This window comes from Massilia sp. TWR1-2-2, assembly GCF_049897565.1.
Classification (GTDB): domain Bacteria; phylum Pseudomonadota; class Gammaproteobacteria; order Burkholderiales; family Burkholderiaceae_D; genus JAFCUW01.
This window is the reverse complement of sequence record NZ_JAFCWM010000030.1, coordinates 1-53,393: the sequence shown is the minus strand read 5'-3', so window position 1 is coordinate 53,393 and position 53,393 is coordinate 1. Positions and strand designations below refer to the sequence as shown.

Below are 53,393 nucleotides of genomic sequence, written 5' to 3'. Positions count from 1 at the left end.
ACCGAAATCAGTTTTACCTTGGCCTTGGTCACCATACAGAACGAACTGCTAATGATCGGGCCGGCCACCGCGCAGGGAAAACTTCCTGCAATACTGAAGCGATTGCGTGAAAGGCTGGTACTAGACCTGAAAGCCCAACGACCCGGACGAAAGTTCGCCCGGGTCGTTAAAGCAGTAGCGCAGCGCTATCCCGAAAAACGATTGACGAAAAAGACGACTGAGGGAAAAAAAGCTTAACTTAGCGGCATTTAGGTCTGACCCCGATGTTGTCTGGGGCATCGGAAAGGCGTTGCAAAGCGCAATTTGGGGTCAGACCTAGGTCTGACCCCGATGTTGTCTGGGGCATCGGAAAGGCGTTGCAAAGCGCCGGCCCATCAAAAAAGCCGCCCGGCTTGCACCGGGCGGCTTTTACAGGAATGAACCTGGATTACTTGGTGACGGTGCGGCTGCCGACCACTTCAACCGTCACGCGACGGTTCTTGGCGCGGCCTTCAGCGGTCTTGTTGTCAGCAACTGGCTGCGACTCGCCCTTGCCTTCAACGTAGACGCGCGATGCTTCGATGCCTTTCGACACCAGGTAAGCCTTGACGGCTTCAGCGCGACGCAGCGACAGCTTCTGGTTGTAAGCATCGGTACCGACCGAGTCGGTGTGGCCGACGGTCACGATGGCTTCGGTGTTCATGCCGGCCAGGTTAGCGACCAGGCCGTCGAGTGCTGCCTTGCCGTCGGCCTTGACGATCGACTTGTCGAAGTCAAACAGCGACTCGGCCGAAAACGAAACCTTTTCCGACACTGCCACCGGGGCTGGTGCTGGTGCAGGCGCCGGTGCTTCGACGACGCGCGGTGCTGGCATTGGCTCAGCGACTGGCGGCGGCGTGTAGACGACTGGACGAGCTGTTGGACGGCCGAGCTTGTAGACCAGGTTGATCGACGCGACGTTGACGTCAGCACGGTTTTCCAGGCCATCCTTCAGGCGATAACGCTCGACTTCGCCGCGCACTGCCAGCGCTTCGGTGAACTTGAATTCTACGCCGACGCCAGCTTTAGGCTGGAAATTCTTGGCACGGTCGTCGCCGCCGCGGTAGCCGCGGTTGTTGATGAACTGGTCGACAACGCGGGAGTAGTTACCACCGACGCGGCCGTAGACCGAGAAACGCTCGGACATTGGCAGCATGGCAACCAGGTCCAGGCTGACGCCACGGGCGCCGAAGTTGCGCACCAGAGAACCACCGTTGAAGGTCGACGCGGCGTAGGTGAACTTGCCTAGGTCGTAGTAAGCGGCTTCGACAGCGAAGTTGCGGCTCAGTTGCTTACCGATCAGCAGTTTGCCGGCGGTGTCTTTGTGGTCCTGGGTGAACGAGTTGATCGTGCCGGTCGAACCAAAACGACGGAACATGTCCGAGTTGTCGACGAAAGCGCGCGACTGGCCGATGCCTGCACCAATGTACATCGCGTGGTTCGCCCAGTCAGGGTTGACGAAGTCGCTTTGCGCCATTGCACCTTGGCTAGCCAGAACGGCTGCGGCGATTGCGGTCAAGGAGATCATTTTTTGAGCAAGTTTCATTTTTTTATCCGTATTGATGTTGTTAATGGTTGGTATTCAGCTTTAATTTCTTCCCGTTGCCTACCGCCTCTAGCGGTGGCGGGAAACTATGCGGTCGAGCGTTTTGTGTTTCGACGTTGGACTCTACTATTGCCGCTTTACACTTTCTGCTCTGTTCGCTAACACTCATAGCAAATAGAATGCGAACAATTTGTGGCAATAAAACAACAGCGAGTCCGGTTGTTAGTTCATCGTCGTGCGGGTGCCCACTACCTCGACAGTCACGCGGCGATTCTTGGCGCGGCCTTCGGCAGTCTTGTTGTCCGCCACCGGCTGGGTCTCGCCCTTGCCTTCGACGAACACGCGTGCAGCGTCGACGCCCTTCGATACCAGGTAGGCCTTGACCGCTTCGGCGCGGCGCAGCGACAGCTTGGCGTTGTAGGCGTCGGTGCCGATCGAGTCGGTGTGGCCGACGGTCACGATCGCTTCGGTGTTCATGCCCTGCAGGTTGGCCAGCAAGCCGTCCAGCGCTGCCTTGCCGTCAGCCTTGACGATCGACTTGTCGAAGTCAAACAGCGATTCGGCCGAGAACGACACCTTCTCCGACACCGGCTGCGGCTTTGGCGGCGGCGGCGGTGCTGCTTCGACGACGCGCGGGGCCGGCATCGGCTCGGCAACTACCGGCGGCGGCGTGTAGACGACCGGGCGCGCGGCCGGGCGGCCCAGCTTGTAGACCAGGTTGATCGACGCCATGTCGACGTCGCCACGGTTGCCGACCGCATCGTTGATCCGGTAGCGCTCGACGTCGGCGCGCACTGCCAGTGCTTCGCTGAACTTGTATTCCAGGCCGAGACCGGCCTTGGCGTTGAGCTTGCGCTCGCTCGGGTTCGGATTGGTCACCGCGTACAGGCGGTTGGCGGTGAAGTGCGGGCTGGCCTTGGCGTAGTTCATGCCGGCACGGGCATACACCGAGAAGCGCTGCGACAGCGGCAGCTGGCCGACCAGGTCGAGGTTGACGCCGCGAAAACCGACTTCGCCGTTGAGCGCGCCGTTGCCCGACGTGGTCGAGTTAAAGCCGAACTTGCCGAGGTCGAACACGCCGGCCTCGATGGCGAAGTACTGGTTCAGCTGCTTGCCGACGAACAGCTTGCCGCCGGTGCCGCGCTCGTCGGTAGTAAAGCTCGTCAGCGTGGCGCCGTTGGCGGTCAGGCTGCGGATCAGGCGCTCGTCGTCGATGGCGGCACGCGACTTGCCGATGCCGGCGCCGACGTACCAGGCGCTATTGGCCCAGTCCGGGTTGACGAAGGTGTCTTCACCTGCCCAGGCAGCCTGGCTGGCCAGGATGGCGCATGCGACCGCGGTCAGCGTGCCCAGTTTGTTAGCTGATTTCATATGATTCTCCGGATTCGGTAGGTGATTATTTAGTGATCTGGTTGTTGCGCAGGGTCACAGCGGCGCCAGACAGCACGCGTCCGTTGAGCAGCGTGGTGTTGTCGCCGACGGTGATGGCGGCCGACTGACCGAGTACCGAACCCTTGAAGACGCTGTTCGCGCCCAACGTGGTCGGGCCGACCGGCACCCAGGTCACGTTGTCGGCGGTGGCGCCGTTGTTGAGGGCGACGATCGAATTGGCGGTCGTGTTCAGCGTGGTCTGGGTGCGGAAGATGTACACGCCAGGGCCGTTCAGGGTCAGCGTGCCGGTGATGCTGATCGAGCCGGCGTAGCAGTACACGCCAGGGCTCAGCGTAGCGCCGCCGAGGTCGATGCCGCTGGCCGAGCTGACGTCGCAGGTACGGCTGTTGGCGTCGGTGATGGCAACTTGCAGGTCAGCCAGTGCATTGGTCAGCTCGGCGCCCGATTTGTAGTTAGTGTAAGGACCAGCGATGGTCGGATCGGTGGTTTGCGACGGCGAGCCGACGTCGCCGGTGATCAAGGTAGTGCCGCCCGAGTTGTTGGTCAGCGCGGTGCCGGCCAGAACCGCAAAGCTGGTAGCGCGGCCCAGGTTGACTGGTGCCGAGGCAGGTGGTGGCACGGCGGCGCCGACGGTCAAGCTTGCGCTACCAGACAGCAGGCCGGAAGTTGCCGTGATGGTGGTGGTGCCGGTGGCGACGCCGGTGGCGACACCGGTGTTGAGCACGGTGCCGATGGCGGTGTTGCTCGACGTCCAGGTCACGGTCGAGGTGACGTTCGCGGTGGAGTTATCCGAGTAGGTGGCGGTGGCGGTGTACTGCTGGGTGCCGGTGAGGGCAACGTTGGCGCTGGCCGGAGTGACGACGATGCGCGTCAGGGCGACGTTGGCGATCACGGTGGCGGTGGTGGTGGCGCTCTGGCCGTTGTAGCTGGCGGTCACGACGGACGAACCGGCGGCGACGCCGGTGACCAGGCCATTGGCCAGGCCGACGGAGGCGTTACCGGCGAAGCTCGACGTGAACGACGTGGCGCTGGTGACGTCGGCGGTAGTGCCGTTCGAGAACGTTGCGGTCGCCGTCAACTGGCGCACGGCGCCAATTTGCAGCACTGGCGCCTGTGGCGTCAGTGCCAGCGAGACCAGCGTAACCGGGTTGACGGTCAGGGTGGTGCTGCCCGACAGGGCGCCGGAGGTCGCGCTGATCACCGACGTGCCGGCAGCTAAGCCCAGAGCGCGGCCGGTGACGGCGTCGATCGTGGCGACGGTCGTGGTGGCCGAGCGGAAGGTCGACAGCGCAGTGATGTCACGCGTGGTGTTGTTGCTGAACGTGCCCATCGCGCTGAACTGCTGGGAGGCGCCGATGTTGACCGACGGGTTCGCCGGCAGCACGGCGATCGACACCAGCGCCGCTGGCAGCACGGTCAGGGTCGACGAGCCGCTCTTGCCGCTGAAGGCCGCGGTGACGACGGCGTTACCGACGCTGACGCCGACGGCGACGCCGGAGGTGGCATTGACGGTGGCGACAGCCGGGGTGGCCGAGGTCCATGCGGCGCCGACGCTGACGTCGCGCGACGAGCCGTCCGTGTAGGTGGCGGTGGCGACCAGCTTCTGGCTGGCGCCGATGGCGACCGAGGCGGTCGCCGGGGTCACTGCCACGCTGACGAGATCGGCGGCCGGCAGGCCGAGGATCGGATCGCGGCCCTGGTCACCGCCACCGCCGCAACCGGCGACGAGCGCGGCGGCGAGGAAGCCGGCGGCGCAACATAGAGTTCTGGAATAGCGCTTCAGAGCGTTCATGGTATTTCCTTCTTTTGGTAGCTGTAGCTTTTCGGACAACACCGAGTGGGTTCACGCGGTGGATCGAAAACACGGTTGGTTGATCTAACGTTGGCAATCGACTATTGACGTTCACTATTACTTGTTGGGGACAACGAGTATGTTCGGTAACGCGCTTAGCTTGAAAGACAGAAACATTTACACCGATTAACAACACTTTATATGCTCGCAATGTCCGTCATGTCTGCCTTTCGGTTCTACGGTGAGCTAAACGTGTTCCTGGCCCCGGCGCGGCGGCAGCGGTCGTTCGCCGGCGCTTGCGCGCAGGGTGCCAGCGCCAAGCACATGATTGAAGCGCTGGGGGTGCCGCATACGGAAGTTGAGTTGGTGCTGGTGAACGGCACGCCGGCGCCGTTCGACTGGCCGCTGCGCGATGGCGACCGGGTGGCGGTGTATCCGCGCTTTGCCATGCTGGACGTCGGCGCGATGGCGCAATTGCGTGCGCCGGCCGCGGCGCCGCGGCGCTTCATCGCCGACGCCCACCTCGGCGGCCTGGCGCGCCTGTTGCGCATGGCCGGTTTCGACACGCTGTACGACAACGGCTTCGATGACGATGAGATCGAGCAGATCGCCGGCGCCGAGCAGCGGGTGGTGCTGACGCGCGACCGCGAGCTGCTCAAGCGGCGCAGCATCGCGCACGGGCGCTACGTGCATGCGCTGCGGCCGGCGGCGCAGCTGGCCGAGGTGCTCGACCGCCTGCGCCTGCGCGCCGACGCCGCGCCTTTTTCGCTGTGCCTGCACTGCAACGCGCCGTTGCGCCGCGCCGCCAAGGCCGCGGTGTTCGAGCGCCTGCCGCCAAGCGTGCCCGAACTGCTTCACGAGTTCAGCAGCTGCGACGTGTGCCACCGGGTGTACTGGAAGGGATCGCACTGGCGGCGCATGAGCGCGCTGCTGCAAGCTCCCTACTAACGGTAATCGCGGGACGGTAAACGCACACATTTCCCCAAAAACAGGGTCAGACCCCGATGGGACGATGCGCCGGGCCGGACTCGACGTAGCCGCGCTCCATGGCGGCGTCCTGGTTCTCGCAGATCGCCATCGCGGTGCGCATGCGCCGGAAGCCGACTGTTCGTAGAACCCTTCCCTGCCGGGCACTGAATAGAGGATGACTTTCTTGTGGCCGGCGCAAAGGCGCAGCAGTTCGGCGACGATTTGCTTCCCCAGGCTGATCCCACGGTGCGACGGCAGCCCGGCGATGTCGCCCAGATAGGCAACGTAGACGCCATCGGCGAGCGCTCGGCCAACGCCAACGAGCGCGGCGCCGTCGTGCACGAAGCACACAAACATGCTGTTGACGAAAGCGATCTTCAGATCCGCGGGCTGCTTGTTGCCCATCGGCGGCGACGCCTCGAACAGCGCCGACAGCTCCGCCAGGTCGATCCCGTCGAGCGAGTACGACCAGCGCAGCGCGCTCAACCCTTGACCGGGGTGAACGCCAGGTCGCCGACGACCGTGTTCCACGGGCGCACGCGGTAGCTCGTCACCAGCCCGTGCGTGACGTAAGGGTCGGCCTTGGCGAACGCGTCCACCACGTCCGGGCTGTCGGCCTGGAATACCAGCATCGCCTGGTCGGCCGGGTCGGACAGCGCGCCGGCCAGCACCAGCTCGCCGCGCGCCTGGGCGTCCCATGCCAGCTGCAGGTGCGGCGTGCGAAATTCGCCGCGGCGCTCGAGGTAGTCTGGCGCCAGGTCATAACACAACAGGTAATGCATGCGAACTCCTTGGTTACAAAAAGCGGTCGAGAATCTTGCGGCTGTGCTTGTCGATGGTGAACATGTTGCGCACCAGGAAGTGGATGCCGTGGTTGTCGGCCACCAGCAGCGACGCGTCGCCGATGCGGCGGATGTCGCCCTCGTCCTTGAGGACGAATTCGGTATCGCCGCGGTCGGTCTTGACGAACCAGGTGCACGGCGTGGCGTAGCTGCTGACGCTGGCAATGTGGCTGATCTCGGGCATGAACTCGCGCCCGTTCAGTTCTTCCTGCAACAGCGCGCGGATCGGCGGCGGCAGGTCGGCCAGGTCGTCGATCCACGCCACTTCCTTGCCGTCGTGCAGCACCAGCGAGATGCCTTGCGATGGCGACTGGATCGGAAAGGCGCGCACCGGCGACACGCCGTGGTGCAGCACGCCGTCGTCGGCGGTAAGTTCGAGCGCGCCGAAACTGTCGCGGCTTAACTGAAATGTGCTGGTCGCCATTTTATTCGTCCTTGTCGTCGATGTCGCCGTCGACGTTGCGCGCCTGCGCCTCGTACAGCCGGTAGTAGGCGCCTTCGCGCGCCATCAGCTCGTCGTGGCTGCCCTGCTCCACCACCACGCCGCGGTCGAGCACGACGAGCCGGTCGGCGCGATGCAAGGTCGACAAGCGGTGCGCGATGGCGATCGTGGTGCGGCCCTGCACCAGGTTGTCGAGCGCCTTCTGGATTTCCTTTTCGGTTTCCGAGTCGACCGACGAGGTGGCCTCGTCCATGATCAGGATGCGCGGGTCGATCAGCAGCGCGCGCGCGATCGAGATGCGCTGGCGCTCGCCGCCGGACAGGCCCTGGCCGCGCTCGCCGACCATCGAGTCGTAGCCTTGCGGCAGGCGCAAGATGAATTCGTGGGCGTGCGCCGCGCGCGCCGAGGCGATGATCTCTTCGCGGCTGGCGCCAGGCTTGCCGTAGGCGATGTTCTCGGCGATGGTGCCGAAAAACAGGAACGGCTCCTGCAGCACCAGGCCGATGTTGCGGCGGTAATCGGACACGGCGAACGAGCGGATGTCTACGCCATCGAGCAAGATGGCGCCTTCGGAGACGTCGTAGAAGCGGCAGATCAGGTTGACCAGCGTGCTCTTGCCCGAGCCGCTGTGGCCGACCAGGCCGACGAATTCGCCGGCCTTGATGTTGAGCGTGATGCCGCGGTTGACCGCCCGGTTGCCATAGCGGAAACCGACTTCGCGCAGGTCGATGCGTCCCTCGATGTTGTCGAGCTTGACCGGGTTGGCCGGCTCCGGCACGCTCGACACATGGTCGAGGATGTCGAAGATGCGCTTTGCCGCGGAGGCCGATTTCTGCGTGACCGACACGATGCGGCTCATCGAATCGAGCTTGCCGTAGAAGCGGCTGCTGTAGGTGATGAACAGGGTCAGCACGCCGACGGTGATCTCGCCCGTCGACACCTGGAAGATGCCAAACACCCACACCACCAGCAGGCCGAGCTCGGTCAGGAACGACACCGTCGGCGAGAACAGCGACCACACCTTGTTGAGCTTGTCGTTGACGGCGAGATTGTGCTTGTTGGCTTCGCGGAAACGGACTGCCTCGCGCTTTTCCTGGGCGAACGCCTTGACCACGCGGATGCCGGGAATCGTGTCGGCCAGCACGTTGGTCACTTCACCCCACACGCGGTCGATCTTTTCGAAGCCGGTGCGCAGGCGGTCGCGCACCAGGTGGATCATCCAGGCGATGAATGGCAGCGGCACCAGCGTGATGACGGCGAGCATCGGATTGATCGAACAGAGGATCACGCCGGTCATGATAATCATCAGCACGTCGGAGGCGAAGTCGAGCAGGTGCAGCGACAGGAACACGCAGATGCGGTCGCTGCCGCTGCCGATGCGCGACATCAGGTCGCCGGTGCGCTTGCCGCCGAAAAATTCGAGCGACAGCTTCATCAGGTGTTCGTAGGTGGCCGAACGCAGGTCCGCGCCCATCCGTTCCGACACCAGCGCCAGCACGTACGTCTTCCACCAGCCCAGCAGCCACGCCAGCACGGCCGCGCCAAGCAGGCCCGACATATATAACCACACCAGGTTCTGGTCGACCGGCTGGCCGTTCTGGAACGGAATGAGCACGTTGTCCATCAGCGGCATCGTCAGGTACGGCGGAATCATGTGCGCGGCGGTGCTGGCGAGCATCAGGAAAAAGCCCAGCCCCAGCTGGCCCTGATACGGCTTGGCAAAGCGCCACAGGCGGAACAGGGTCCACGTCGACGGCGGCGTGTACAGCACCTTGGTGCAGATCGGGCACTCTTCCTCGTCCGGCTCGAGCGGCGCCTTGCAGCTCGGGCAGACGTTCTGTTCCGGCTTTGCTACCTGCCGCCCGCTGGCGTAGCTGTGCTGCTGCTCGCGGAAATGGTCGAGCACGCGGATCGCCTGCAGGTTCTGCCCCAGCGTGAAGCGCCAGGCGGCCAGCCGGCCCTGCTGGTCGAGCAGTTCGAGGTGGCCGACGCCGGCGTGATCGTGGTGCTTGAGCTGCAGGCCGGGCCGGTAGCTCCACTCGCGCCACTCCGATTCGCCCGGTGCGCGCGCGATCAGGCGGCGGTCGGTGACGACGACGATGCCCTTGGTAAAGCGCAATTTCGCATCGAGGTCAACCTCGACGCTGGTTAAAACGTTCTCCCCTGGTAAGAGTTTTTTCTCGACGTCAGGCAACCACTGATCGGGCAGGAAACTGGCCGCAACCGGGAGCAGCGCTGGGGAAACTAGTTGTTGAGATGTCATTGTCGTGCCGCCCGTTACAGGCAAGTGTTCTCGGAATAAGGGAAAATGCAAAAAAGGGGACGGACACCGCAAGCGCATCCAGACTGGCAGAAATTGGTTCGGCGCGGTAAGCTTCGTTACAGCAAGTATACAACAGGAAGTGCCTCAGGAAGCCCCGGTTTCCTCGGGTGCAGCCAGATGCAGTCAAACACAGGCACAGCCTCAGCACGGCCGGCGCCGGCGGCCGTTATCAAGAAATAATCTACATGATCAAGACGAAAGACCTTGCCCTGCTCCGCGTGACGCATCTGCGCGGCCCCAACATCTGGACTTACCGCCCGGTCATCGAGGCGGTGGTCGATATCGGCGCGCTGGAAGAATTGCCGTCGAACCTGATCCCGGGGCTGTACGAGCGGCTGGTCGACTCGCTGCCGGGCCTGGTCGTGCACCGCTGCGGCGTCGGCGAGCACGGCGGCTTCCTCGAGCGCCTGCGCGAAGGCACCTGGGCCGCCCACATCCTCGAACACGTGGTGCTGGAACTGCAAAACCTGGCCGGCATGCGCACCGGTTTCGGCAAGACGCGCTCGACCGGCGACACCGGCATCTACAAGATGGCGTTTCGCACCCGCGACGAACATGTTGGCCTGGCGGCGCTGGCCGCCGGCCGCGAGCTGCTGCTCGCCGCCATCGACGGCGCCGCATTCGACCTCGCCGCCAGCGTGGCGAAGCTGAAGGAACTGGTCGACGAGCACTGCCTGGGTCCGTCGACCGCGCACATCGTCGAAGCGGCCACCGAGCGCAAGATTCCGTCGATCCGCCTGACCGACGGCAACCTGGTGCAGCTGGGCCACGGCGCCGCGCAGCGCCGCATCTGGACCGCCGAAACCGACCGCACCAGCGCCATTGCCGAGAGCATCGCCAGCGACAAGGACCTGACCAAGACGCTGCTCAAGTCGTGCGGCGTGCCGGTGCCGGAGGGCGCGCTGGTGCGCAGCGCCGAACAAGCGTGGGAAGAGGCGCAGGACATCGGCCTGCCGGTAGTGGTCAAGCCGTACGACGGCAACCACGGGCGCGGCGTGTCGCTCAACCTGATGAGCGAGGCCGACGTCGTCGCCGCCTACCACCTCGCCAGCCGCAAGGGCGACAGCAAGAGCGTGCTGGTGGAGCGCTTCATCGCCGGCGACGAGCACCGCATCCTGGTGGTCGGCAAGCAGGTGGTGGCCGCCGCCAAGGGCGAGTCGCTGTGGGTCACCGGCGACGGCGCCGCCAACATCATCGCGCTGGTCGACGCCCAGATCAACACCGACCCGCGCCGCGGCAGCGGCGAGGATTCGCCGCTGAACGCGCTGGCGCCGGAAAAAGGCGCCGAGATCATCCTCGAACTGGAACGCCAGGGCATGACGGCGTACTCCGTCCCCCTTAGCGGCCAGAAGGTGCTGATCCAGCCGAACGGCAACGTCTCGCTCGACGTCACCGACAACATCCATCCGTCGATCGCCGATGCGGCGGCGCTGGCCGCGCGCGTGGTGGGCCTCGACATCGCCGGCGTCGACCTGGTGTGCGAAGACATCTCGCGCCCGCTCGACGAGCAGCGAGGCGCCATCATCGAAGTCAATGCCAGCCCTGGACTGCTGGCGCACCTGAAGCCGGCCAACGGCCAAGCCCGGCCGGTCGGCACCGCCATCATCGCGCACCTGTTCGAGCCGGGTGACAGCGGCCGCATCCCGATCGTCGGCGTCACAGGCACGCTTGGCACGAGCCTGATCGCGCGCCTGCTCGGCTGCCTGGTCAACCTGACCGGCGTGCACGTCGGCGTCGTCAGCGGCCAGGGCATGTATCTCGACCACCGCAAGGTCGTCAGCGGCGACTGCATCAATTGGAAAACCGGCCAGCGCCTGCTGATCAACCGCACCCTGAACGCCGCCGTCTTCGAGAGCAACGCGCGGATGATCCTGGCCGAGGGCCTGGCCTACGACAAGTGCCAGGTCGGCATCGTCACCGACATGGAGGGCATGGCGGACCTTGCCGAGTTCTACATCCGCGACGCCGACGACATGGCCAACGTGGTGCGCACCCAGGTCGACGTGATCCTGCCGCACGGCGCCGCCGTGCTCAACGCCGACGACGCTGCGGTGGCCGAACTGGCCGACCTGTGCGACGGCGAAGTCATTTTCTATGCCGTCGATCCGGACAACGCGGTACTGGTTCGCCAGCGCGCCGACGGCAAGCGCGCCGTGTTCGTGCGCGCCGGCGCCATCGTGCTGGCCAGCGGCGCCGACGAAACCGCCCTGCTGCCGCTGGCGGCACTCAAGAGCGCCACCGCGAAGTACCCTGCCAGCGTGCTGGCGGCGGTGGCCGCGGCGTGGGCGCTCGACGTCGAGCCGGCGCTGCTGGCCGCCGGCCTGCGCACCTTCGACGCCAGTCCAAAACAATCGACTCATTAATCTAATTAACTAAGCAGGACAGGAACACGGTTTATGCAAGTATCACGCGTACGGGCGCTGCGAGGCCCCAACCTCTGGAGTCACCACACGTCGGTGGAGGCGATCGTCGCCTGCACCCCGGACGAAGAGTGGGTCGGCAACCTCGCCGGTTTCGAAACCCGCCTGCGCGCACGCTTCCCGGCGCTGTCGCCGCTGCAGCCGACCGGCCACAACGACACCATCCCGATGGCCCACGTGCTCGAACTGGCTGCGCTCGACCTGCAGGCGCAGGCCGGCTGCCCGGTGACCTTCAGCCGCACCACGTCGACGATGGAGCCCGGTATCTTCCAGGTGGTCGTCGAATATTCCGAAGAAGCCGTCGGGCGCCTGGCGCTCGAGCTGGCCGAGCAGCTGGTCAAGGCCGCCAGCGGCGACACCGCGTTCGACATCGAAGCGGCGCTGGCGCAGCTGCGCGAGCTCGATGAAGACGTGCGCCTGGGGCCATCGACCGGCGCTATCGTGCAGGCCGCGGTGGCGCGCAACATCCCGTTTCGCCGCCTGACCGACGGCAGCCTGGTGACGTTTGGCTGGGGCAGCCGCCAGCGCAAGATCCAGGCCGCCGAGATCGACCGCACCGGCGCCATCGCCGAAGCGATCGCCCAGGACAAGGAACTGACCAAGAAGCTGCTCGACGCGGCCGGCGTGCCGGTGCCGCACGGGCGCGTGGCGCTCGACGCCGACGACGCCTGGGCCGCCGCGCTCGAGATCGGCCTGCCGGTGGTAATCAAGCCGAAGGACGGCAACCAGGGCAAGGGCGTCACCGTCAACATCACCACCAAGGAACAGATGCACGCCGGCTTTGCCGCGGCATCGGAATTTCGCGACGATATCCTGGTCGAGCGCTACCTGCCCGGCAACGACTTCCGCCTGCTGGTCGTCGGCGGCAAACTGATCGCCGCCGCGCGCCGCGATCCGCCGCAGGTAACCGGCGACGGCGTGCTCACCGTGCGCCAGCTGGTCGACCGCGTCAACCTCGATCCGCGCCGCGGCAACGGCCACACCACGCCGCTGACGAAGATCCGCTTCGACGACATCGCGCTGGCCAGCCTGGCCACCCAAGGTTATCAAGCTGATTCGGTGCCGCCGCGCGGCGGGCGCGTCATCCTGCGCAACAACGCCAACCTGTCGACCGGCGGCGCCGCCACCGACGTCACCGACGACGTCCATCCGGAAGTGGCCGCGCGCGCGGTCGCCGCGGCCCACATGGTGGGCCTGGACATCTGCGGCGTCGACCTGGTGTGCGACAGCGTGCTCAAACCGATCGAAGAACAAGGCGGCGGCGTGGTCGAAGTGAACGCCGCGCCGGGCCTGCGGATGCACCTGTCGCCCTCCTTCGGCAAGGGCCGCCCGGTCGGCGAAGCGATCATCTCGTCGATGTTCGACGATGGCGACGACGGCCGCATCCCGGTCATCGCCGTCACCGGCACCAACGGCAAGACCACCACGGTGCGCCTGATCGCGCACCTGCTCACCGCCGGCGGCCTGCGCACCGGCATGACCAACACCGACGGCGTCTACATCGAAGGGCGTCGCATCGACAGCGGCGACTGCAGCGGCCCGCGCAGCGCGCGCAACGTGCTGCTCCATCCCGACGTCGACGCCGCCGTTTTCGAAACCGCGCGCGGCGGCATGCTGCGCGAAGGCCTCGCGTTCGACCGCTGCCAGGTCGCCGTGGTGACCAACATCGGCGCGGGCGACCATCTCGGCCTGAACTACATCACCACCGTCGAAGACCTGGCGGTGCTCAAGCGCGTCATCGTGCAGAACGTCTCCGACCACGGCATGGCAGTGCTCAACGCCGCCGATCCGGTGGTGGTCGGCATGGCCGAGAACTGCCGCGGCGCCGTTACCTTCTTTACCGCCGACGTGCAGCATCCGGTGATGTCGATGCACCGCGCGCGCGGCCATCGCGTGGTCTACGTCGAGAACGGCCAGCTGGTCGCGTCGCAAGGCAAGACGATCTACACGGCCCCGCTGTCGGACGTGCCGATCACGCGCAACGGCACCATCGGCTTCCAGGTCGATAACGTGCTCGCTTCGGTGGCGGCGGCGTGGGCGGTGAACATGACGTGGGAATCGATCCGCGCCGGCCTGAAGTCGTTCGCCAGCGAGAACGACAACGCGCCGGGCCGCTTCAACGTGTTCGACTACCGCGGCGCGACCGTGATCGCCGACTACGGCCACAACCCCGACGCGATCTCCGCGCTGGTCGGCGCCGTCGAAAGCATGCCGGCCAAGCGCCGCTCGGTGGTGATCAGCGGTGCCGGCGACCGCCGCGACGAAGACATCCGCCAGCAGACCGAGATCCTCGGCGCCGCCTTTGACGACGTGCTGCTGTACCAGGATGCCTGCCAGCGCGGGCGCGAAGACGGCGAAGTGCTCGGCCTGCTGCGCGAAGGCCTGGCCGGCGCCGCGCGCACCACGCACATCGACCAGATCAATGGCGAATTCATCGCCATCGACACGGCACTGGCGCGGCTGGCGGAAGGCGACTTGTGCCTGATCCTGATCGACCAGGTCGACGAAGCGCTGGCACATATCGCGGCGCGCATCGCCGAGGGTTGAGATGACCCGAATCGCGGACCTGACCGGTTCAAGGGGCCTCGCGCGAGGCGTTAAAAGCCATTCGCCGGTAACCGAAGTGCGCTTGTACGGTTCTCGCGCCAAAGGCAATTTCCGCCAGTCTTCGGAGATTGACCTGTCCATCATGGACGAGGCCGTGACGGATGCGGATTTATTGATAATCGAAAACGACATCGACGATCTGCTTTTGCCGTACTCAGTGGACCTTTGCTTGTTTCGCCAAATCGACAATCCCGCTCTGACCGAACACATTCTTAGAAATGGGAAAGTTCTCTACGCCGCCAACGCGTGATCCTCATGAAGTCCTTGGCGACATGCCATTGCGCTTGGGTTCGCTCAGTACCGCTCTCCCGCCATCGCCCTATCCTGAATGCAGCTTATTGCCCTGGAGGCTGCCATGCTGGATTTCTCGCTGGAATCAACTACCGACTACCACGCCGCCGCCGATTCGACGGCGCCGCGTGGCCCGACGGCGCGCGCGCCGGCAGACCGCCGCGGCGCCGCGCAAAACGTGCCGGCAACTTCAACATCGCTGAAACGCCAGCGCCGTCGCCACGATAATTTGAACATGGGCAAGCAAACACCGCTCGAGTGGTAAGCCCGGCCGGCTTCGGCCAGCGCGCCACGCTCGATTGATGTGCATCAGGTGACGCCCGCGCCGGTGGCGCAAGGTAGATTGGTATGGCGCGTGCGCGTGCCGATCGACCCGAGGTGACCACATGGAAAAGCCCTGGCTGCGCAGCTACCCGCCCGACGTGCCGGCCGAGGTCGACACGGCCGCATTCCGCTCGCTGCCGGCGCTCGTTGCGCCTTCGGTCGCCGCCTGGCCCGACCGCGACGCGTTCGCCAACCAGGGCGCCGCCCTGACGTACCGGCGCTTCGACCAGCAGGCGCGCGCGTTTGGCGCCTACCTGCGGCACACGGCCGGCCTGCAGCAAGGCGACCGGGTCGCCATCATGCTGCCGAACCTGCTGCAATATCCGGTCGCGCTGTTCGGCGCGCTGCACGCCGGCTGCGTTGCGGTCAACACCAACCCGCTGTACAGCGCGCGCGAACTGCTGCACCAGCTGGTCGACTCCGGCGCCACCTGCATCGTGGTGCTGGAAAATTTCGCCCATATCGTGCAGCAGGTGCTGCCGTCGACCTTGGTGCGCATCGTCATCACCACCAGGGTCGGCGACATGCTGCACCTGCCGCGCGCGCTGCTGACCAATTTCGTCGTCGCCCACGTCAAGCACATGGTGCCCGAATGGCACATCGACGGCGCGCTCGACTTTAACGACGTGCTGCGCGCCGGCGCCGCATTGGACATGTCCGCGGTGGCAATCAACGGCGCCGACACTGCCCTGCTGCAATACACCGGCGGCACCACCGGCGTGCCGAAGGCGGCCGTGCTGAGCCACGCCAACCTGGTGGCCAACGTGCTGCAGACCGAGGCATGGGTGCGCGGCGTGCTCACGCCCGGGCGCGAGGTGGCGCTGGTGCCGCTGCCGCTGTACCACATCTTCGCGCTGACCTGCACACTGGCGTTCATGCGGCTGGGCGCGACCAACGTGCTCGTCACCAACCCGCGCGACCTGCCGGCACTGGTCAAGGAGATGAAGCACACCAGGCCGAGCACGATCGTCGGCGTCAACACGCTGTTTCGCGCGCTGCTCGACACGCGCGGCGTGGAAGACGCCGCCACCGGCACGCTGAAGCTGGCGGTAGCCGGCGGCATGGCGATGCAGCGCAGCGTGGCCGAACGCTGGCAGCAGCGTTTCGGCGTCCACGTCACCGAGGGCTACGGCCTGACCGAGACGTCGCCGATCGTCTGCGCCAACCGGCTCGACGCGGGCCACTTCACCGGCGCCATCGGCCTGCCGATTCCGTCGACCGAAGTTGCCATCCTCGACGACGCCGGCACGCCGCTGCCGCTGGGCGAACCGGGCGAAATCTGCGTGCGCGGCCCGCAGGTGATGCAGCGCTACTGGAACAATCCGGACGAAACGGCGATGGTGTTCGCGCCCGGCGGCTGGCTGCGCACCGGCGACATCGGCGCCATGGACGAGCAGGGCTACGTGCGCCTGCTTGACCGCAAGAAAGACATGATCATCGTCTCCGGCTTCAAGGTGTTTCCGAACGAGGTCGAAGAAGTGGTGGCGGCCCACCCGGGCGTGCTCGAAGCGGTGGCGATCGGCGCGGCGGACGAGCGCTCCGGCCAGGTCGTCAAGGTGGTGGTGGTGCGCAAGGACCCGCACCTCGCCGAAGCCGACCTGATCGAACATTGCAGGGCCAACCTGGCAGCCTACAAGGTGCCGAAAATTGTCGTGTTTCGCGACGAGCCGCTGCCGAAATCGAACGTCGGCAAGATCCTGCGGCGCGCCGTCATCGAGCAGGAGGGCAGCGTGGCTACCGGTTAATTCGTGCACGGCGTCCGGCCGCCTCAGCGGGGACCATGCGTGCGTCCGCCACAGGCGATGCGGCGCAAAATACTAGCCCGATCCACTGCCAGGACATGATCATGAACAGCACAGACGATTCCTCCGCGCCCAACGCGTGCCTTGACGCCGCGCGACGGCTTGAAACGGCGCTCGGCGCGCTGGCCGAGGCGATGGGCGAAGTCGAGCGCGTCGCGGCGATGACGGGACACTCGACCTACATGGCGCAGGTCGTCGCCGAGCGCGCCAGATGGCACCAGCTGGAATCGATCACCCAGCCGGTGGAGACACTGGCGGCCACGCTGGCCAGCCCCGAATCGACGCAGCGCATGCTGCAGCTGCTGGCGCCGTCGATTGTGTTTCCCGCGGCCACGCCGATACAGATCGACATCAGCGGCGAAGCGCTGTCGCGCGCCCGCCGCACGGCCGAGATGCACAAGGAAAATCTGCGCAAGCTCATCGCGACGGAGCTTCGCCGCATCGCAGCGCGTGGCGACGCCGGCTAGCCGGCGTCGGCGTGGGCGGCGACGACGTAGTCGATGAACGCGCGCACTTTGAGCGCCAGGTGTTTGCCAGGCATGTAGACGGCGTGCACGGCGCCGCCATACGGTTCGCACAAGCGCCAGTCCGGCAATACCTGCACCACCCGGCCTGCCGCCAAGGCGGCGCGCGCCGTAAAGTCCGGCACCAGGCCGATGCCACCGCCCGCTTCCACCATCGCCAGGATCGCCGCGCTGTTGTTGATCGTCACGCGCGCCGGCACGCTGACGCTGACCACGCTGTCGCCGCGCTGCACCGTCCAGGGGCCGTCGAACGGGGCGCCGACGTGGCTGCAGCGGTGCGCGGCGAGCGCCTCCGGGGTGAGCGGCGCGCCGTGCTCGGCCAGGTAGCCGCGCGAGGCCACCAGCAGGTAGCGCATCGCGCACAGCGGCCGCGCCGCCAGGCCCGGCGCCACTTCGGCGGTGATGCGGATGGCCAGGTCGGCGCCGTCTTCGATCAGGTCGACAATGCGGTCGACCAGGGTCAGGTGCACATTGACTTCCGGATACAGCGCCAGAAAGCCCGGCAGCTTCGGCGCCAGCCACACCTGGCCGAACGCGACCGGTGCGGTGACGCGGATGACGCCGTTGGGCCGCGCGCTGTAGTTGCCCGCCAGCGCATGGATTTCGCGCGCGGTGCCAAGCATGCGCGCGCACGCGGCATGCACGTGCCCGCCCAGCTCGGTGAGCGCCAACGAGCGCGTCGTGCGTTGCAACAGCCGCCCGCCGAGGTGCGCCTCCAACCGCGACACATGGCGGCTGACCGCCGACGTGGTCAGCCCGAGCTGGCGCGCGGCGGCCGAAAAGCCGCCGCTGTCGACGACCTGCGCGAAGATCGCCATTTCCCGCAACATCTGCATCTTTCGACCCTCACCATTGCGTTTGCTTCAACAATCCTTTGCATTTTAACTGAATTGTGTACATGGCGAATTAGAACGATACTGGCTTCACACTTAACACTGAGGAGAACACGATGATCAAGCAGCGCAACCTGGGTACAAACGGGCTGGCCGTTTCGGCACTGGGACTCGGATGCATGGGCATGAGCACCGCCTACGGCCCGGCCGACGAGGCCGAGTCGATCGCCACGATCCGCCGCGCGATCGAACTGGGCGTGACCCTGTTCGACACGGCCGAAGTATATGGGCCCTACGACAACGAACTGCTGCTGGGCCGGGCGCTGCAGGGCCGGCGCAACGACGTCGTCATCGCCACCAAGTTCGGCTTCAAGCTCGATGGCAGCGACAGTACCGGCCTCGACAGCCGCCCGGCACATATTCGCGAGGCAGTGGAAGGATCGCTCAAGCGCCTCGGCACCGACTACATCGACCTGCTGTACCAGCACCGGATCGACCCGCAGGTGCCAATCGAGGACGTGGTCGGCGTCATGGCCGACCTGGTTCAGCAAGGCAAGGTGCGCTTCCTCGGCTTGTCGGAGGCTGGCGTCGGCAATATCCGCCGCGCCCACGCAGTCCATCCGATCAGCGCGCTGCAAAGCGAGTACTCGCTGTGGGAGCGCAACCTGGAGGCGGACGTGCTGCCGGTGCTGCGCGAGCTCGGCATCGGCCTGGTGCCGTTCAGCCCGCTTGGACGCGGCTTCCTGAGCGGAACCGCGAAACGGGCCGAAGAGTATCAGGAATCGGACTTCCGCCATCTCGACCCGCGCCTGCAGGGCGCCAACTACGATGCCAACATGGCGGCAGCGTCGGTGGTGCGGGACATGGGTGCGGCGAAAGGGGTGACGCCGGCACAGATTGCGCTGGCGTGGGCGCTGCACAAGGGCGAGGACATCGTGCCGATTCCCGGCACCAAGCGCCGCGCATATCTTGAAGAAAACGTTGCCGCCGCCGACATCTCGCTCAGCGTGGCGGACATGGCGCAACTCGAAGGCGCCCTGTCGATCGTCGCCGGTCCGCGCTACAACGCAGCGCGGATGGCGACGGTCGACCGCTAACGGTCAGACAGGCTGCGCCGGCATCGTTCGCCGGCGCGTGCTGGCCGCAACGATCAGGCGCGTTTGCGGCGCGACAGTGCCAGGCCACCCAGCGCAAGGCCGATCAGTGCAACGGTACCTGGCTCTGGCACGGTGCCTCCGGCGGCGCCGCCGCCGCCAGCCGCTGAATTGGCGGCGAAGAAGGTCTCATTGCCGCCGCTAAAACCGGTCGCCAGCGCGGACAGGCCGAGGCGGAACTGTTGGAAGCCCGCCTGACTGAACACGTTTTGCTGCGCTTCGAGCGCTTCGGCCTGGTTCAGTCCAAACACAAAGCCCGAATTGCCGATGCCCGACTGCGTCGACAGGTTGTTGTAGGCCTTGTCCAGATTCGCGACGAACCGGGCGACGCCGGTCAGATCATAAATGGTCAGCGTCAGGCCGGTCAGATTGATCAGGTTGTCATTCTCGGTCGCGTTGAAAACGACGCGCAGCGTGCTGCCGCTGGTGATGCCAAGTTGACCCAGCGAACGCGTCTGCGTTTGCGAGTTGCCAGTCTTGGCATCGGTGCCGGTGATGAAGTCGCCCGTTGCGGCATAGCCGACGCCGCCAGCCTCGGACGCGGCATTGTTGCGGCCCTGGATGGTCAGGATGGTGTTGACGGCGCCGAGGCCGGTGCCGCCAAAGTTCTCAGGCGCGATGAGAATGAGACTGGCATGGCTGGCGCTTGCGCTAGCGAATAACACAGCGGCGGCCGCGATCTTGCGAAATGTAAAGTTTTTCATAATTTCCTCTCAGATATAGTTGGTTGTGGTTTCACATAAAGCATAAACTGTTCCTGATACTGAACATCGTTTAACATCAACGACTTATAATTAATTTATAGCAACATTACAATCTGATGTAAAGAAATTCGACATTATCTGCAATAGTAACTTGTTGATTTCATTTCCAATTGTCATTATTTAATCAAGATAATGCTGAGGCGGATAAATGTTATTCAGCAACGGAGTGATGTTTTGCAGTACCATCCATTTTTCCTATTTAATCTGATCATTCTGTCTTCGGTCACACGATTGCACTGCCGTGCGGCCCGGCCGTCGAGGCAGCATCGGGGAAAAGGAAAGGGATGAACACGGCAGCACGAGATCAATTCGCCGGAGCGGATGAAGGCTTTCTCATCGAGGCCGACGCCGTAATCGGCCAGCCACCCGGTATGCGGATCGGCGCCAATGAACAAAAACACCCAACCGATTTGATGCGACTGGTCGGCGCCGCTGTCGCGGTTGCGCCAATGGACGCGCGCCACGCCGTGCTCGTCGCCTTCCAGTCCGGTGATTTCGGTGTGCGCATGCACGACGATGTTGGGCAAGGCGGCGATGCGCTCGACCAGGTAGTTCGACATGCTGGCGGCCAGGCCGTCGCCGCGAATGACGACGTGCACGCGCGCCGCGTGGCTGTTTAGGCAGCAAATGAGAGCACAACAATAAGCCGCCTAGTGCGGCTTTTTAGTTATCGCGAGAACACAGTCTCTTGCGTCACGTCGAGCCGTCGATTGTTTCCGCACAGAACCTTATCCAGAGGATTCGCCACAGTAGAAATTTAACTACTGGAGGAACGATGCCTTTCGTTTTTAAAAATGTCGATCAGCTGCAGCATCAACAAAAGGCCGGCGACGGCGGTTGCGCCGCTCTCATCAAGAAGTACATCCCGGCGCTCGCCGAGGTGCATACTAGCCGCTGGCGCGCCGGGGAGCTAGTGGTCGACGTCAATCACCTTCCACGCGGCACCGCAATTGCCACCTTCGTCAACGGGCGCTATCCAGGCTTGAAGACAGGCAATCACGCCGCACTGTATATCGCTACGGCCGGTGCCGGGTTCCACGCTATGGAGCAGTTTTTGGCCAAGAGGCGGATAGGCCGGCGCCGGATCGAGCCAGGCCACACCACGCGCGCCGCCGTCCTGTTTACCAGCCTGAGCGATTCAGCCCAGGCGTTCCACGTGATCGAACTATGATGCGCCCATTGCACTGGACTACCGCCTTGGCGGCCCTCGCGTTGACCGGTGCAGCCCACGGGGCACCGGTTGTATGTCCTCCGCTTCTACATGGTGTTGGCGTCACGGCGGCACCGGCCGGCTGGAAGGCGCTTGCTCCGGCGCCCGCGCGCCTGGCCGAGGGAGGCTTAATGCGCGGCGATCCGCAGCGCCACGCATACTTGCGGGGCGATGACCGCAAAGTGCGGAACGGCAGCACATCGGTAAGCAGGTTCGAGGCCGGAGAAGAGAAGTGGCTGTGGTGCGGCTATGGCGCAACATCGGCGCTTCAAATCGCCAAACGCCTGCCTGATGTGGCGACCAGCTGCACGGTAACGCGTCGGGAGCGTGGACTCACCGTTGATATCTCGGCAAACTGCCGCTAGCCCGACAATTCGCGCGGCTGCTCAGCCATTACCGGAACCGCCCATCCCTGCTGATGGCCGGCGAGCTCGGATCATTCTGCTCCCCGATACTTTCAGAGCGCTGCAACAGCATGCGGCCATTGTGCATGGACACCAACATGCGAAACCCAGTCAAATTTTCGGCCACGGAAGGCGGCGGCTGCGTCGTCACGTTCAGGGATATTCCGGAGGCGATCACGCAAGGCGACAATGAGGCAGAGCCTGGTCAATGGCAACAGACGCGTTTGAGCAATCGATCCCGCCGCGCTGTTGCTGATCAACCATGTTCGTGATTTCTCCGGCGTGGTTCGCCCGTTCAGCAGTTTCGACGGATGAGCAGCCCGAAAGCGGTAAAATGCCGGCATACACCCGGGCCGCCAGCGCCATACCGATAAAGAAGAAATGAGCACAGTTCCTACCGAAATCAACGCAGCCGCCATCAAGAACGGCGCGGGCGAAAAGCACACGCCCATGATGCAGCAGTACCTGCGCCTGAAGGCCGACTATCCGACCATGCTGCTGTTCTACCGCATGGGCGACTTCTACGAGCTGTTCCACGAGGATGCCGAAAAGGCGTCGCGCATCCTCGGCATCACGCTGACCGCGCGCGGTGCCTCCAACGGCAATCCGATCAAGATGTGCGGCATCCCGTTCCATTCGCTCGATCCGTACCTGGCCAAGCTGGTCAAGCTGGGCGAGTCGTGCGCCATCTGCGAACAGATCGGCGACCCGGCCACCAGCAAGGGCCCGGTCGAGCGCAAGGTCATGCGGGTCGTCACGCCAGGCACGCTGACGGACGCCGACCTGCTGCCGGAAAAAGCCGAACGCCCGCTGCTGGCCATATGCATGATCAGCCAGCGCAAGATCGTCACCACCGGCCTGGCCTGGCTGTCGCTCGCGTCGGGCGCACTCAAGCTGATGGAGTTCTCGGGCGACAGCCGCACCGTCGGCGTGCGCCTGCAGCAGGAACTCGAACGCATCGCGCCGGCCGAAATCCTGCGCGGCGACGGCGCCGACCTCGGTGACCTGTTCGCCGACAAGGAGATGGCGCACACGCAGCGGGTGCCGGACTGGCACTTCGACGTCGTCGGCGGCCACAAGGCGCTGCTCGACCAGCTGGCCGTGGCCACCCTCACCGGCTTCGGCGCCGATGGCCTGGGCGCCGCGTTCGGCGCCGCCGGCGCGCTGCTGCGCTACGCCCAGTCGACCCAGGGTCGCGGCCTGCAGCACGTGCGCAGCCTGACGACCGAATCGGAAAACGAATTCATCGGCCTCGACGCGGCCACCCGCCGCAACCTCGAACTGACCGAAACGATCCGCGGCCAGGAGTCGCCGACGCTGTTCTCGCTGCTCGACCAATGCCGCACGGCGATGGGCTCGCGCATGCTGCGCCACTGGCTGCATCACGCGCGGCGCGACCAGGACGTGGCGCGCGCGCGGCATGCGGCAATCGGCGCGCTGGCCGCCAGCGACACCAGCGGCGCCCTCGCCGCCACGCTCGGCCAGGTGCCCGACATCGAACGCATCACCACGCGCATCGCGCTGCTGTCGGCGCGCCCGCGCGACCTGGCCTGCCTGCGCGATGGCCTCAAGCAGCTGCCGGCCCTGCGCCGCAGCGTGCAGCAGTGTTTTATCGCCGGCGAAGCGAGCCTGCTGGCGGCCGTGCACGACGCGCTGGCAACGCCCGATGCCTGCCTGGACCTCTTGAGCCGCGCGGTGGCGCCAGAGCCGGCGGCGATGGTGCGCGACGGCGGCGTATTCGCACGCGGCTTCGACGCCGAACTCGACGAACTGCGCGGCCTGTCGGAAAACGCCGGCCAGTTCCTGGTCGACCTCGAGACGCGCGAGCGCGCCCGCACCGGCATCGCCAATCTGCGCGTCGAATACAACAAGGTCCATGGCTTCTACATCGAAGTCACGCACGGCCAGACCGACAAGGTGCCGGACGACTACCGCCGCCGCCAGACGCTGAAGAACGCCGAGCGTTACATCACGCCGGAGCTGAAGGTGTTCGAGGACAAGGCACTGTCGGCGCAAGACAAGGCGCTGGTGCGCGAGAAGCTGCTGTACGACCAGCTGCTGGCCGACCTGGCGCCGCACATCGCCAGCTTGCAGACGATCGCGCAGGGCCTGGCGCAGCTCGACACCCTGACCGCCTTGACCACCCACGCGCTGCAGCACAACTGGTCGGCGCCGCAGCTGGTGGCCGAGCCGTGCCTGGATATCCGCGAAGGCCGCCATCCTGTGGTTGAGAACCAGATCGAGCGCTTCATCGCCAACGATTGCTGCTTCTCGGACGAGCGCCGGCTGCTGCTGATCACCGGCCCGAACATGGGCGGTAAATCGACCTTCATGCGCCAGGTCGCGCTGATCACGCTGCTGGCCTACATCGGCAGCTACGTGCCGGCCGCCAGCGCCACGATCGGCCCGGTCGACCGCATCTTCACGCGCATCGGCGCCACCGACGACCTGGCCGGCGGCCGCTCGACCTTCATGGTCGAGATGACCGAGTCGGCCGCGATCCTGAACGGCGCCACCGAGCATTCGCTGGTGCTGATGGACGAAGTCGGGCGCGGCACGTCGACCTTCGACGGCCTTGCGCTGGCGTGGGCGATCGCGCGCCACCTGATCGACGCGTCGCGCAGCTTCACGCTGTTCGCCACCCACTACTTCGAACTGACCCAGCTGCCGGAGAGCCACCCGAGCGCGGCCAACGTGCACCTGTCGGCGGTCGAACACAAGGACAGCATCGTGTTCCTGCACGCGGTGCAGCCCGGGCCGGCCTCGCAGAGCTACGGCCTGCAGGTCGCGCAGCTGGCCGGCGTGCCGCAAGGCGTGATCAAGGCGGCGCGCAAGCACCTGGCGCGGCTCGAGTCGCAGGCGCTGGCAACAACGCCGCAGCTGGACCTGTTCGCGCTGCCATGCGTCGAGCCGGAGGCAGATGACGACACGGCCGCCGGCGACGGCGCGCCGGCCGGCAGCGCGCTGCTGGCGGCGCTGGCGGCGATCGACCCTGACGCGTTGACGCCGCGCGAAGCGCTCGACCAGCTGTACCAGCTCAAGCGCTTGTCCGCGTGATGGCCCGCTACCTGCAGTTTGCAGCTGCCGTGGCAGCCCTGGCGGTGCACGGCGCCTTGCTGGCCGAGCCGAAGGATCCGGACCGCCATCAGTTCGGCGTCATCGGCCACAGCTTTAACAACGGCGGCGACGAGGCAAAGCTGAAGCGCGCGATTGCCGACGAAAGCGAGTCGGCGCTGGCGTTCGTCGTCGTCACCGGCATCAAGGGCGAGAAGGAGCCTTGCAGCGACAAGCTGTACGAGCGGCGGCGCGAGATGTTCGACGACGCCAAGCGGCCGATGATCGTCGTGCCGGGATCGAGCGACTGGAGCGAATGCAAAAACACCGCGGGCCGCTCGACCGCGATCGAACGCCTGAACCGCCTGCGCGAGCTGTTCTTCAGCGAGCCAACCTCGCTCGGCGCGCGCAAACTGCCGGTGACGCGTTTGTCGGCCAGCGCCAAGTTCCGCACCTATGCCGAAAACGCGCACTGGGAAGTGGGGGACGTGCTGTACGCGACCGTCAACCTGCCGGCCAACAACAACCATTTTCGTCCGGAGGCCGGCCGCAACAGCGAGTACGAGGACCGGCTGGTGGCCAACCGTTTTTGGCTGAACCGCCTGTTCGCCATGGCCAGGCGCGAGAAGCGCGAAGCGATCGTGCTGTTTTCGGAGGGCGACGTAAAGGCGCTGGAGCAGCCGCGCGGTTTTCGCGCCCTGCTCGGCCGCGCCACTACCCGGCGCGACGGCTTCGACGAGCCGCGCCGCCAGATCGCCACACTGGCGCAGAAATTCAACGGCAAGGTGCTGCTGATCGACACGGCGGCCAACAACGACACCACGCCGGATATCGAATGGCGCGGCAACCTGGGCCATCTGAGCCTGGGATCGGGTGCGGTGGAAGTGAAGGTGACGCCTGGGGCGGCGGTACCGTTTACGCTGAAGAATGCAGCGGACGGGAAGTAGGTGTCACTGATCTGAGGTGGTAGTGGTTCCCGCGCAGGCGGGAACCCCTACTGAGTTTGCTTTAGCCTACACCGCTGTTAATGCACCGGGTGGGTACGGAACTCGTCGCCGGCATCGCCTTCGTCGTCATCGCCATGATGGTGACCATGCGCGCCATGCACGTGCTCGTGCGTGATCTCTTCGTCGGTTGCGGCGCGCACGTCGATGACGGACAGCTCGAAGCGCAGCGCCATGCCGGCCAGCGGGTGGTTGCCGTCGAGGACGACCTTGTCGTCGGCAATGTCCGTGACGGTGAAGATCATCGCATCGTCGCCGGCGTCGGCCGAATCGGGCATGCCTTCGAACTGCATGCCCACTTCGAGCGGCTCAGGCAGGCGATTGCGCGGCTCGACCTTGACGAGCGCAGGGTCGTAGTCGCCAAAGGCGTCGTCCGGCTCGATCTGCAGGGTCGACGTATAGCCGACTTCCTTTCCATCGAGCTCTTCTTCAATCTTCGGCAGCGTATTTTCGTATCCGCCGTGCAGGTAGACCATGGGCTGACTGCCGTCCTCGATCAGGTTGTTCTGGGCGTCCGACAGCTTGTAGTTGACCGTGACTACTGTGTTCTTGGCAATCTTCATAGTGCAATCCTTTCATCGTTTTAGCAGGCAGATTATACCTCCGACCACGTCGCCACCCCATACAAGCATGGTTATAATGACGCATGAAAAAAATACCCCTGCTCGGCGACATCACGCCCGCCCAGTTCTTACGTGATTACTGGCACAAGAAACCCCTGCTGATCCGCCAGGCCATCCCCGGTTTCAAGCCGGTGTTGCCGTTCGACGCGCTGGCCAAGATGGCCACCGAGAACTTCATCGAGTCGCGCCTGATCACCCACTTCGACGGCGAATGGGATATGCAGCACGGGCCGCTGGCCGAGTTGCCGGAGCGCACGCGCAAGCAATGGACGATGCTGGTGCAAGGCGCCAACCTGTACGACGCCCGCGCCGACGCGCTGCTGCGCCAGTTCCGCTTCATTCCCGATGCCCGGCTCGACGACCTGATGATCAGCTTCGCCACCGACGGCGGCGGGGTCGGCCCGCATTTCGATTCGTACGACGTGTTCCTGCTGCAGGCGCAAGGCAAGCGGCGCTGGCGCATCGGCGCCCAGAAAGACCTGTCGCTGGTCGACGGCATGCCGCTGAAAATTCTGAAAAACTTTGAGGCGCAGGAAGAATTCGTGCTCGAACCGGGCGACATGCTATACCTGCCGCCGCACTACGCCCACGATGGCGTGGCCGAGGGCGAATGCATGACGTATTCGATCGGCTTCCGCTCGCCGTCCTACCAGGAACTGGGCGAAGCGTTCCTGCAGTTCATGGCCGATTCGATCGACTTGCCGGGCCGCTACGCCGACCCGGACCTGGAAACGTCGAACAAACCGGCAGAAATTCCGCGTCACATGCTCGCCACCATCACCGAGGAAATCAACAAGGTGCGCTTCACCGAGGAGGACGTCACCATCTTCGTGGGCGAACACTTGTCCGAGCCGAAGCACAATGTATTCTTCAAGGGGCCGAGCAAGCCGCTGACGATGGGCCGCTTCATGGAGGCGCTGGCCAAGCGCGGCGTGGCGCTGTCGCTGAAGACCCAGATGCTGTACCGCGGCAAGCATGTGTTCATCAACGGCGAATCGTTTGCCGTCGGTCGCGCCGACAAGCTGTTGCTCGACACGCTCGCCAACAGCCGCGCGCTGAGCGGCAGCGCCCTGGCCGGCGCCTCGGACGACGTCATCGAAGCGCTGTACACCTGGTACCAGGATGGCTGGGTCGAACTGGCCTGAAGGAATCGCTGACATGGAACAGTCCGTTGCCCACCGCTTCAGCACGCACCTCGAGTTCGGCGCCCGCTTTCGCGAATGCATCGCGCGCTCGCAGACGACGCTGCAGCTGTTCGACCCGGACTTCCGCGTCTTCCCGCTCGGGCTTGCCGACGTCGATGCGGCGCTGCGCCATTTCCTCACCGGCGGCGGATCGATCCAGCTGGCGATGCACCGCAGCGAACATATCGAGCGCTCCTACCCGCGCTTCGTGCGCCTGCTGCGCGACTTCAACCACCACATCGAATGCCGCGCCACCGGCAGCGGCCTGCGCCATCTGACCGATTCATTTTGCATCGGCGACGGCGTGCATATCGTGCGCCGCTTCCACAGCGATCACATGCGCGGCGAAGCGGCGTTCGACGCGCCAGCCGCCACCGAGATCAGTGCCGAGCGCTTTAGCGGCATCTGGCTCGAGGCGCGCCCTTGCCTGCATCCGACCACAACAGGTCTATAGTGTTTCATCGCGATCGCCGAATATAATTTGGCGAAGATGTTGAAAACCGAGCAATTGATTGATTGTACATGTTTTGTTACAAAATGAAGCTTTGTCAGGACCTAAAAACTTCCATAAAAGCATCTTTCGCCTATTGCGAAGCACCAAATTTCGCTATAATATCGGGTTAGGAAGTTTCCGTTGTCTGTCAAGCACCATTACAGGTATGAAAGCTAACGAGAATTCCCTAAAGAGCGATAATTACCGGTAATTATTCATCGCAATACCGTTGTCTACTTTTGAATTATTAAGGAAAACCCATGAAAAAATCTTTGCTGATCATCTCCCTGATGGCTGTTGCTTTGGCTGCTTGCAGCAAAAAAGAAGAGCCAGTAGTTGTTGCTCCAGCTCCAGTAGTCGAAGTTGCTCCAGCTGCTCCAGTTGCTGCTCCTGCAACTGACACCGCTGCTGCAAACGCTTCGGTTGCTGCATCGGCTGCTGCTGACGCTGCTGCTGCTGCTTCGACCGCTGTGTCGGCTGCTTCGACGGCTGCTTCGGCTGCGTCGGCTGCTGCATCGGCTGCAAACAAGTAATTCGTTTCATGGAAAAGCCGGCCTTTGGGCCGGTTTTTTTACGCCTGTTGCTTTTGCGATGTCACCAAAAGCTGGTGTCAGGTCTGACATTAAGACATTCACACGCGAATGTCTTAATGTCAGACCTGACACCGGTACGTGACACCAGTACGACAGCATCGGGACGTAAAAAAACCGGCCAGTGGCCGGTTTTTTTGTGGGCAAGCGCTGTCGGTTACTTCAGCTCGTCGCCCAGCAACTTCAGGATCTTGGCGCCGGTGCCGGTCGATTCCGGCTTGCCGTCGTTGGCTTGCACCATCACCTGGCTCGCCGCGCCATTCGCGTCGGCCTTGACCGTGATGCGATAGCGTTGCGCTTCCTTCTCTTTGTCGGCCGCGCTGCCGAACGTCAGCAGGCGCTTCAGGAAGCCGGTGCTGCCGGCCGCGTCCGGATCGACGTAACGGACGAAATAGACGCCATTGACGCGGTCGCGGTCTTCGACGGTAAAGCCGACCCGGTCGAGCGCCAGGCCGACACGGCGCCAGGCGCGGTCGAACCCTTCGTCGACTTCGACGTAGCTGCCGACGCCGCTGCCGACCAGCTTGGCGTGCTGTGGCTGCGCCGGCGCGTTGGCGACGACCGTCTCGGTCGTCTTGACGTCCGGGGCGCCCGTCATGCGCGCCATCAGCTTGGCCAGCATGGCCGATTCCAGCCCCGGGTCGTTCGGCCGCACGGTCCAGGCGGTAATTTCCTTCTGCGGGCCGGTCAACACTTCTTCGGCGCCGCGGTGGCTGATGTAGATCTCGGTGCCGCCGTCAGGGGCGCGCTCGAGGCGGGTGCGGAACTTGTCGCGCTCGCCCGTCGAGTAGGCCGAATCGATCACGCGGCCGAGCGTGCGGCGCAGGATGTCTTGCGGGATCTTCGAGCGGTTTTCCGCCCAGTCCGTTTCCATCACGCCGGTCGCCTGCGACTCGGTGGCGACGGTAAAGCCGGCGTCATTCCAGAATTGCTTCAGCTGCGGCCACACCTGCTCCGGGGTCTGCTTGACCACCAGCCACTTCTGATTGCCGTTGCGCTCGACACGGACGGCCGCGTTGCCGGCCACGCCGATGGCACTGCCGGGAGTGGCCACCGGCGCGCCGACGCTGCCGGCGCCGCCTGCGGTTTGCTGCTGGTAGCCCGAGGCGGTGGCGATACCGCGGCCGTCAGGCACCGCGTAGCGGTTATCCTTCTGCAGCTGCGTCAGGTCCGGCGGCACGTCCAGCGCCGCGGCCTTCTTGGCGGCGCGGTAGTCGAGCTTGTCGGATTCCATCACCGAGCCGATCATACCGCAGCCGCTGAGGCTGACCATGAGCGCGGAAAGAACGAAGCCGCGGGTGGCGGCAGGGGTAAATGTCTTGCGAATAGTCATGTCGTAACTGGGTAAAAGCTGCGAGCAGCTGGTGTCAGAAATAAATCCCGAACCTTGCGGTTCAGGCGTGTGGAAGGACACCCGCTTCGCGCAGGGCGGCGCGGACGGTGTCGTGGAATTCGCTTGCTAACGGCGCCAGCGGCAGGCGCAAGCCGGCCGGCATCAAGCCCATTTCCGCCATCGCCCATTTGACCGGGACCGGATTCGGTTCGACGAACAACTTGGCATGCAGCGGAATGACGCGGTTGTTGATTTCGATGGCGCGCGCGATGTCGCCGCTCATGGCGGCGGCACACAGTTCGTGCATCGCGCGCGGCGCCACGTTGGCGGTCACCGAAATGTTGCCGGCGCCGCCGAGCAGCATCAGCGCAATCGCGGTCGGGTCGTCGCCGGAATACAGGGCGAACGATTTCGGCGCCAGGCGCAGCAATTCAGCGGCGCGGCCGATGTTGCCCGTCGCGTCTTTCAGGCCGACGATGTTCGGGATCGCGGCCAGACGCAGCACCGTATCGTTCGCCATGTCGGCCACCGTACGGCCCGGCACGTTGTACAGGATTACCGGCAGGTCGACCGCTTCGGCGATCGCCTTGAAGTGGCGGTACATGCCTTCCTGGCTCGGGCGGTTGTAATACGGCACCACCTGCAAGGTCGCGTCGGCGCCGACTTGCTTGGCGTGACGGGTCAGCTTGATCGCTTCGTCGGTCGAATTGCCGCCGGTGCCGGCGATGATCGGGATGCGGCCCTTCGCGTGCTCGACGGCCAGCTTGACCAGCTCGCCATGCTCTTCGACGCTGACGGTGGCGGACTCGCCCGTGGTACCGACGATCACGATGCCATCGGTGCCTTCGGCGATGTGCCAGTCGATCAGCTTGCGCAAGCCGGGAAAGTCCAGACTGCCGTCTTCGTGCATCGGTGTGACGATTGCTACTATGCTGCCCTTGATCATAATTTCGCGGCTGTGATAGTCAATAAAACCTGATTGTAGCGGATAGGCCGCCTGAATGGTTCATTCTTGGCCAGAAACGCCATCCAGAACGGCGTTCCCGGCCGGAAAATCGGCGCCGCCGGCGCACAGGCGCTGCAGCATGGCCGGCTTCGGCGCGGCCGCATAACCGTCCTCGAAAGCGAGCACGGCCAGGCCGTGCGCCTGGGCGAAGCGCAGCAGTTCGCCGCGCGCCAGCAGGAAGGCGCGATTACTCGGCTTGCCCAACGTCTCGTTGCCAATGGCGAAGGTTTCGTAGAGCAGCACGCCGTCCGGGCGCAGGCTGGCCGCGATCTGCGCCAGCAGCGATCGGTGCAGGTAATTGGTGACGACGATGCCGGCAAAGCGGCCGGCATCGAACGGCCAGGCGGCGCCGTCGGCTTCGAGGTCGTACTGCATCGTCGTGATGCCGGGGCCGGCGGCCAGCGCCAGCGCGTCGGCATCGCGGTCGAGCGCGGTCACCGGGTGGCCGAGCGCGGCCAGGTGGCGCGCGTGGCGCCCGCTGCCGCACGCCAGGTCGAGTACTTCGCCGGGCGGGATGATAGTCGCGAAACGCGCGACCCAGCTTGACACTTGCGTTTGCGGGTGGGATAGCATCACGAGTACGCCAGGCCCATCGCCTCGCGCACGTCGCGCATCGTTTCCTGCGCCAGCTTGCGGGCGGTGTCGCAGCCGTCGGCGACGATCGCGCGCACCAGGGTCGGGTCGTCCAGGTATTGCTGGGCGCGTTCGTGCATCGGCTCCTGCTCGCGCACGATGGCGTCGATCACCGGCTGCTTGCAGTCGAGGCAGCCAATGCCGGCGCTGGTGCAGCCGTTCACCACCCACTCCTTGGTGGCCTGGTCCGAATAGACTTCGTGCAGCTGCCAGACCGGGCACTTTTCCGGCGTGCCGGGGTCGGTGCGGCGCACGCGCGCCGGGTCGGTCGGCATGGTGCGCACTTTCCTGGTGACGGACGCCTTGTCCTCGCGCAGCGCAATCGAGTTGCCGTAGCTCTTGGACATCTTGCGCCCGTCCAGCCCGGGCAGGCGCGACGCCGCCGTCAGCTTCGCCTGCGGCTCGACCAGGATCAGCTTGCGGCTGCCCTCGAGGTAGCCGAACAGGCGTTCGCGATCGATCATCGAGATGCTCTGGGCGTCGTCGAGCATCGCGCGCGCCTGTTCCAGCGCGTCGTCCTTGCCTTCCTGCTGGTAGTCGGTGCGCAGCTCGACATACAGCTTGGCGCGCTTGCTGCCGAGCTTCTTCACCGCTTCCATCGCCTTCTCTTCAAAGCCTTTTTCCTTGCCGTACAGGTGATTGAAGCGGCGCGCGATCTCGCGCATCATTTCGATGTGCGGCACCTGGTCTTCACCGACCGGCACCTGGCTGGCGCGGTAGATCAGCACGTCGGCCGCCTGCAGCAGCGGGTAGCCGAGAAAGCCGTACGTGGCCAAGTCCTTGCTCGTCAGGTTGTCGATCTGATCCTTGTAGGTCGGCACCCGCTCGAGCCAGCCGAGCGGCGTGGCCATCGACAGCAGCAGGTGCAGCTCGGCATGTTCCGGCACCTTCGACTGGATGAACAGCGTGGCCTGCGACGGATCGATACCGGCGGCAAGCCAGTCGATCAGCATTTCCCACACGCTCTTTTCGATGATGGCCGGATCGTCGTAGTGGGTGGTCAAGGCATGCCAGTCGGCCACGAAGAACAGGCACGGCTGCGACGACTGCATCGTGACCCAGTTCTTCAAGGCGCCATGGTAATGGCCGAGGTGCATCGAGCCGGTTGGGCGCATGCCGGAAACGACACGTTCGGGATACATGATTAGTTGAGCAGAAAGGAAAGGGGGCTGGTGATCAGGCCCAGCACGAACTTGGTGGCGGCGCTCATCGGCACGAACCAGTAGTTCAGGATATTAAAATATAACAGGCCAAGCACGATGAAAAAGCCGTACGGCTCAATCTTGGCGAACTTGTATGCCAGCCGGTTCGGCAGCATGCTCGTCAGGATGCGCCCGCCGTCGAGCGGTGGAATCGGCACAAGGTTAAACACGAACATCAGCACGTTGACGACAATGCCGGCGTGCGCGACCTTGTGGGGAAACGATTCGCCGACGTGCGTGGCGGTCAGCACGATGGCCAGCACCAGCCAGCCGAACGCCATGACGAAATTGGCCGCCGGCCCGGCCAGCGCCACCCAGGCCATCTGCTTTTTCGGATTGCGCAGGCGGTTGAAGTCGATCGGCACCGGCTTGGCGTAGCCGAACACGAACGGCGTGAACGCGTACATCAATATCGGCAGCAAGATGGTGCCGAACGGATCGATGTGGCGCAGCGGATTGATGCTCATGCGGCCGGCCGCGTAGGCTGTGGTGTCGCCGAAATACTTGGCCGCGTAGGCGTGCGCGGCTTCGTGCAAGGTGATGGCAAAGATGACCGGCAGCGCATAGACGGAGATCGCCTGGATAATTTGGTTCATGGGTGCGATTCTATCAGAGCAGGATCGTCGGCCGACCCGGCAGGTGGAGGTTGGAGGGCAAGCCTTACAGGCCGAACATGGCGGCGTCGCCGCGGCCCTGGCGCACCAGCACCGGCTCGTCGCTGGACAGGTCGATGACGGTGGTCGGCTCCATCGAGCAGGCGCCGCCGTCGATGATCAGGTCGATCTGCTTGGCAAGCAGCTCGCGGATTTCTTCCGGGTCGTTGAGCAGGACGTCGTCCGGTGTGATCAAGGTGGTGCCGATCAGCGGCTGGCCCAGTTCGGCCAGCAGCGCCTGGGCGATGGCGTTTTCCGGCACGCGCAGGCCGATCGTCTTGCGCGACGGATGCGACAGCCGGCGCGGCACTTCGCGGGTCGCTTCGAGGATCACCGTGTACGGCCCCGGCGTGGCGGCCTTGAGCAGGCGGAACTGCTTGTTGTCGACGCGCGCGTATTGGGCGATTTCGGACAGGTCGCGGCACAGCAGCGTCAGGTGATGCTTTTCGTCGATGCCGCGCACGCGGCGCAGCTTTTCCACTGCCGCCTTGTCATCCAGATGGCACACCAGCGCATAGCAGGAATCGGTCGGCAGAGCGACGATGCCGCCGCTGCCGACGATTTGCGCGGCCTGCTTGATCAGGCGCGCCTGCGGATTGTCCGGGTGGATCTGGAAAAACTGACTCATGTAACTCCTGTTAGCGAACTTGAAGGTTCTGCAGCGCGGCGATGCGCTGTTCCATCGGCGGGTGGGTGGCAAACAGCGCGCCCCAGCCGGTGTTGCCGCCGGAAATGCCGAACGAGTTCATCCCCTGCGGCAGTTCGCCCGGAGCAATGCCGCCAAGCCGCGCCAGCGCACGCTGCATCGGCACAGGGCTGCCGAGCAGCTTGGCCGAGCCGGCGTCGGCGCGAAATTCCCGGTGGCGCGAGAACCAGGCGACGATGATGGAGGCGACCAGGCCGAACAGGATTTCGCACGCGAACACGGTGACCATGTAGCCGACGCCGAGGCGCTCGCCATTGTTGCGCAGCAGCACCTTGTCGACGAAGAAACCGACCACGCGCGCCAGGAATACGACGAAGGTATTGACGACGCCCTGGATCAACGTCAGCGTGATCATGTCGCCGTTGGCGACGTGGGCGATCTCGTGGCCGAGCACGGCTTCGACCTCGTCGCGATTCATGTTTTCCAGCAAGCCCGTGGAGACGGCGACGAGCGCCGAGTTCTTGAAGGCGCCGGTGGCAAATGCGTTCGGCTCACCGTCGTAGACTGCCACTTCCGGCATGCCGATGCCGGCGCGGTCGGCCAGCTGGCGCACCGTGTTGACCAGCCACAGCTCGGTCGAGCTCGAGGGATTGTCGATGACGCGCGCGCCGGTACTCCACTTGGCCATCGGTTTGCTCACCAGCAGCGAGATGATCGAGCCGGTGAAGCCGACCACGACCGAAAACACCAGCAGCGCGCCGACGTCGATGCCGGCGCCGGTGACCGCCCTGCCCACGCCCAGCACGTTGAGCACGAGCGAGAGCACCAGCACGACTGCGAGGTTGGTTGCAAGGAACAGGACGATGCGTTTCATTTATACAGGCTCCAAGGCGCACAACCGGGGTCTGAAGCCCGGGGGCCAGACCACAGACGCGACGCATGATTAGTGATGACACAAGGTCAAGGTATGGCCGCTACTGCAGAATTTCAAGAGGAGCGTCAGAACCAGTCATGCCACACGGGCTTGAGGCCTGACGGCAAAGGCGGCAGCAGCGCGAATTCCGCGCGTGACTCGCCGGGCGCGTGGAAGTCGGTGCCGCGCGAGGCGAGAAAGCCGTAGCGCCTGGCAAGTTCGGCGTACAGAGGGTACTGGTCCGGCGTGTGGCTGCCGGTGACCACTTCGATGGCGGTGCCGCCCATCTGCTTGAACTCGTCGAACAGCGCCCCTTCGGCCACCGGGCTGAACTTGTAGCGGCCCGGGTGCGCGATGACGCCGATGCCGCCGGCGGCGGTGATCCAGCCGAGCGCCTGCTCGAGCGAGGCCCAGCGATGCGGCACGTAGCCCGGCTTGCCTTCAGTGAGGTATTTGCGGAACACGTCGGGAATGTTGGCGCAGACGCCGATTTCGACAAGATAGCGGGCAAAGTGGGTGCGCGACATCAGGTCGGGGTTGGCGACATACTTGAGCGCGCCTTCATAGGCGCCGGGGATGCCGGCACGCGCCAGTTGCGCCGCCATCTCGCGCCCGCGGGCGTCGCGCCCGTTGCGGGTGTCGGCCAGGCCCTGCAGCAACACCGGGTTGGATTCATCGATGCGCACGCCGACGATGTGGACGGTCTGGCCGGCCCAGGTGATCGAGATTTCCACGCCGGGAACGAACTGCAAGCCCACATCGGCCGCCGCCACGCGCGCAGCGGCGATGCCGCTGACCTCGTCATGGTCGGTCAGGCCCCAGACGTCGACCCCGGCCTTGCGCGCGTACTGCGCCACCGCGGCAGGCGCCAGGACGCCGTCGGAAACGTTCGAGTGACAGTGTAAATCTACGTTCAGCATGGAAAAAATATGGCTTGCAATCAGCAGCTTAGTGGCGAAACGTCCATTGTACGCTGTAGGGGTCGGACCTCGGTTTTTCTGCGTGCCGGGGGCGCTGCTAGCCCGCTGCCGCCACAAAATCCTCAATCAATCTTGCCAGCTGTTCTGGCTGGTCGTGGTGCAGCATGTGGCCGGCGTCGGCGATCATCGCCGCCTGCACGTTCTGCAGGTGGCCGAGCCGGCGGTCGACCTCGATGCGCGCCTGCTCCTTCGGCCCCATCCATTGCCACATGTTGGTGTCTTCGGCCTCGACCCACAGCACCGGCGCGCAAATGGCGCTCCAGCACGCCATCATTTCCTCGATCCGGTACAGGATCGGACTCGGCTTCTTGTGCGCCGGGTCGCCCAGAATCTCCCATTCGCCGGCGTCGTTCTGCGCCGACCAGTGCGGCGCGAGGAAGGCGGCGCGCTGGTCCGACAGGCGCGGATTGGTCTTTTGCAGGCGCCCTGCCACCGCTGCCACGCTCGGGTAGGTGCGCAGCACCGGCGGCTCGCGCAACTGCTCGAGCCATTTGGCGTACTGGCGCGGCGCCTGTTCCGGCCGGGTCGCCGGCATGCCGAAGCCTTCCAGGTTGATCAGGCGGCGCACGCGCTCCGGCCGCACCCCGGCGTAGATGCCGGCGGCGTTGCCGCCCATGCTGTGGCCGAGCAGGTTGACCGCCGCGTTCGGCGAATAATGGTCGAGCATGACGTCGAGGTCGGCAATGTAGTCGGGGAACCAGTACGTGTCGGCGTGGGCGCGCTCGGTCAGGCCGAAGCCGCGCCAGTCGGGGGCGATGACGTGCCAGTCGCCGGCCAGGCTGTCGGCGACGAACTGGAAAGAGGCGCCGACATCCATCCAGCCGTGCACCATGAAGATGATCGGCGCGTCGTCCGCGCCCCAGTGACGCACGTGGGTGCGCAAGCCGCGCACGGTGATGAATTCGGATCGGGAAGGTTTCATGGGCTGCCTGGAATGAATAAAAGAACGACCGTTCGAATTATACGCCGCTGTTGATTTCTTGCCATACGGCCCCATTTGCTCTCGTTGGACCGCAACGCGCCCGACGGCGTAAAATACCCCCATTCCAACGAACCCTTCCCTACACACTATGGCTATCTATCAACTCGGCGACGACGCACCCCAGATCGATCCTTCGGCATGGGTCGCAGACACGGCCAACCTGATCGGCAAGGTCAAGATCGGCGCCAACGCCACGGTGTGGTACGGGGTGACGATCCGCGGCGACAATGAACTGATCAACATCGGCGCCGACAGTAATGTGCAGGAAGGAACCGTGATGCATACCGACATGGGCTTTCCGCTCGACATAGGCGTCGGCGTATCGATCGGCCACCAGGCCATGCTGCACGGCTGCACGGTCGGCGACGGTTCGCTGATCGGCATCCAGGCCGTCGTCATGAACGGCGCCGTGATCGGCAAGGGTTGCCTGGTCGGCGCCGGCGCCCTCGTTACCGAAGGCAAACAATTTCCGGACAACACGCTAATTCTCGGCAGCCCGGCGAAGGCCGTGCGCACGCTGGCCGAGGCCGACATCGCGCGCCTGGGCGACATCGCCGCCGGCTACGTCGCGCGCGGCAAGCGCTACCGGACAGAACTGAAAAAAATCGGATAACACATGCTCAAAGACATCAACACCAGCCAAGACACCCTGCAAAAATTTATCTTCGACAATGCCGCAGTCAAGGGCGAGTTCGTTGAAATTTCCGACACCTGGCGCGAAGTCCAGGCCCGCCACGATTACCCGGCGGCCGTCAAGACCGTGCTCGGCGAGATGCTCGCGGCGGCCGCGCTGCTGTCGGCCAATTTGAAATTTAACGGCGCCATCATCATGCAGATCCATGGCGACGGCCCGGTGCGCCTGCTCGTCGTCGAGTGCGACTCGGACCTGCGCCTGCGCGCCACCGCCAAGCTCGGCGAAGGCGTCACCGTGGCCGACGGCGCCAGCCTGACCGACATGCTCAACGTCAGTGGCAAGGGCCGCTTCGTCATCACGCTCGACCCGCTCGAAAAGATGCCGGGGCAGCAGCCGTACCAGGGCATCGTCCCGCTCGACGGCGACGACATGGCCAGCGTCATCGAAAACTACATGCTGCGTTCCGAGCAGCTCGACACGCGCCTGTGGCTGGCCGCCGACGGCACCGTCTCGCGCGGGCTGCTGCTGCAAAAACTGCCGCGTCACAGCGGCAAGGAAGACCAGGTCGAGCAGGCCAGCGAAGCCGACGAGCTCGAAACGTGGAACCGCGCCGTCATGCTGGCGTCGACACTGAAGCAGGACGAGCTGCTGTCGACCGACATCCAGACCTTGATGAACCGGCTGTTCTGGGAAGAGACGATCCGCGTGTTCGAGCCGGCGCATCCGCAGTTTTTCTGCAGCTGCACGCGCGAAAAAGTCGGCAACATGCTCAAGATGCTGGGCCAGCCAGAAGTCGAGGAAGCGCTCGCCGAGCTCGGCCACCTCGGCATCAACTGCGACTTTTGCGGCAAGCACTATGATTTCGACAAGGTCGATTGCGCGCAGCTGTTCGCCAGCGACACGCCGGTCGAAACCTTGATCGCCGCCAGTGACATCAAGCACTAAGGACACCATGCGCGATTCGCCCCGCTCGTCATTCCCCCACTTCCTGGCCATTCCGACCAGGTGGATGGACAACGACAGTTACGGCCACGTCAACAACGTCGCCTACTACTCGTATTTTGATACGGCGGTGAACCAGTTCCTGATCGAGCGCGGCGTGCTTGATATTCACAATGGCGAGATCGTCGGTTTCGTGGTCGACTCAGGCTGCACGTACTTCAGCTCCATAAGCTTCCCGGACACCATTCACGCCGGCATCCGCGTGGCCAAGCTGGGTAACGCCAGCGTGCGCTACGAAATCGCCCTGTACCGCAATGACGATGTCCTGCCCTGCGCGGCCGGGCACTTCGTCCACGTCTACGTCGAGCGCAGCAGCAATCGGTCGGTGCAGATTCCGGCGGCGGCGCGCGGCGTGCTCGCAACTATACGCAGCGAAACGCCGACGACCTGATTGCGATTACAACGGGCGCTTTCAGGCACCTGCGCCACGCACGTTAGATGTCGCGTTGAACGGCTGCGTCTGGCCAACCAATCCGTGCCGCACGGCGCAGGCTGGCTTTGACGACCAGGCGATGGAACGGAGCAATGACAAGCAAGTAGGCTCTTCCCAGCAGATTGTGGCAGTGGACAACGGTGGAGATAGTGAGCTGGCGACCATCTGCCGCCCCCCTGGAGCATAGCACCGAGACCCTGAAATCGAGGTGCTTGTCGTCCTCCCCCAATACGATCTCGGTCTCGCTTGTGCTGTACACCTTGAAGATGCCGACACGGTCAGCCTTCGCGCCGCTGGCGAGCGTTGCCAGATGCCTGGCGGTCTTCAGACCAAAGCGGGCGACGATGATGTCCCGGATGCCCGTGAGGTTGCGTACCCACGACGGCTGATGCGAGAAGATGAAACGGGCCAACAGGTCGGGGTCGCTGGATGCACCGGGCGGGAGCCGGATCGCAAATGCATCCGCGAGATTCACCCCTTTGTACAGATGGGTTACAGCAGACTGCGCGGGCAGCACAACGGCAGTTGCGAGCGTGAATTCGTTTGGCATATCGGCTTCTCCCAAATCTGACGCACATTGGCGCTAGACATCAAGTATGCACCGACACTTTCTAACAGGCAACCAAAAGTCGGCATGCACCTGATGATCCATTTCGATGTTTGAGCGAGGTACGCACCTGCACAACTTGCTTCTTCTCAGCGCCGATAGCCTGCTTCGTGTTGGCTGCGCAAAGCGAGTACAAAGACTGTGTCGATGTCATCCACGTACCGGTATAAAGCGACGTATCCGTGCGGTTTGCGTCCGATGACGAGTTCGCGGTTGCCCTTGACGACTGGTCGGCCGATCAGTGGATTGTGGCTCAAGGTATATCCTCCGTTGATCGGCTCAAATGCAGCACACTCATGCTACTTGAGCCATTCAGGCTGGTCAACCTGGACCACCATGGGGCAGCGTGTAGTCGAACTCGTAGGAGTGCTCGCCTTCCACTATTTTCAGCGCCATCGTGCCGGCGATACCGGTCAGTTCGTCAGTGCCGGAATCGGTCACAACGGAAATCGTCAGCTGCTTTGTCCCGCCGCTCATCGTTCCGGTGTGATGGATCGCGAAGCTGCCCTTCCTCCCTTTCAATGTGCCGCTGATGCGTTCAATGGCGACGTAAGCCGCCGAGCCTTGCGTATCGGTCACGGCCGTCAGCATCTGACCGTTACCTGTGGCGACGAGGTCGCCGGCGTACTGCTTGTCGAGCTGCATGCGGCCAAACGCGGTCCGCCCCTCGTGTTCCGGCGCCCCTGCCGGCGTCATCGTCACCGCGAATGGTCCGTTGGCGTGCTGTGTCATGCGAGAAGCTCCTTGAATGTTGACCGCGGTGGTAGCTGCGATGGCTGGGTTGGCGAATTGGAGGCAAGCAAATATAGTCGCTACGCTGCCAGCGAAATGGAATAAAGTCATCTTTTTTCTTTTACAAGTGAAGGATCGGGTCGAACACATGCACTCTACTGGCCAGAATCGAGAACATATTGGATAAAGCCGACACCGCGCACGCGCCGAAAGGCGTGGTCGATCCCGCCGGCGCCGCCCGGCGAATTCGCCTGGCGACCTATCCGCCGTCGCTGCCGCTGCAGACCTTCGTCGATTACTTCTGGCTGGTGGAATGGGACATGACCGGGCGCGCGCCCGAATTGCAGCGTGTCCTGCCGTATCCGAATGCCCACCTGGTTTTCGACCAGGGCCGGACTGCGATTCACGGCGTGGTGCGCGGCGCGTTCGACAGGAAAGTCGAGGGAGCTGGGCGTGTCCTCGGCGTGCGCTTCAAGCCTGGCGGCTTGCGTCCCTTCATCGGCTTCCCGTTATCCCGGCTGGCCGACCGAACGATGCCGGTCGATGGCGTCCTCAAAAAATCTGGCGCGCAGGCGGAGCAACACGTGCTCGGCCAGAAGGATGACGTGTCGATGGTGGCGGCGGCGCAGGCCTTGTTGATGGCCGCGCTGCCGGCACCGGATCCGCGCGCGGCGATTGCCGAACACGCAGTGGCGGCCGCGGCGGCGACGCGCGGCCCGATCAACGTTGCGGCCTTGTGCGAGCAGGTCGGCATCGAAGAGCGCGCGCTGCAACGGCTGTTCAGCAATTCCGTCGGCGTGTCGCCGAAATGGGTGATCCAGCGGTTTCGACTGCAGGAAGCGACATGGCGCCTGAGCGCGCAAGCGCCCGTCGACCTCGCCGATCTGGCGTGCGAACTGGGCTTTTTCGACCAGGCGCATTTCACCCGCCATTTCACGGCGCTGGTCGGACAATCGCCGATGGAATATTGGAAGTCGCAACAGGTCCGGCAGTGATGCGAAGAAGCAGGGATGGGTGCTGCCGAAGCGCAATCAGGCTTAGGCAGCAGGGGGCTGACCCGGTGTTTCATTTTGGGTCAGACCCCGGATTTGCCGCCCTCAGCCAATCCCGGTAATTCGGGCTGTGACCCCAACGCCGGGTCAGACCCCTGCTGTTGCGGTGACATGGCTTCTGTCTTCGTCCTCCAGGCTAGTGCGCGGCCGGTTTCTGTCCTTCGGGCACCACCTTCGGTGGCGGCGCCGGCGTCTTCGATTCGGCCGGCTTGCCGTTGACGCCCAGCACCTGCACGTAGATCTCGTTCGACTTGATCATGCCGAGCTCGTAGCGGGCCCGCTCTTCGACCGCGCCGGTGCCGTCCTTGAGGTCGCGCACTTCGGATTCGAGCTTGGCGTTGCGCGCCTTGAGCTCGTCGGTCTTGCGGTGGCTCGCCGCGACCTGGGTTTCCAGGTCGGACACGCGCAGCCAGCCGCCCTTCTTCCCCAGCCATAAGGGATACTGGATCAGCAGCAGCAGGGCGACGAGGACGAGGGTAATGAGGCGCATATGTGGAAACCGGCCAGCAAGGCTGGCCGGTTGGTCTCGGAATTACTTCAGATTATAGAACGCGTCGCGGCCCGGGTAGCTGGCAATATCGCCCAAATCTTCCTCGATGCGCAGCAACTGGTTGTATTTCGCCATGCGGTCCGAACGCGACAGCGAGCCGGTCTTGATCTGCAGCGCATTCATGCCGACGGCGATGTCGGCAATGGTCGAATCCTCGGTCTCGCCCGAACGGTGCGAAATGACGGCGGTGTAGCCGGCGCGCTTGGCCATCTCGATCGCCGCGAAGGTCTCGGTCAGGGTGCCGATCTGGTTGATCTTGATGAGAATCGAGTTGGCGATGCCCTTCTGGATGCCTTCTTTCAGGATCTTGGTGTTGGTGACGAACAGGTCGTCGCCGACCAGCTGCACCTTCTTGCCCAGCGCTTCGGTCAATATCGCCCAGCCTTCCCAGTCGCCCTCGGCCATCGCGTCCTCGATCGAGATGATCGGGTACTTGTCGACCCAGGTCGACAGCATGTTGGTGAAGTCGGTGCTTGAGAGCTGCATGCCCTCGCCTTGCAGCACGTACTTGCCGTCCTTGTAGAATTCGCTGGCGGCGCAGTCGAGGCCGAGCGCGATCTGGGTGCCAGGCTCGTAGCCGGCCTGCTCGATGGCCAGCATGATCAGCTTGATCGCTTCTTCATGGTTGGCGACCGACGGCGCAAAGCCGCCTTCGTCGCCGACCGAGGTTGCCAGGCCGCGCGCGTGCAGGATCTTCTTGAGCGTGTGGAACACTTCGGCGCCGTAACGGACCGCTTCCTTGAACGACGGGGCGCCGACCGGGATGATCATGAATTCCTGGATGTCCAGGTTGTTGTCGGCGTGCGCGCCGCCGTTGATGACGTTCATCATCGGCACCGGCATCTGCATCGCGCCGGAGCCGCCGAAGTAGCGGTACAGCGGCAGGCCGGCTTCTTCGGCGGCGGCCTTGGCAACGGCCATCGACACGGCCAGCATGGCGTTGGCGCCGAGGCGGCTCTTGTTTTCGGTGCCATCGAGGTCGATCAGGGTGCGGTCGAGGAAGGCCTGCTCGTTGGCGTCCAGGCCCATGATGGCTTCGGAGATTTCGGTGTTGATGTTCTCGCAGGCCTGCAGCACGCCCTTGCCGAAATAGCGCTTCGGGTCGCCGTCGCGCAGCTCGATCGCTTCGCGCGAACCGGTCGAGGCGCCGGACGGCACCGCCGCGCGGCCCATCACGCCGGACTCGAGCAGCACGTCGCATTCGACGGTTGGATTGCCGCGCGAATCGATAATTTCACGGCCGATAATATCAACGATAGCACTCATGTTTTTAGTCTCCGAAGGGTAAGTAATCTTGGCGCTACGGCGGGGTCAGACCTGGGTCTGACCCCGATGGGTCGGACCCAGGCTTAGGCGAAGCTGGTTTCGATGAAGCCGGCTTTCTTGACGATGCGGTCGAGGTCGACCAGGGTCGACAGCAGCTCTTTCATGCGCGCCAGCGGCATCGCGTTCGGGCCGTCGGACAGCGCTTCGGCCGGATTCGGGTGCGTCTCCATGAACAGGCCGGCGATGCCGGCCGCCACCGCGGCGCGCGCCAGCACCGGGATGTGCTCGCGCTGGCCGCCGGACGAGGTGCCCTGGCCGCCAGGCAGCTGCACCGAATGGGTGCCGTCGAACACGACCGGGCAGTTCGATTCGCGCATGATGGCCAGCGAACGCATGTCGGACACCAGGTTGTTGTAGCCGAACGAGACGCCGCGCTCGCACGCCATGAAGTTGTCTGGGTTCAGGCCAGCCTGTGTGGCCGCCGCGCGCGCCTTGTCGATGACGTTTTTCATGTCGTGCGGCGCGAGGAACTGGCCCTTCTTGATGTTGACCGGCAGGCCGGTCTGGGCGCAGGCGACGATGAAGTCGGTCTGGCGGCACAAGAATGCCGGGGTCTGGATCACGTCGACGACCGCGCACACGGCCGGCAGCTCTTCGATCGTGTGCACGTCAGTCAGCACCGGCACGCCGATTTCGCGCTTGACGTCGGCGAGGATCTCGAGGCCCTTGTCCATGCCCGGACCACGGAAGGTCGAGCCCGACGAGCGGTTGGCCTTGTCGAACGACGACTTGTAGATGAAAGGGATGCCAAGCGCCGAAGTGATTTCCTTCAGCGCGCCGGCGGTGTCCATCGCCATCTGGCGCGACTCGATCACGCAGGTGCCGGCGATCAGGAAAATCGGCTGGTCGAGGCCGACGTCAAATCCGCAAAGCTTCATGCTGCGTCTCCTTGCAAAACTGGTTCGGTGACGGCGCGCAGGGCCGGCGCGGACGCCGCAGCCTTGTGCGCGAGCGCTGCCTTGATGAACGAAATGAACAGCGGGTGGCCGGTACGCGGGGTCGACTTGAACTCCGGGTGGTACTGCACGCCCATGTACCACTGGTGCACACTGCGCGGCAGTTCCATGATTTCGCACAGGTCTTCGGTCGGGGTGCGTGCCGACACGATCAGGCCGGCCGCTTCGACGCGCGCCAGATAGTGGTTGTTCGCTTCGTAGCGGTGGCGATGGCGCTCGGTGACGACGCTGCCGTAGATTTCGGCGGCCAGCGTGCCAGGGTTGACCGCGCAGGTCTGGGCGCCCAGGCGCATGGTGCCGCCCAGGTCGGAGCGCTCGTCGCGCTTTTCGACCTTGCCGTCGTGGTTCTGCCACTCGTTGATGAGGGCCACGACCGGCTGGTCGGTGTCCGGATCGAACTCGGTCGAGTTGGCGTTCGCCATGCCGGCCATGTGGCGCGCGTACTCGATCAGCGCGACCTGCATGCCCAGGCAGATGCCGAGGTAGGGGATGTTGTTTTCACGCGCAAAACGGGCGGCCATGATCTTGCCCTCGACGCCGCGCTTGCCGAAGCCGCCCGGTACCAGGATTGCATCGTACTTGGCCAGGTGGGCACAGCCCTTGGTCTCGATGTCTTCCGAATCGAGGTACTCGATGTTGACGCGGCTTTCAGTATGGATGCCGGCGTGGCGCAGCGCTTCGGTCAGCGACTTGTACGACTCGGTCAGGTCGACGTACTTGCCGACCATGCCGATGGTGACGTCCGTCTTCGGATTTTCCAGCGCGTGGATCAGCTTGGTCCACATCGACAGGTCGGCCGGCGGCGCTTCCATGCCGAGCGCTTCGAGGATGATCTCGTCGAGACCCTGGTCATGCAGCACCTGCGGCACCTTGTAGATGGTGTCGACGTCCCACACCGAGATGACGGCCGCTTCTTCGACGTTCGAGAACAGCGAGATCTTGGCGCGCTCGTCGGCCGGAATCGGGCGGTCGGCGCGGCACAGCAGCGCGTTCGGCGAGATGCCGATCTCGCGCAGCTTTTGCACACTGTGCTGGGTCGGCTTGGTTTTCAGTTCGCCCGCCGAGGCGATGTACGGCACCAGCGTCAGGTGCACGAAGGCGGCCGACTTGCGGCCGGCGCGCAGCGACAGCTGGCGCGCCGCCTCGAGAAACGGCAGCGATTCGATGTCGCCGACGGTGCCGCCGATTTCGACCAGCGCGATGTCGGCGCCTTCGGCACCGCGGTAGATGTAGTCCTGGATCTCGTTGGTGATGTGCGGAATGACCTGCACCGTCTTGCCGAGGTACTCGCCGCGGCGTTCCTTGCGGATCACCGATTCGTAGATCTGGCCGGTGGTGAAGTTGTTCACCTTTTTCATGCGCGTGCTGATGAAGCGCTCGTAGTGGCCGAGGTCAAGATCGGTCTCGGCGCCGTCGTCGGTGACGAACACTTCGCCATGCTGCAACGGACTCATCGTCCCAGGATCGACGTTGATGTACGGATCGAGCTTGAGCATGGTGACTTTAAGGCCGCGCGATTCGAGGATCGCGGCGAGAGAGGCGGCGGCAATCCCTTTTCCAAGGGAAGACACAACGCCACCGGTGACGAAGACAAATTTGGTCATTGCAGATGGTGCCGAACGGCACGTGCGGGAAATTGAAATTATACCTTAAACCGGCCAAACCTTCGGCAAAACAAGGCAAATTGCCACCAGCGCCGCGTGGTCGGGCGAGCCCTGTCGCGTGGCCCATGCACGGCGCGCCGGCGCCGTACGCCGGCGCGGGAGTGTGCGCGAGCGAACAGACCCATGCGTGCGCTTAACGCATGCTGGTTCTTTTTACAAGGAGGCCACCATGTCTTATCTGAACCGCGACACCCTCGGCATGTATTCGAACAAGAACCACAAAGGCCCAGGTCCTGAACTGATGGGCGCCGACACGCTGATTGGCGATCACGTCCACAACCTGAAAAATGAACACCTTGGCGAGATCAAGGAATTCATGCTCGACATGCGCAGCGGCAAAGTCGCCTACGTCGTGATGTCGAGCGGCGGCGTGCTGGGGATTGGTGAAAAGCTGTTCGCGGTGCCGTTCCAGGCCCTGACGCTGGACCCGGCAAATCACCGCATGACGATGAATATGGACAAGGCCAAGATCGAGTCCGCGCCCGGCTTCGACACCGACAACTGGCCCGACATGGCTGACCAGAGCTGGGCCAGCCAGATCCACGGCTACTACGGCACCGGCGCGGCGTAACAGGCAAGCTGCAACAGACCGGGCTAGCAAAAAAGCTGGGGTCAGGTCTGACATTCGGACATTCACGCGTGAATGTCCGAATGTCAGACCTGACCCCAGCGTTTCGTTTGCCCCAGCGATTCCTCAGCAGAAATCGCGGCTCTGGGTGCCCAGCCGGCCCAGCAGCGCCGACATGTCCACCAGCCGCTTGGCCACCAGGTGGCGCACCTGCCCTTCCCGTTGCCACACGCCGTACACGCCCAGCAGCGGCGCGCGCAGCACTTCGCGGCGCTGCTCTTCCACCAGGCTCGGCCAGACGATGACGTTGACATTACCGGTCTCGTCTTCGAGCGTCAGGAACAGCACGCCCTTGGCCGTGCCGGGCCGCTGGCGCACGGTGACGATGCCGCAGGCGCGCGCCAGCTGGCCGTTCTTGTAGTCGTGCAAGGTGGCCGCCGTCATGAAGCGCTGCTTGAGCAATTGCGGTCGCAATAGCGCCAGCGGATGGCGCCCCAAGGTCAGCCCCTGCGAGCGGTAGTCGCCGACGATCTCGTCGCCCTCGGTCGGCGCGCGCAATTGCGGCGTCGCCTCGTCAGGCGTGGTCGGGCGCAGCAGGTCCTTGTCCGGCACGGCGCCGACCGCCTGCCACAGCGCCTGGCGACGGTTGCCGGCCAGCGACTCCAGCGCGTTCGACGCCGCCAGCACCTGCAGGTCGCCGCGGTCGAGGCCGGCCCTGCGCGCCAGGTCGGCCACGCTGTCGAACGGCCGGATCGCGCGCGCGTCCTCGATGCGCGCGGCGACGTCGCGGCGCATGCCGCGCTGCAACGACAAGCCCAGCCGCACCGCCGGCTGGCTGGCGCGCGACTCGTCGACCTCCTCGAGTGTCGAGTCCCAGCCGCTGATGGCGATGTCGACCGGGCGCACCTCGACGCCGTGGCGGCGCGCGTCCTGCACCAGCTGCGACGGGCTGTAGAAGCCCATCGGCTGGCTGTTGAGCAGCGCGCACAGGAAGGCGCCCGGCTCGTGCCGCTTCATCCACGAGCTGGCGTAGGCCAACAGCGCGAAACTGGCGGCGTGCGACTCCGGAAAACCGTATTCGCCGAAACCCTGGATCTGGCTGAAGATCGCTTCGGCAAACTCGAGCTCGTAGCCACGCTCGAGCATGCCGCCGACGATGCGCTGGTAGTACGTTTCCAGGCCGCCCTTGCGCTTCCACGCCGCCATCGCGCGGCGCAGCTGGTCCGCTTCGCCGGGCGTGAAGCCGGCCGCCAGGATCGCCACCTGCATCACCTGCTCCTGGAAGATCGGCACGCCCAAGGTGCGCTCGAGCGCGGCGCGGATTTCCGGCTTCGGGTAATGCACCGGCTCGAGGCCCTGGCGCCGCTTCAGGTACGGGTGCACCATGCCGCCCTGGATCGGGCCGGGCCGCACCAGCGCCACCTCGATGACCAGGTCGTAGAACTTGCGCGGCAACAGGCGCGGCAGCATGCTCATCTGCGCGCGCGATTCGATCTGGAACACGCCGACCGTGTCGGCCGCGCAGATCATGTCGTAGGTCGGCGTGTCGTCGGGCGGAATGTCCTGCATCTCGAACACGGTGCCGTGGCGCGTGCCGATCAGCTCGAGGCCGCGGCGCAGCATCGACAGCATGCCCAGCGCCAGCACGTCGACCTTCATCAGGCCGAGTTCCTCGAGGTCGTTCTTGTCCCACTCGATGACGCTGCGCTCGGCCATCGTGGCGTTTTCGATCGGCACCAGGCGCGACAGCTTGCCCTGGGCGATGACGAAGCCGCCCGGGTGCTGCGACAGGTGGCGCGGAAAGCCCAGCAGCAGCTGCGCCAGCGTCGCCCACTGCTGCGCCAGGCTCGACTGCGGATCGAGCCCGCTTTCCGCCAGCCGGTTCACCAGGTCCTGCTTGCTGTCGAACCAGTGATGGGTCTTGGCCACTTTTTCGACGATGGCCAGGTCGATGCCGAGCGCGCGGCCACTGTCGCGCAGCGCGCTCTTGGGCCGGTAGCTGATCACCACCGCCGCCAGCGCGGCGCGGGTGCGACCGTATTTATTGTAGATGTACTGGATCACTTCTTCGCGGCGCTGGTGCTCGAAGTCGACATCGATGTCGGGCGGCTCGTTGCGCTCCTTCGAGATGAAGCGTTCGAACAGCAGGTTGGCGCGGGCCGGATCGACCTCGGTGATGCCCAGGCAATAGCACACCGCCGAGTTGGCCGCCGAGCCGCGGCCCTGGCACAGGATGTTGTTGGAGCGCGCGAAGCGGACGATGTCGTAGACGGTGAGGAAATACTGTTCGTAGCGCATCTCGCCGATCAGCGCCAGCTCGTGCTCGATCTGCGCCTGCACCTTGGCCGGGATGCCTTCGCGAAAACGCCGGTGCGCGCCGATATAGGTTTCGCTGCGCAGGTAGCTGGCCGGCGTATGGCCGTCCGGCACCACCTCGTTCGGATATTCGTAGCGCAACTCGTCGAGCGAGAAGGTGCACAGGCGCGCGATGCGCACCGTTTCGGCCAGCGCCTCGGGGGCGTAGATATTGGCCAGGCGCAGGCGCGCGCGCAGGTGTTGCTCGGCATTCTGGGCCAGCTGATAGCCGCACTCGGCCACGGGCTTGCCGATGCGGATCGCCGACAGCGTGTCCTGCAAGGGCTTGCGCGAGCGCACGTGCATGCAGACGTGGCCGACCGCCGTGATCGGCAACGCGTGCTGCCACGCCACTTCCTCGATCGTGGCGCGGTGGGCGTCGTCGTAGGCGCGGTGCAGCAGGTTCAGGCCAATCCAGCTGCGGCCGGGAAACGTCGCCGCCATCCACGCGGCCTGTCGGTGCAGGCGGTCGGCGTCGGCGGCATCGTGACCGGGGTAGGCCGGCAGCAATATCGCCAGGCAATCGGGCATGCCCTGCAGGTGCGCGTGGGTAGGCGGCGGCGCGGCGAAGTCGGCCGGCGTGAGCAGGTAGGTGCCCTTCTCGGTGCGCGTGCGGGCGATGGTGATCAGCTCGGCGAGGTTGCCGTAGCCGTTGCGGTTCTGTGCCAGCAGCACCAGCGACAGCGCCGCGTTGCCGTCGACGTTGTTCAGGTGAAAATGGGCGCCGATCAGCAGCTGCAGGTCGGCTTTTTTCGCCTCGGCGTGGGCGCGCACGACGCCGGCGAGCGAACACTCGTCGGTCAGCGCCAGCGCCGAGTAGCCGAGCTGAACGGCGCGCGCAACCAACTCCTCGGCGTGCGAAGCGCCTTGCAGGAAGGTAAAGTTCGACAGGCAAAACAGCTCGGCATAGTCGGGCAGGCTGGTCGCTGGCGTAGAGGAAGAGGACGGCATGACTTGAGGTGCGGCATTAAAGGACTGTATATAAACCCAGTATAACCCACCGCGCACGCCAAACAAGCAAACCCAAGTGCTGCGCTCGCCTCCTCAGAAAAATCGGGGTCAGACCCGTTTGATATTCGGTCGATCGCGCGCCGGCCTGCTTTTAACCTGGTCTGACCCCGGTTTTGGAACGAGCGAATTACGCTTCCGGGGGCAACGTGGGACACGGTTGAAATCGTTCTTGTCCGCCGCGCTTTTGCCGGATATGATTGCACGCGAAAAACATTATCTAAAAGGTACATGATGAGATTGATGACAACGCTTGGCCTGGCGGCGCTGATCGCCGCTTCCCCTGTCACGTTCGCCGCGGCGCCAACATCGGCGCCGGCGCCGGCTGCAGGCGTCATCACCGTTGGCCACGTCAATGCCGTGTCCGATTTGCTGAAGGCGATGCAGGCGGAAAAGATGATGCGATCGATTACCGGCTCGAGCCGCTACGCCACCGACGCGCAACGCAATACCGCATACGCCAAGCTCGAAAAAGTGCCGCCGGCGCAAATCTATGCGCGCCTGGCCTATCCGCTGGCACGCACCATCAGCGCCGAGACGGCAACCGAGATGGCACGCTTCTATGCCTCCGACTACGGCAAGAAAGTCGTCTACCAGATGTATAACAGCGGGCCCAGCATGCGCGAGCAGCGCGCCCCCGTCGCCACCGCCGCCGAGCGCAAGGACATGCAGCGCGCCGCATTTATCAAGGCCAGCAAGGCGCTGGCCGAGGCGCAAAGCGCCATCCGCCACGAAGGCTTCTTGCTTTTGCAAGCGATCGCCAAGTAAGCTGCCCCTCGGGCAGGAAACGTTCAACTCGTTACCAACACGTCGGGGTCAGACCTAGGTCTGACCCCGATGTTGCACTAGCACAAATTAGGTCGGATAACCTATTCGTTTTGCCTATATCTGGATAACGTTGTGGTATTTTCACACTCGCCGCATCGACACAGGTTCAAGTGTTTAAAATGAAATTTTTCATTTTGGAGAAGCCGCGTGTTCCAGCCAAGTACCCTCCGTAAAGCCATCCTGCTCAGCCTGTACGGCAGCGCCGCCCTCGCCGCCTTTTCGCCCGCCGCCTTCGCGCAGAGCGCCGGCGCCGTCGCCAAGGACGACATGCAGACCGTCAATGTGGTCGGTTCGCGCCGCGCCGCCAACACCTCGGCCACCGAAACGGTAGTGCCAGTCGATTTCATCCCGATGACGAAGATCGCCGAACAGGGAGGCCAGTTCGACCTGGCCCAGACGCTGACCTACATCTCGCCGTCGTTTAACTCGACCCGCCAGACTGGCGCCGACGGCGCCGACCTGATTGACTCGGCAGCGCTGCGCGGCCTTGGCTCGGACCAGACACTCGTACTGATGAACGGCAAACGCCGCCACACGACCGCGCTGGTCAACATCTTCGGCGCGCGCAACCGCGGCAACACCGGCACCGACATGAATGCGATCCCGCTGCTGGCGATCAAAAATGTGCAGGTGCTGCGGGACGGCGCCGCCGCCCAGTACGGCTCGGACGCGATCGCCGGCGTGATCAACATCGACATGAAGAAAAGCCTCGGCTGCGAAACCGTTGTCGGCGCCGGCCAGTATTCGGAGGGCGACGGCCGCAACTACCTAGGCTCGGCCTACTGCGGCCTGCAGGTCGGCGACAAGGGCGTCATCGGCATCACCGCCGAAGTGCTCAACCGCGGCCGCTCGAATCGCGAAGTCGACGACAGCCCGCGCATCATCGGCGATTCGCTGGTGAAGAACCGCACGCTGTACGTCAACGGCGAAATCCCGACCGGCGCCGCCGGCCGCGTCTACTTCACCGCCGGCGTGCAGGATCGCTACGGCTCGAGCGCGGCATGGGGCCGCGGCGGCATCGGCTCGGACGACATCCCGTCGAAAAATTCGGCGGCAATGTACCCGAACGGCTTCGCGCCATTCATCAACGCCGACGTCGACGACCGCTTCGGCACGATCGGCTACCGCACCCGTGCCGGCGAATGGAATGCCGACCTGTCGCAGACCTATGGCTTCAACAAGATGGTCTACAACATCAGCAATACGCTGAACGCGTCGATCGCCAACAAGAATCTGCTGGCCGGCGGCAAAGGCATCAGCCCGAGCCAGTTCAACGCCGGCGGCTTCGAGTTCGAGCAGCTGACCACCAACGCCGACATCAGCCGCTTCTACGGCGACATACTCGGTGGCCTGAACGTCGCGCTGGGCGCCGAGTACCGCAAGGAGAACTACAAGATCTTCGCCGGCGAGCCAGGCTCGTACAACGACGTCGACGGTCTCGGCTCCGGCGGCAACGCCGGCAGCCAGGGCTTCCCCGGCTTCCAGCCGAGCGACGCCACCGACAAGGGCCGCCACAGCAGCGCCGCCTACCTCGACCTCGAGGCCGACGTCACCGACCGCATCAAGCTGCAAGGCGCCGTGCGTTACGAGAAATTCAGCGACTTCGGCTCCACCGTCACGGGCAAGCTGGCCGCTTCGTTCCGCTTGGCCGACGCGGTGCTGCTGCGCGGCTCGGCCAGCACGGGCTTCCGCGCGCCGTCGCTGCAGCAGGTGTACTTCTCGTCGACGTTCACCGACTTCGTCGGCGGCGTTGCCAAGGACGTGGTGTTCGCGCCAAATGGCGGTAACGTCACCAACGCGGCCGGTATTCCAAAACTGAAGGAAGAAAAGTCGAAGAGCTTCACGCTCGGCACGACCTGGACCCCGACGGCGTCGACCTCGGTAACGGCCGACCTGTACCGCATCAACATCGACGACCGCATCGTGCTGTCGGGCCGCTTCGACTCGGACAACTACCCGGCTCTCGGCGACATCCTGCTGAACCTGGGCGTGGCGTCGGCGCAGTTCTTCGTCAATTCGATCGACACGCGCACCCAGGGCCTGGACCTGACGGTGGCGAACAAGAGCGATGTCATGGGCGGCAAGCTCAATACCTTCCTGGCGCTGAACTTCAGCACCACCGATGTGACCAACATCAAGGCGCCGCCATCGCTGGCAGGTTTCGAGGACGTGCTGCTGTCGGAGCGCGAGCGCCTGTTCATCGAGCAGGGCGGCCCGCGCCGCAAGGCCACCTTGGGCCTCGACTACACGCTGGGCAAAGTGAACACGGAACTGAAGATCATCCACTTCGGCCCGCAGTCGCTCGGCACCTTCTCCGGTCCGCCGACGCCGCTGATGAAGTATGAGCCGAAGACGTCGGCCGACCTGGCGTTCACTTACGCGTTCACGCCGAAGACCAAGTTTACCGTCGGCGCGGCCAACATCTTCAACGTCAAGCCAACCGCGCACGATCCTAACGAGACCGACAACGGCTTCAAGTACGAGAGCGTGCAGTTCGGCTTGAACGGCACGTCGTACTTCGCGCGGATGTGGCACAAGTTCTAAGCCGCCGCACTGCCACTAGTCAAACCGGGGTCTGACCGAGCGGGGACTCGGTGCCCCCGTCAGACCCTAATGCCGCTAAGTTAAGCTTTTTTTTCCTCAGTCGTCTTTTTCGTCAATCGTTTTTCGGGATAGCGCTGCGCTACTGCTTTAACGACCCGGGCGAACTTTCGTCCGGGTCGTT

At 64.4% G+C, this 53,393-nt stretch carries 50 protein-coding genes and 2 pseudogenes; 24 read left to right on the top strand and 28 right to left on the bottom strand.

Annotated features, from left to right (window positions below):
* Positions 1–237: pseudogene (locus tag ACP7DD_RS22225) on the top strand (IS4 family transposase); the annotation flags it as partial.
* Between the two features lie 190 nt (positions 238–427).
* Here the strand turns inward: ACP7DD_RS22225 and ACP7DD_RS22220 are convergent.
* From ACP7DD_RS22220 to ACP7DD_RS22210, 3 genes are all read right to left on the bottom strand, one after another.
* Positions 428–1,546, bottom strand: a complete 1,119-nt coding sequence (locus ACP7DD_RS22220; RefSeq protein WP_426177015.1) for an OmpA family protein — start codon at positions 1,544–1,546, stop codon at positions 428–430.
* A gap of 240 nt (positions 1,547–1,786) precedes the next feature.
* Positions 1,787–2,935, bottom strand: coding sequence for an OmpA family protein (locus ACP7DD_RS22215; RefSeq protein ID WP_426177013.1), 1,149 nt, complete (start codon positions 2,933–2,935; stop codon positions 1,787–1,789).
* Positions 2,936–2,960: 25 nt separating this feature from the next.
* Complete coding sequence (locus tag ACP7DD_RS22210) at positions 2,961–4,748, bottom strand: ice-binding family protein (protein WP_426177012.1); 1,788 nt, start codon at positions 4,746–4,748, stop codon at positions 2,961–2,963.
* 210 nt (positions 4,749–4,958) lie between these two features.
* Here ACP7DD_RS22210 and ACP7DD_RS22205 point away from each other — a divergent pair, with 210 nt between their 5' ends.
* Positions 4,959–5,696, top strand: a complete 738-nt coding sequence (locus tag ACP7DD_RS22205) for a Mut7-C RNAse domain-containing protein (RefSeq protein ID WP_426177011.1) — start codon at positions 4,959–4,961, stop codon at positions 5,694–5,696.
* A 222-nt stretch (positions 5,697–5,918) separates the two neighbouring features.
* Here the strand turns inward: ACP7DD_RS22205 and ACP7DD_RS22200 are convergent.
* Positions 5,919–6,074, bottom strand: a pseudogene (locus tag ACP7DD_RS22200) (GNAT family N-acetyltransferase); the annotation flags it as partial.
* Here ACP7DD_RS22200 and ACP7DD_RS22195 point away from each other — a divergent pair.
* Positions 6,073–6,210 carry a hypothetical protein gene (locus ACP7DD_RS22195; RefSeq protein WP_426177010.1) on the top strand — a complete coding sequence of 46 codons (138 nt, stop codon included), beginning with the start codon at positions 6,073–6,075 and terminating at the stop codon, positions 6,208–6,210. The pseudogene ACP7DD_RS22200 and the gene ACP7DD_RS22195 sit on opposite strands and share 2 nt — an antisense overlap.
* On the opposite strand, the gene ACP7DD_RS22190 is transcribed toward ACP7DD_RS22195, so the two are convergent.
* From ACP7DD_RS22190 to ACP7DD_RS22180, 3 genes are read right to left on the bottom strand one after another with little or no spacing between them, the layout of a single operon-like run.
* A complete protein-coding gene (locus ACP7DD_RS22190; RefSeq protein ID WP_426177009.1) occupies positions 6,200–6,499 on the bottom strand; it encodes a YciI-like protein in 300 nt (99 codons plus the stop codon). The two genes, ACP7DD_RS22195 and ACP7DD_RS22190, sit on opposite strands and share 11 nt — an antisense overlap.
* 13 nt (positions 6,500–6,512) lie before the next feature.
* Positions 6,513–6,983, bottom strand: a complete 471-nt coding sequence (locus ACP7DD_RS22185; protein ID WP_426177008.1) for a DUF1854 domain-containing protein — start codon at positions 6,981–6,983, stop codon at positions 6,513–6,515.
* A 1-nt stretch (position 6,984) separates the two neighbouring features.
* Entirely contained in the window at positions 6,985–9,264 is a 2,280-nt protein-coding gene (locus ACP7DD_RS22180; RefSeq protein ID WP_426177007.1) for an ABC transporter transmembrane domain-containing protein, read from the bottom strand.
* A gap of 245 nt (positions 9,265–9,509) precedes the next feature.
* Here ACP7DD_RS22180 and cphA (ACP7DD_RS22175) point away from each other — a divergent pair, with 245 nt between their 5' ends.
* From cphA (ACP7DD_RS22175) to ACP7DD_RS22150, 6 genes are all read left to right on the top strand, one after another.
* On the top strand, positions 9,510–11,687 hold the full coding sequence (gene cphA, locus ACP7DD_RS22175) for a cyanophycin synthetase (protein WP_426177006.1): 2,178 nt from the start codon (positions 9,510–9,512) through the stop codon (positions 11,685–11,687).
* A 33-nt stretch (positions 11,688–11,720) separates the two neighbouring features.
* Positions 11,721–14,291: a cyanophycin synthetase gene (cphA, locus tag ACP7DD_RS22170; RefSeq protein WP_426177005.1), complete on the top strand. Its 2,571-nt coding sequence runs from the start codon at positions 11,721–11,723 to the stop codon at positions 14,289–14,291.
* A 1-nt stretch (position 14,292) separates the two neighbouring features.
* Positions 14,293–14,601, top strand: a complete 309-nt coding sequence (locus tag ACP7DD_RS22165; RefSeq protein WP_426177004.1) for a nucleotidyltransferase domain-containing protein — start codon at positions 14,293–14,295, stop codon at positions 14,599–14,601.
* A 105-nt stretch (positions 14,602–14,706) separates the two neighbouring features.
* Positions 14,707–14,907, top strand: a complete 201-nt coding sequence (locus tag ACP7DD_RS22160; protein WP_426177003.1) for a hypothetical protein — start codon at positions 14,707–14,709, stop codon at positions 14,905–14,907.
* Between the two features lie 121 nt (positions 14,908–15,028).
* Positions 15,029–16,711, top strand: a complete 1,683-nt coding sequence (locus ACP7DD_RS22155; protein ID WP_426177002.1) for an AMP-binding protein — start codon at positions 15,029–15,031, stop codon at positions 16,709–16,711.
* 101 nt (positions 16,712–16,812) lie between these two features.
* Entirely contained in the window at positions 16,813–17,235 is a 423-nt protein-coding gene (locus ACP7DD_RS22150) for a hypothetical protein (protein ID WP_426177001.1), read from the top strand.
* Here the strand turns inward: ACP7DD_RS22150 and ACP7DD_RS22145 are convergent.
* Positions 17,232–18,128 (bottom strand): LysR family transcriptional regulator, encoded by an 897-nt coding sequence (locus ACP7DD_RS22145; RefSeq protein ID WP_426177000.1) that lies wholly within the window; start codon positions 18,126–18,128, stop codon positions 17,232–17,234. The genes ACP7DD_RS22150 and ACP7DD_RS22145 overlap by 4 nt on opposite strands.
* 113 nt (positions 18,129–18,241) lie before the next feature.
* Here ACP7DD_RS22145 and ACP7DD_RS22140 point away from each other — a divergent pair, with 113 nt between their 5' ends.
* Positions 18,242–19,222 (top strand): aldo/keto reductase, encoded by a 981-nt coding sequence (locus tag ACP7DD_RS22140; RefSeq protein WP_426176999.1) that lies wholly within the window; start codon positions 18,242–18,244, stop codon positions 19,220–19,222.
* A 53-nt stretch (positions 19,223–19,275) separates the two neighbouring features.
* Here ACP7DD_RS22140 and ACP7DD_RS22135 read toward each other — a convergent pair whose 3' ends face one another.
* Entirely contained in the window at positions 19,276–19,983 is a 708-nt protein-coding gene (locus ACP7DD_RS22135; RefSeq protein WP_426176998.1) for a PEP-CTERM sorting domain-containing protein, read from the bottom strand.
* Positions 19,984–20,198: 215 nt separating this feature from the next.
* Positions 20,199–20,642 (bottom strand): NAD(P)/FAD-dependent oxidoreductase, encoded by a 444-nt coding sequence (locus ACP7DD_RS22130; protein ID WP_426176997.1) that lies wholly within the window; start codon positions 20,640–20,642, stop codon positions 20,199–20,201.
* 176 nt (positions 20,643–20,818) lie between these two features.
* On the opposite strand from ACP7DD_RS22130, the gene ACP7DD_RS22125 reads away from it, so the two are divergent.
* From ACP7DD_RS22125 to ACP7DD_RS22110, 4 genes are all read left to right on the top strand, one after another.
* Positions 20,819–21,214, top strand: coding sequence for a BPSL0067 family protein (locus tag ACP7DD_RS22125; RefSeq protein WP_426176996.1), 396 nt, complete (start codon positions 20,819–20,821; stop codon positions 21,212–21,214).
* Positions 21,211–21,618, top strand: a complete 408-nt coding sequence (locus tag ACP7DD_RS22120) for an STY0301 family protein (RefSeq protein ID WP_426176995.1) — start codon at positions 21,211–21,213, stop codon at positions 21,616–21,618. Before ACP7DD_RS22125 ends, ACP7DD_RS22120 begins: the two co-directional genes overlap by 4 nt.
* Before the next feature lie 420 nt (positions 21,619–22,038).
* Complete coding sequence (mutS, locus tag ACP7DD_RS22115; RefSeq protein WP_426176994.1) at positions 22,039–24,714, top strand: DNA mismatch repair protein MutS; 2,676 nt, start codon at positions 22,039–22,041, stop codon at positions 24,712–24,714.
* On the top strand, positions 24,714–25,658 hold the full coding sequence (locus tag ACP7DD_RS22110; RefSeq protein WP_426176993.1) for a hypothetical protein: 945 nt from the start codon (positions 24,714–24,716) through the stop codon (positions 25,656–25,658). Before mutS ends, ACP7DD_RS22110 begins: the two co-directional genes overlap by 1 nt.
* A 77-nt stretch (positions 25,659–25,735) precedes the next feature.
* Here ACP7DD_RS22110 and ACP7DD_RS22105 read toward each other — a convergent pair whose 3' ends face one another.
* Positions 25,736–26,278 (bottom strand): FKBP-type peptidyl-prolyl cis-trans isomerase, encoded by a 543-nt coding sequence (locus tag ACP7DD_RS22105; protein ID WP_426176992.1) that lies wholly within the window; start codon positions 26,276–26,278, stop codon positions 25,736–25,738.
* Positions 26,279–26,361: 83 nt separating this feature from the next.
* Here ACP7DD_RS22105 and ACP7DD_RS22100 point away from each other — a divergent pair, with 83 nt between their 5' ends.
* The 3 genes from ACP7DD_RS22100 (at position 26,362) to ACP7DD_RS22090 (ending at position 28,548) form a co-directional block, all read left to right on the top strand.
* On the top strand, positions 26,362–27,483 hold the full coding sequence (locus ACP7DD_RS22100) for a JmjC domain-containing protein (RefSeq protein ID WP_426176991.1): 1,122 nt from the start codon (positions 26,362–26,364) through the stop codon (positions 27,481–27,483).
* A 13-nt stretch (positions 27,484–27,496) separates the two neighbouring features.
* Positions 27,497–27,976, top strand: coding sequence for a hypothetical protein (locus tag ACP7DD_RS22095; RefSeq protein ID WP_426176990.1), 480 nt, complete (start codon positions 27,497–27,499; stop codon positions 27,974–27,976).
* A 299-nt stretch (positions 27,977–28,275) separates the two neighbouring features.
* Positions 28,276–28,548 carry a hypothetical protein gene (locus tag ACP7DD_RS22090; protein WP_426176989.1) on the top strand — a complete coding sequence of 91 codons (273 nt, stop codon included), beginning with the start codon at positions 28,276–28,278 and terminating at the stop codon, positions 28,546–28,548.
* Between the two features lie 214 nt (positions 28,549–28,762).
* Here ACP7DD_RS22090 and bamC read toward each other — a convergent pair whose 3' ends face one another.
* The 9 genes from bamC to ACP7DD_RS22045 form a co-directional block, all read right to left on the bottom strand.
* Positions 28,763–29,938: an outer membrane protein assembly factor BamC gene (gene bamC / locus ACP7DD_RS22085; protein ID WP_426176988.1), complete on the bottom strand. Its 1,176-nt coding sequence runs from the start codon at positions 29,936–29,938 to the stop codon at positions 28,763–28,765.
* A 61-nt stretch (positions 29,939–29,999) separates the two neighbouring features.
* Positions 30,000–30,884: a 4-hydroxy-tetrahydrodipicolinate synthase gene (gene dapA / locus ACP7DD_RS22080; protein WP_426176987.1), complete on the bottom strand. Its 885-nt coding sequence runs from the start codon at positions 30,882–30,884 to the stop codon at positions 30,000–30,002.
* 60 nt (positions 30,885–30,944) lie between these two features.
* Positions 30,945–31,517 (bottom strand): class I SAM-dependent methyltransferase, encoded by a 573-nt coding sequence (locus ACP7DD_RS22075; protein WP_426177014.1) that lies wholly within the window; start codon positions 31,515–31,517, stop codon positions 30,945–30,947.
* Positions 31,517–32,719 (bottom strand): tryptophan--tRNA ligase, encoded by a 1,203-nt coding sequence (locus ACP7DD_RS22070; RefSeq protein ID WP_426176986.1) that lies wholly within the window; start codon positions 32,717–32,719, stop codon positions 31,517–31,519. The genes ACP7DD_RS22075 and ACP7DD_RS22070 overlap by 1 nt, the downstream gene beginning before the upstream one ends.
* A 2-nt stretch (positions 32,720–32,721) precedes the next feature.
* On the bottom strand, positions 32,722–33,375 hold the full coding sequence (locus ACP7DD_RS22065; protein ID WP_426176985.1) for a site-2 protease family protein: 654 nt from the start codon (positions 33,373–33,375) through the stop codon (positions 32,722–32,724).
* Positions 33,376–33,439: 64 nt separating this feature from the next.
* Positions 33,440–34,060: an L-threonylcarbamoyladenylate synthase gene (locus ACP7DD_RS22060; protein ID WP_426176984.1), complete on the bottom strand. Its 621-nt coding sequence runs from the start codon at positions 34,058–34,060 to the stop codon at positions 33,440–33,442.
* A 10-nt stretch (positions 34,061–34,070) separates the two neighbouring features.
* The gene (htpX, locus tag ACP7DD_RS22055; protein WP_426176983.1) at positions 34,071–34,952 is read right to left on the bottom strand and encodes a protease HtpX; all 882 of its coding nucleotides are present in this window, start codon (positions 34,950–34,952) and stop codon (positions 34,071–34,073) included.
* Positions 34,953–35,077: 125 nt separating this feature from the next.
* Positions 35,078–35,911 carry a 3',5'-nucleoside bisphosphate phosphatase gene (locus tag ACP7DD_RS22050; RefSeq protein ID WP_426176982.1) on the bottom strand — a complete coding sequence of 278 codons (834 nt, stop codon included), beginning with the start codon at positions 35,909–35,911 and terminating at the stop codon, positions 35,078–35,080.
* 97 nt (positions 35,912–36,008) lie between these two features.
* Entirely contained in the window at positions 36,009–36,893 is an 885-nt protein-coding gene (locus ACP7DD_RS22045; RefSeq protein ID WP_426176981.1) for an alpha/beta fold hydrolase, read from the bottom strand.
* A gap of 148 nt (positions 36,894–37,041) precedes the next feature.
* Between ACP7DD_RS22045 and ACP7DD_RS22040 the strand changes: the two genes are divergently transcribed.
* The 3 genes from ACP7DD_RS22040 to ACP7DD_RS22030 are packed head-to-tail and all read left to right on the top strand — an operon-like array spanning position 37,042 to position 38,980.
* Positions 37,042–37,566 carry a gamma carbonic anhydrase family protein gene (locus ACP7DD_RS22040; RefSeq protein WP_426176980.1) on the top strand — a complete coding sequence of 175 codons (525 nt, stop codon included), beginning with the start codon at positions 37,042–37,044 and terminating at the stop codon, positions 37,564–37,566.
* A gap of 3 nt (positions 37,567–37,569) precedes the next feature.
* Positions 37,570–38,532 carry an Hsp33 family molecular chaperone HslO gene (gene hslO / locus ACP7DD_RS22035; RefSeq protein WP_426176979.1) on the top strand — a complete coding sequence of 321 codons (963 nt, stop codon included), beginning with the start codon at positions 37,570–37,572 and terminating at the stop codon, positions 38,530–38,532.
* Positions 38,533–38,539: 7 nt separating this feature from the next.
* Positions 38,540–38,980 (top strand): acyl-CoA thioesterase, encoded by a 441-nt coding sequence (locus ACP7DD_RS22030; RefSeq protein WP_426176978.1) that lies wholly within the window; start codon positions 38,540–38,542, stop codon positions 38,978–38,980.
* A 43-nt stretch (positions 38,981–39,023) separates the two neighbouring features.
* Here ACP7DD_RS22030 and ACP7DD_RS22025 read toward each other — a convergent pair whose 3' ends face one another.
* The 3 genes from ACP7DD_RS22025 to ACP7DD_RS22015 form a co-directional block, all read right to left on the bottom strand.
* A complete protein-coding gene (locus tag ACP7DD_RS22025; protein ID WP_426176977.1) occupies positions 39,024–39,572 on the bottom strand; it encodes a DUF2867 domain-containing protein in 549 nt (182 codons plus the stop codon).
* Positions 39,573–39,718: 146 nt separating this feature from the next.
* A complete protein-coding gene (locus tag ACP7DD_RS22020; RefSeq protein ID WP_426176976.1) occupies positions 39,719–39,886 on the bottom strand; it encodes a hypothetical protein in 168 nt (55 codons plus the stop codon).
* A gap of 64 nt (positions 39,887–39,950) precedes the next feature.
* Positions 39,951–40,361, bottom strand: a complete 411-nt coding sequence (locus ACP7DD_RS22015; protein ID WP_426176975.1) for a DUF3224 domain-containing protein — start codon at positions 40,359–40,361, stop codon at positions 39,951–39,953.
* Positions 40,362–40,540: 179 nt separating this feature from the next.
* Here ACP7DD_RS22015 and ACP7DD_RS22010 point away from each other — a divergent pair, with 179 nt between their 5' ends.
* The gene (locus ACP7DD_RS22010) at positions 40,541–41,356 is read left to right on the top strand and encodes an AraC family transcriptional regulator (RefSeq protein ID WP_426176974.1); all 816 of its coding nucleotides are present in this window, start codon (positions 40,541–40,543) and stop codon (positions 41,354–41,356) included.
* Positions 41,357–41,549: 193 nt separating this feature from the next.
* Here the strand turns inward: ACP7DD_RS22010 and ftsB are convergent, their stop codons facing one another.
* From ftsB to ACP7DD_RS21990, 4 genes are all read right to left on the bottom strand, one after another.
* Complete coding sequence (gene ftsB, locus ACP7DD_RS22005) at positions 41,550–41,903, bottom strand: cell division protein FtsB (RefSeq protein WP_426176973.1); 354 nt, start codon at positions 41,901–41,903, stop codon at positions 41,550–41,552.
* 42 nt (positions 41,904–41,945) lie between these two features.
* Positions 41,946–43,229 (bottom strand): phosphopyruvate hydratase, encoded by a 1,284-nt coding sequence (gene eno / locus ACP7DD_RS22000; RefSeq protein WP_426176972.1) that lies wholly within the window; start codon positions 43,227–43,229, stop codon positions 41,946–41,948.
* 83 nt (positions 43,230–43,312) lie between these two features.
* Positions 43,313–44,167, bottom strand: coding sequence for a 3-deoxy-8-phosphooctulonate synthase (gene kdsA, locus ACP7DD_RS21995; protein ID WP_426176971.1), 855 nt, complete (start codon positions 44,165–44,167; stop codon positions 43,313–43,315).
* Positions 44,164–45,849, bottom strand: a complete 1,686-nt coding sequence (locus ACP7DD_RS21990) for a CTP synthase (RefSeq protein WP_426176970.1) — start codon at positions 45,847–45,849, stop codon at positions 44,164–44,166. Before ACP7DD_RS21990 ends, kdsA begins: the two co-directional genes overlap by 4 nt.
* A 229-nt stretch (positions 45,850–46,078) precedes the next feature.
* Here ACP7DD_RS21990 and ACP7DD_RS21985 point away from each other — a divergent pair, with 229 nt between their 5' ends.
* Positions 46,079–46,480 carry a PRC-barrel domain-containing protein gene (locus tag ACP7DD_RS21985; RefSeq protein ID WP_426176969.1) on the top strand — a complete coding sequence of 134 codons (402 nt, stop codon included), beginning with the start codon at positions 46,079–46,081 and terminating at the stop codon, positions 46,478–46,480.
* 123 nt (positions 46,481–46,603) lie between these two features.
* On the opposite strand, the gene ACP7DD_RS21980 is transcribed toward ACP7DD_RS21985, so the two are convergent.
* Positions 46,604–49,783: an error-prone DNA polymerase gene (locus ACP7DD_RS21980; protein ID WP_426176968.1), complete on the bottom strand. Its 3,180-nt coding sequence runs from the start codon at positions 49,781–49,783 to the stop codon at positions 46,604–46,606.
* Between the two features lie 291 nt (positions 49,784–50,074).
* On the opposite strand from ACP7DD_RS21980, the gene ACP7DD_RS21975 reads away from it, so the two are divergent.
* On the top strand, positions 50,075–50,608 hold the full coding sequence (locus ACP7DD_RS21975; protein ID WP_426176967.1) for a hypothetical protein: 534 nt from the start codon (positions 50,075–50,077) through the stop codon (positions 50,606–50,608).
* A gap of 207 nt (positions 50,609–50,815) precedes the next feature.
* Complete coding sequence (locus ACP7DD_RS21970) at positions 50,816–53,212, top strand: TonB-dependent receptor plug domain-containing protein (RefSeq protein ID WP_426176966.1); 2,397 nt, start codon at positions 50,816–50,818, stop codon at positions 53,210–53,212.
* The last annotated feature ends 181 nt before the right edge of the window (positions 53,213–53,393 follow it).

Bases quoted from the DNA above. Each gene is read 5' to 3' on its own strand.
- ACP7DD_RS22040 (WP_426176980.1), top strand. From the start codon at position 37,042: ATGGCTATCTATCAACTCGGCGACGACGCACCCCAGATCGATCCTTCG.
- ACP7DD_RS22065 (WP_426176985.1), bottom strand. From the start codon at position 33,375: ATGAACCAAATTATCCAGGCGATCTCCGTCTATGCGCTGCCGGTCATC.
- ACP7DD_RS21990 (WP_426176970.1), bottom strand. From the start codon at position 45,849: ATGACCAAATTTGTCTTCGTCACCGGTGGCGTTGTGTCTTCCCTTGGA.
- ACP7DD_RS22120 (WP_426176995.1), top strand. From the start codon at position 21,211: ATGATGCGCCCATTGCACTGGACTACCGCCTTGGCGGCCCTCGCGTTG.
- ACP7DD_RS22105 (WP_426176992.1), bottom strand. From the start codon at position 26,278: ATGAAGATTGCCAAGAACACAGTAGTCACGGTCAACTACAAGCTGTCG.
- ACP7DD_RS22145 (WP_426177000.1), bottom strand. From the start codon at position 18,128: ATGCAGATGTTGCGGGAAATGGCGATCTTCGCGCAGGTCGTCGACAGC.
- ACP7DD_RS22180 (WP_426177007.1), bottom strand. From the start codon at position 9,264: ATGACATCTCAACAACTAGTTTCCCCAGCGCTGCTCCCGGTTGCGGCC.
- ACP7DD_RS21985 (WP_426176969.1), top strand. From the start codon at position 46,079: ATGTCTTATCTGAACCGCGACACCCTCGGCATGTATTCGAACAAGAAC.
- bamC (WP_426176988.1), bottom strand. From the start codon at position 29,938: ATGACTATTCGCAAGACATTTACCCCTGCCGCCACCCGCGGCTTCGTT.
- ACP7DD_RS22045 (WP_426176981.1), bottom strand. From the start codon at position 36,893: ATGAAACCTTCCCGATCCGAATTCATCACCGTGCGCGGCTTGCGCACC.
- ACP7DD_RS22075 (WP_426177014.1), bottom strand. From the start codon at position 31,517: ATGCTATCCCACCCGCAAACGCAAGTGTCAAGCTGGGTCGCGCGTTTC.
- ACP7DD_RS22060 (WP_426176984.1), bottom strand. From the start codon at position 34,060: ATGAGTCAGTTTTTCCAGATCCACCCGGACAATCCGCAGGCGCGCCTG.
- ACP7DD_RS22110 (WP_426176993.1), top strand. From the start codon at position 24,714: ATGGCCCGCTACCTGCAGTTTGCAGCTGCCGTGGCAGCCCTGGCGGTG.
- ACP7DD_RS22185 (WP_426177008.1), bottom strand. From the start codon at position 6,983: ATGGCGACCAGCACATTTCAGTTAAGCCGCGACAGTTTCGGCGCGCTC.
- ACP7DD_RS22090 (WP_426176989.1), top strand. From the start codon at position 28,276: ATGAAAAAATCTTTGCTGATCATCTCCCTGATGGCTGTTGCTTTGGCT.
- ACP7DD_RS22210 (WP_426177012.1), bottom strand. From the start codon at position 4,748: ATGAACGCTCTGAAGCGCTATTCCAGAACTCTATGTTGCGCCGCCGGC.
- cphA (WP_426177006.1), top strand. From the start codon at position 9,510: ATGATCAAGACGAAAGACCTTGCCCTGCTCCGCGTGACGCATCTGCGC.
- kdsA (WP_426176971.1), bottom strand. From the start codon at position 44,167: ATGAAGCTTTGCGGATTTGACGTCGGCCTCGACCAGCCGATTTTCCTG.
- ACP7DD_RS22155 (WP_426177002.1), top strand. From the start codon at position 15,029: ATGGAAAAGCCCTGGCTGCGCAGCTACCCGCCCGACGTGCCGGCCGAG.
- ACP7DD_RS22165 (WP_426177004.1), top strand. From the start codon at position 14,293: ATGACCCGAATCGCGGACCTGACCGGTTCAAGGGGCCTCGCGCGAGGC.
- ACP7DD_RS22050 (WP_426176982.1), bottom strand. From the start codon at position 35,911: ATGCTGAACGTAGATTTACACTGTCACTCGAACGTTTCCGACGGCGTC.
- ACP7DD_RS22195 (WP_426177010.1), top strand. From the start codon at position 6,073: ATGCTGTTGACGAAAGCGATCTTCAGATCCGCGGGCTGCTTGTTGCCC.
- ACP7DD_RS22025 (WP_426176977.1), bottom strand. From the start codon at position 39,572: ATGCCAAACGAATTCACGCTCGCAACTGCCGTTGTGCTGCCCGCGCAG.
- eno (WP_426176972.1), bottom strand. From the start codon at position 43,229: ATGAGTGCTATCGTTGATATTATCGGCCGTGAAATTATCGATTCGCGC.
- ACP7DD_RS22205 (WP_426177011.1), top strand. From the start codon at position 4,959: ATGTCCGTCATGTCTGCCTTTCGGTTCTACGGTGAGCTAAACGTGTTC.
- ACP7DD_RS22160 (WP_426177003.1), top strand. From the start codon at position 14,707: ATGCTGGATTTCTCGCTGGAATCAACTACCGACTACCACGCCGCCGCC.
- ACP7DD_RS21980 (WP_426176968.1), bottom strand. From the start codon at position 49,783: ATGCCGTCCTCTTCCTCTACGCCAGCGACCAGCCTGCCCGACTATGCC.
- hslO (WP_426176979.1), top strand. From the start codon at position 37,570: ATGCTCAAAGACATCAACACCAGCCAAGACACCCTGCAAAAATTTATC.
- ftsB (WP_426176973.1), bottom strand. From the start codon at position 41,903: ATGCGCCTCATTACCCTCGTCCTCGTCGCCCTGCTGCTGCTGATCCAG.
- ACP7DD_RS22215 (WP_426177013.1), bottom strand. From the start codon at position 2,935: ATGAAATCAGCTAACAAACTGGGCACGCTGACCGCGGTCGCATGCGCC.
- ACP7DD_RS22095 (WP_426176990.1), top strand. From the start codon at position 27,497: ATGGAACAGTCCGTTGCCCACCGCTTCAGCACGCACCTCGAGTTCGGC.
- ACP7DD_RS22140 (WP_426176999.1), top strand. From the start codon at position 18,242: ATGATCAAGCAGCGCAACCTGGGTACAAACGGGCTGGCCGTTTCGGCA.
- ACP7DD_RS22220 (WP_426177015.1), bottom strand. From the start codon at position 1,546: ATGATCTCCTTGACCGCAATCGCCGCAGCCGTTCTGGCTAGCCAAGGT.
- ACP7DD_RS22030 (WP_426176978.1), top strand. From the start codon at position 38,540: ATGCGCGATTCGCCCCGCTCGTCATTCCCCCACTTCCTGGCCATTCCG.
- ACP7DD_RS22070 (WP_426176986.1), bottom strand. From the start codon at position 32,719: ATGTATCCCGAACGTGTCGTTTCCGGCATGCGCCCAACCGGCTCGATG.
- ACP7DD_RS22190 (WP_426177009.1), bottom strand. From the start codon at position 6,499: ATGCATTACCTGTTGTGTTATGACCTGGCGCCAGACTACCTCGAGCGC.
- cphA (WP_426177005.1), top strand. From the start codon at position 11,721: ATGCAAGTATCACGCGTACGGGCGCTGCGAGGCCCCAACCTCTGGAGT.
- dapA (WP_426176987.1), bottom strand. From the start codon at position 30,884: ATGATCAAGGGCAGCATAGTAGCAATCGTCACACCGATGCACGAAGAC.
- ACP7DD_RS22100 (WP_426176991.1), top strand. From the start codon at position 26,362: ATGAAAAAAATACCCCTGCTCGGCGACATCACGCCCGCCCAGTTCTTA.
- ACP7DD_RS21975 (WP_426176967.1), top strand. From the start codon at position 50,075: ATGAGATTGATGACAACGCTTGGCCTGGCGGCGCTGATCGCCGCTTCC.
- ACP7DD_RS22015 (WP_426176975.1), bottom strand. From the start codon at position 40,361: ATGACACAGCACGCCAACGGACCATTCGCGGTGACGATGACGCCGGCA.
- htpX (WP_426176983.1), bottom strand. From the start codon at position 34,952: ATGAAACGCATCGTCCTGTTCCTTGCAACCAACCTCGCAGTCGTGCTG.
- ACP7DD_RS22125 (WP_426176996.1), top strand. From the start codon at position 20,819: ATGCCTTTCGTTTTTAAAAATGTCGATCAGCTGCAGCATCAACAAAAG.
- mutS (WP_426176994.1), top strand. From the start codon at position 22,039: ATGAGCACAGTTCCTACCGAAATCAACGCAGCCGCCATCAAGAACGGC.
- ACP7DD_RS22150 (WP_426177001.1), top strand. From the start codon at position 16,813: ATGAACAGCACAGACGATTCCTCCGCGCCCAACGCGTGCCTTGACGCC.
- ACP7DD_RS22135 (WP_426176998.1), bottom strand. From the start codon at position 19,983: ATGAAAAACTTTACATTTCGCAAGATCGCGGCCGCCGCTGTGTTATTC.